The organism is Ligilactobacillus sp. JN-6 (Y).1 (genome assembly GCF_058111525.1).
Genome location: NZ_CM176599.1, coordinates 1095760 through 1153430 on the forward strand (window position 1 = coordinate 1095760; position 57671 = coordinate 1153430).

General features: G+C 38.9%; 50 protein-coding genes, 3 pseudogenes and 1 CRISPR repeat array (2 of these 54 only partly in view). Of the genes and pseudogenes, 41 read left to right on the forward strand and 12 right to left on the reverse strand.

All coding sequences use genetic code 11. From position 1 onward, the window contains the following. The 3 genes in view from walK to AC3XNE_RS05135 are tightly spaced (at most 18 nt apart) and all read left to right on the forward strand, a layout consistent with a single transcriptional unit that may run on beyond the window. Positions 1 to 1572: the 3' portion of a cell wall metabolism sensor histidine kinase WalK gene (walK, locus tag AC3XNE_RS05125; protein WP_489833235.1), read on the forward strand. 306 nt of this gene lie to the left of the window's left edge; only the last 1572 of its 1878 coding nucleotides appear in the window; its start codon lies off the left edge, out of view; the stop codon is at positions 1570 to 1572. Further along, positions 1556 to 2878, forward strand: coding sequence for a YycH family regulatory protein (locus tag AC3XNE_RS05130; protein ID WP_489833236.1), 1323 nt, complete (start codon positions 1556 to 1558; stop codon positions 2876 to 2878). Before walK ends, AC3XNE_RS05130 begins: the two co-directional genes overlap by 17 nt. An 18-nt stretch (positions 2879 to 2896) precedes the next feature. Beyond that, positions 2897 to 3691, forward strand: a complete 795-nt coding sequence (locus AC3XNE_RS05135) for a two-component system regulatory protein YycI (protein WP_489833237.1) — start codon at positions 2897 to 2899, stop codon at positions 3689 to 3691. 227 nt (positions 3692 to 3918) lie between these two features. Here the strand turns inward: AC3XNE_RS05135 and AC3XNE_RS05140 are convergent, their stop codons facing one another. Then, complete coding sequence (locus tag AC3XNE_RS05140) at positions 3919 to 4299, reverse strand: DUF1634 domain-containing protein (RefSeq protein WP_489833238.1); 381 nt, start codon at positions 4297 to 4299, stop codon at positions 3919 to 3921. Continuing rightward, on the reverse strand, positions 4296 to 5144 hold the full coding sequence (locus AC3XNE_RS05145) for a sulfite exporter TauE/SafE family protein (RefSeq protein ID WP_489833239.1): 849 nt from the start codon (positions 5142 to 5144) through the stop codon (positions 4296 to 4298). Before AC3XNE_RS05145 ends, AC3XNE_RS05140 begins: the two co-directional genes overlap by 4 nt. 231 nt (positions 5145 to 5375) lie before the next feature. Here AC3XNE_RS05145 and AC3XNE_RS05150 point away from each other — a divergent pair, with 231 nt between their 5' ends. The 9 genes and pseudogenes from AC3XNE_RS05150 (at position 5376) to csn2 (ending at position 16575) form a co-directional block, all read left to right on the forward strand. Continuing rightward, positions 5376 to 6191: an MBL fold metallo-hydrolase gene (locus AC3XNE_RS05150; RefSeq protein ID WP_489833240.1), complete on the forward strand. Its 816-nt coding sequence runs from the start codon at positions 5376 to 5378 to the stop codon at positions 6189 to 6191. Between the two features lie 242 nt (positions 6192 to 6433). Then, complete coding sequence (locus AC3XNE_RS05155) at positions 6434 to 7327, forward strand: IS982 family transposase (protein WP_489831357.1); 894 nt, start codon at positions 6434 to 6436, stop codon at positions 7325 to 7327. Positions 7328 to 7413: 86 nt separating this feature from the next. Beyond that, positions 7414 to 8730 (forward strand): S1C family serine protease, encoded by a 1317-nt coding sequence (locus tag AC3XNE_RS05160; RefSeq protein ID WP_489833242.1) that lies wholly within the window; start codon positions 7414 to 7416, stop codon positions 8728 to 8730. Between the two features lie 589 nt (positions 8731 to 9319). Further along, on the forward strand, positions 9320 to 9799 hold the full coding sequence (gene rlmH / locus AC3XNE_RS05165) for a 23S rRNA (pseudouridine(1915)-N(3))-methyltransferase RlmH (protein ID WP_489833243.1): 480 nt from the start codon (positions 9320 to 9322) through the stop codon (positions 9797 to 9799). Positions 9800 to 9869: 70 nt separating this feature from the next. Continuing rightward, complete coding sequence (locus AC3XNE_RS05170; RefSeq protein ID WP_489833244.1) at positions 9870 to 10217, forward strand: DUF1516 family protein; 348 nt, start codon at positions 9870 to 9872, stop codon at positions 10215 to 10217. Positions 10218 to 10414: 197 nt separating this feature from the next. Continuing rightward, positions 10415 to 14512, forward strand: coding sequence for a type II CRISPR RNA-guided endonuclease Cas9 (cas9, locus tag AC3XNE_RS05175; protein WP_489833245.1), 4098 nt, complete (start codon positions 10415 to 10417; stop codon positions 14510 to 14512). Between the two features lie 209 nt (positions 14513 to 14721). Then, positions 14722 to 15627: pseudogene (gene cas1 / locus AC3XNE_RS05180) on the forward strand (type II CRISPR-associated endonuclease Cas1). Continuing rightward, complete coding sequence (cas2, locus tag AC3XNE_RS05185) at positions 15605 to 15910, forward strand: CRISPR-associated endonuclease Cas2 (RefSeq protein ID WP_489833246.1); 306 nt, start codon at positions 15605 to 15607, stop codon at positions 15908 to 15910. Before cas1 ends, cas2 begins: the two are co-directional and overlap by 23 nt. After that, complete coding sequence (gene csn2 / locus AC3XNE_RS05190; protein WP_489833247.1) at positions 15907 to 16575, forward strand: type II-A CRISPR-associated protein Csn2; 669 nt, start codon at positions 15907 to 15909, stop codon at positions 16573 to 16575. Before cas2 ends, csn2 begins: the two co-directional genes overlap by 4 nt. Positions 16576 to 16628: 53 nt before the next feature. Next, a CRISPR array of direct repeats spans positions 16629 to 17126; the repeat unit is 36 nt; unit sequence GTTTTAGAAAGACGTTGAACCAATAAGGTAAATAGC. A 118-nt stretch (positions 17127 to 17244) separates the two neighbouring features. Here the strand turns inward: csn2 and AC3XNE_RS05195 are convergent. Next, positions 17245 to 18600, reverse strand: a pseudogene (locus AC3XNE_RS05195) (threonine/serine exporter family protein). Positions 18601 to 18877: 277 nt separating this feature from the next. Here AC3XNE_RS05195 and AC3XNE_RS05200 point away from each other — a divergent pair. From AC3XNE_RS05200 to spxB, 9 genes are all read left to right on the forward strand, one after another. Continuing rightward, entirely contained in the window at positions 18878 to 20440 is a 1563-nt protein-coding gene (locus tag AC3XNE_RS05200; RefSeq protein WP_489833248.1) for a ClC family H(+)/Cl(-) exchange transporter, read from the forward strand. 86 nt (positions 20441 to 20526) lie between these two features. Further along, positions 20527 to 21711, forward strand: coding sequence for an ATPase (locus tag AC3XNE_RS05205; RefSeq protein ID WP_489833249.1), 1185 nt, complete (start codon positions 20527 to 20529; stop codon positions 21709 to 21711). A gap of 297 nt (positions 21712 to 22008) precedes the next feature. Continuing rightward, on the forward strand, positions 22009 to 24198 hold the full coding sequence (locus AC3XNE_RS05210) for a hypothetical protein (protein ID WP_489833250.1): 2190 nt from the start codon (positions 22009 to 22011) through the stop codon (positions 24196 to 24198). Between the two features lie 15 nt (positions 24199 to 24213). Continuing rightward, a complete protein-coding gene (locus AC3XNE_RS05215) occupies positions 24214 to 24945 on the forward strand; it encodes a hypothetical protein (RefSeq protein ID WP_489833252.1) in 732 nt (243 codons plus the stop codon). 102 nt (positions 24946 to 25047) lie between these two features. Continuing rightward, complete coding sequence (locus AC3XNE_RS05220; RefSeq protein ID WP_489833253.1) at positions 25048 to 25365, forward strand: hypothetical protein; 318 nt, start codon at positions 25048 to 25050, stop codon at positions 25363 to 25365. A gap of 284 nt (positions 25366 to 25649) precedes the next feature. After that, the gene (locus AC3XNE_RS05225) at positions 25650 to 26195 is read left to right on the forward strand and encodes an NADPH-dependent FMN reductase (RefSeq protein ID WP_489833254.1); all 546 of its coding nucleotides are present in this window, start codon (positions 25650 to 25652) and stop codon (positions 26193 to 26195) included. A 280-nt stretch (positions 26196 to 26475) separates the two neighbouring features. After that, positions 26476 to 27420, forward strand: coding sequence for a helix-turn-helix domain-containing protein (locus AC3XNE_RS05230; RefSeq protein WP_489833255.1), 945 nt, complete (start codon positions 26476 to 26478; stop codon positions 27418 to 27420). Further along, positions 27377 to 27703, forward strand: a complete 327-nt coding sequence (locus tag AC3XNE_RS05235; protein WP_489833256.1) for a hypothetical protein — start codon at positions 27377 to 27379, stop codon at positions 27701 to 27703. The genes AC3XNE_RS05230 and AC3XNE_RS05235 overlap by 44 nt, the downstream gene beginning before the upstream one ends. Before the next feature lie 64 nt (positions 27704 to 27767). Then, positions 27768 to 29612 (forward strand): pyruvate oxidase, encoded by a 1845-nt coding sequence (gene spxB / locus AC3XNE_RS05240; RefSeq protein WP_489833257.1) that lies wholly within the window; start codon positions 27768 to 27770, stop codon positions 29610 to 29612. Between the two features lie 262 nt (positions 29613 to 29874). Here the strand turns inward: spxB and AC3XNE_RS05245 are convergent, their stop codons facing one another. Continuing rightward, on the reverse strand, positions 29875 to 30021 hold the full coding sequence (locus AC3XNE_RS05245) for a 50S ribosomal protein L4 (RefSeq protein ID WP_489833258.1): 147 nt from the start codon (positions 30019 to 30021) through the stop codon (positions 29875 to 29877). A 150-nt stretch (positions 30022 to 30171) separates the two neighbouring features. Further along, positions 30172 to 31626 carry a DHA2 family efflux MFS transporter permease subunit gene (locus AC3XNE_RS05250; protein ID WP_489833259.1) on the reverse strand — a complete coding sequence of 485 codons (1455 nt, stop codon included), beginning with the start codon at positions 31624 to 31626 and terminating at the stop codon, positions 30172 to 30174. A gap of 765 nt (positions 31627 to 32391) precedes the next feature. On the opposite strand from AC3XNE_RS05250, the gene AC3XNE_RS05255 reads away from it, so the two are divergent. The 12 genes from AC3XNE_RS05255 (at position 32392) to AC3XNE_RS05310 (ending at position 47288) form a co-directional block, all read left to right on the forward strand. Further along, entirely contained in the window at positions 32392 to 33834 is a 1443-nt protein-coding gene (locus tag AC3XNE_RS05255) for an APC family permease (RefSeq protein WP_489833260.1), read from the forward strand. A gap of 13 nt (positions 33835 to 33847) precedes the next feature. Beyond that, the gene (locus tag AC3XNE_RS05260; RefSeq protein ID WP_489833261.1) at positions 33848 to 35185 is read left to right on the forward strand and encodes an aspartate aminotransferase family protein; all 1338 of its coding nucleotides are present in this window, start codon (positions 33848 to 33850) and stop codon (positions 35183 to 35185) included. 172 nt (positions 35186 to 35357) lie between these two features. After that, complete coding sequence (locus AC3XNE_RS05265; protein ID WP_489833262.1) at positions 35358 to 35624, forward strand: pyrimidine-nucleoside phosphorylase; 267 nt, start codon at positions 35358 to 35360, stop codon at positions 35622 to 35624. 279 nt (positions 35625 to 35903) lie between these two features. Next, positions 35904 to 36125, forward strand: a complete 222-nt coding sequence (locus AC3XNE_RS05270) for a hypothetical protein (RefSeq protein WP_489833263.1) — start codon at positions 35904 to 35906, stop codon at positions 36123 to 36125. A 184-nt stretch (positions 36126 to 36309) separates the two neighbouring features. Continuing rightward, the gene (locus AC3XNE_RS05275) at positions 36310 to 37254 is read left to right on the forward strand and encodes a nucleoside hydrolase (protein ID WP_489833264.1); all 945 of its coding nucleotides are present in this window, start codon (positions 36310 to 36312) and stop codon (positions 37252 to 37254) included. A 648-nt stretch (positions 37255 to 37902) separates the two neighbouring features. After that, complete coding sequence (locus tag AC3XNE_RS05280) at positions 37903 to 39096, forward strand: quaternary amine ABC transporter ATP-binding protein (protein WP_489833265.1); 1194 nt, start codon at positions 37903 to 37905, stop codon at positions 39094 to 39096. Continuing rightward, a complete protein-coding gene (locus tag AC3XNE_RS05285; RefSeq protein ID WP_489833266.1) occupies positions 39096 to 39938 on the forward strand; it encodes an ABC transporter permease in 843 nt (280 codons plus the stop codon). The genes AC3XNE_RS05280 and AC3XNE_RS05285 overlap by 1 nt, the downstream gene beginning before the upstream one ends. A gap of 12 nt (positions 39939 to 39950) precedes the next feature. Beyond that, complete coding sequence (locus AC3XNE_RS05290) at positions 39951 to 40859, forward strand: glycine betaine ABC transporter substrate-binding protein (RefSeq protein WP_489833267.1); 909 nt, start codon at positions 39951 to 39953, stop codon at positions 40857 to 40859. Positions 40860 to 41765: 906 nt separating this feature from the next. Beyond that, positions 41766 to 44426: an HAD-IC family P-type ATPase gene (locus AC3XNE_RS05295; RefSeq protein WP_489833268.1), complete on the forward strand. Its 2661-nt coding sequence runs from the start codon at positions 41766 to 41768 to the stop codon at positions 44424 to 44426. 229 nt (positions 44427 to 44655) lie between these two features. Then, a complete protein-coding gene (locus AC3XNE_RS05300; protein ID WP_489833269.1) occupies positions 44656 to 45585 on the forward strand; it encodes a magnesium transporter CorA family protein in 930 nt (309 codons plus the stop codon). 21 nt (positions 45586 to 45606) lie between these two features. Next, positions 45607 to 46413, forward strand: a complete 807-nt coding sequence (locus AC3XNE_RS05305; RefSeq protein ID WP_489833270.1) for a Cof-type HAD-IIB family hydrolase — start codon at positions 45607 to 45609, stop codon at positions 46411 to 46413. Between the two features lie 14 nt (positions 46414 to 46427). After that, the gene (locus AC3XNE_RS05310; protein WP_489833271.1) at positions 46428 to 47288 is read left to right on the forward strand and encodes a helix-turn-helix domain-containing protein; all 861 of its coding nucleotides are present in this window, start codon (positions 46428 to 46430) and stop codon (positions 47286 to 47288) included. Positions 47289 to 47453: 165 nt separating this feature from the next. Here the strand turns inward: AC3XNE_RS05310 and AC3XNE_RS05315 are convergent, their stop codons facing one another. Together AC3XNE_RS05315 and AC3XNE_RS05320 are read right to left on the reverse strand one after the other, a co-directional pair. Further along, complete coding sequence (locus AC3XNE_RS05315) at positions 47454 to 48125, reverse strand: PAS domain-containing protein (protein ID WP_489833272.1); 672 nt, start codon at positions 48123 to 48125, stop codon at positions 47454 to 47456. 355 nt (positions 48126 to 48480) lie between these two features. Further along, positions 48481 to 48827, reverse strand: a pseudogene (locus AC3XNE_RS05320) (winged helix-turn-helix transcriptional regulator). 127 nt (positions 48828 to 48954) lie between these two features. Between AC3XNE_RS05320 and AC3XNE_RS05325 the strand changes: the two are divergent. Together AC3XNE_RS05325 and AC3XNE_RS05330 are read left to right on the forward strand one after the other, a co-directional pair. Further along, positions 48955 to 49467, forward strand: coding sequence for a type 1 glutamine amidotransferase domain-containing protein (locus AC3XNE_RS05325; protein ID WP_489833273.1), 513 nt, complete (start codon positions 48955 to 48957; stop codon positions 49465 to 49467). 243 nt (positions 49468 to 49710) lie between these two features. Continuing rightward, complete coding sequence (locus AC3XNE_RS05330; RefSeq protein ID WP_489833274.1) at positions 49711 to 50490, forward strand: TraX family protein; 780 nt, start codon at positions 49711 to 49713, stop codon at positions 50488 to 50490. A gap of 261 nt (positions 50491 to 50751) precedes the next feature. Here the strand turns inward: AC3XNE_RS05330 and AC3XNE_RS05335 are convergent, their stop codons facing one another. The 3 genes from AC3XNE_RS05335 to AC3XNE_RS05345 all read right to left on the reverse strand — a co-directional run bounded on the left by AC3XNE_RS05335 (position 50752) and on the right by AC3XNE_RS05345 (position 52385). Further along, positions 50752 to 51315, reverse strand: coding sequence for a YcxB family protein (locus AC3XNE_RS05335; RefSeq protein WP_489833275.1), 564 nt, complete (start codon positions 51313 to 51315; stop codon positions 50752 to 50754). A gap of 52 nt (positions 51316 to 51367) precedes the next feature. Beyond that, positions 51368 to 51709: a hypothetical protein gene (locus tag AC3XNE_RS05340; protein ID WP_489833276.1), complete on the reverse strand. Its 342-nt coding sequence runs from the start codon at positions 51707 to 51709 to the stop codon at positions 51368 to 51370. Positions 51710 to 51947: 238 nt separating this feature from the next. After that, complete coding sequence (locus tag AC3XNE_RS05345; protein WP_489833277.1) at positions 51948 to 52385, reverse strand: MerR family transcriptional regulator; 438 nt, start codon at positions 52383 to 52385, stop codon at positions 51948 to 51950. A gap of 135 nt (positions 52386 to 52520) precedes the next feature. Here AC3XNE_RS05345 and AC3XNE_RS05350 point away from each other — a divergent pair, with 135 nt between their 5' ends. Continuing rightward, complete coding sequence (locus AC3XNE_RS05350) at positions 52521 to 52844, forward strand: carboxymuconolactone decarboxylase family protein (RefSeq protein ID WP_489833278.1); 324 nt, start codon at positions 52521 to 52523, stop codon at positions 52842 to 52844. 31 nt (positions 52845 to 52875) lie between these two features. After that, positions 52876 to 53286, forward strand: a complete 411-nt coding sequence (locus tag AC3XNE_RS05355; protein WP_489833279.1) for a cupin domain-containing protein — start codon at positions 52876 to 52878, stop codon at positions 53284 to 53286. Positions 53287 to 53482: 196 nt separating this feature from the next. Here the strand turns inward: AC3XNE_RS05355 and AC3XNE_RS05360 are convergent, their stop codons facing one another. Beyond that, the gene (locus tag AC3XNE_RS05360; RefSeq protein WP_489833280.1) at positions 53483 to 53911 is read right to left on the reverse strand and encodes a MerR family transcriptional regulator; all 429 of its coding nucleotides are present in this window, start codon (positions 53909 to 53911) and stop codon (positions 53483 to 53485) included. A gap of 105 nt (positions 53912 to 54016) precedes the next feature. Between AC3XNE_RS05360 and AC3XNE_RS05365 the strand changes: the two genes are divergently transcribed. From AC3XNE_RS05365 to AC3XNE_RS05380, 4 genes are all read left to right on the forward strand, one after another. Continuing rightward, positions 54017 to 54862 (forward strand): aldo/keto reductase, encoded by an 846-nt coding sequence (locus AC3XNE_RS05365; RefSeq protein ID WP_489833373.1) that lies wholly within the window; start codon positions 54017 to 54019, stop codon positions 54860 to 54862. 26 nt (positions 54863 to 54888) lie between these two features. Beyond that, entirely contained in the window at positions 54889 to 55737 is an 849-nt protein-coding gene (locus AC3XNE_RS05370; protein WP_489833374.1) for an aldo/keto reductase, read from the forward strand. A gap of 163 nt (positions 55738 to 55900) precedes the next feature. Continuing rightward, positions 55901 to 56182 (forward strand): autorepressor SdpR family transcription factor, encoded by a 282-nt coding sequence (locus AC3XNE_RS05375; protein ID WP_489833281.1) that lies wholly within the window; start codon positions 55901 to 55903, stop codon positions 56180 to 56182. Further along, complete coding sequence (locus AC3XNE_RS05380; RefSeq protein WP_489833282.1) at positions 56169 to 56807, forward strand: SdpI family protein; 639 nt, start codon at positions 56169 to 56171, stop codon at positions 56805 to 56807. The genes AC3XNE_RS05375 and AC3XNE_RS05380 overlap by 14 nt, the downstream gene beginning before the upstream one ends. A gap of 71 nt (positions 56808 to 56878) precedes the next feature. Here AC3XNE_RS05380 and AC3XNE_RS05385 read toward each other — a convergent pair whose 3' ends face one another. Next, on the reverse strand, positions 56879 to 57671 hold the 3' portion of the coding sequence (locus AC3XNE_RS05385; RefSeq protein ID WP_489833284.1) for a patatin-like phospholipase family protein. 62 nt of this gene lie beyond the right edge of the window; the window shows 793 of its 855 coding nt (coding positions 63-855); its start codon lies off the right edge, out of view — the gene reads right to left on this strand; it ends in the stop codon at positions 56879 to 56881.

The window sequence follows — 57671 nt, forward strand, 5'->3', positions numbered from 1 at the left end:
GAGACCAGTACTAATAACCGCACTATCGTTGGGCAAAAAACAACAGATAGCCGAGTCAAACATGTTTTATATTCGGGCCGGTCGTTTAGTGAAACAACTTTTAACCGAGCCGATAATAAGCATTATTATGTGTCTATCACACCGTTATTTAGTTCCGGTGGAAGTAACAATACTTTAGTGGGAGCCGTGTACTTACGGGCTGATCTTGAGTCAGTTTATGATTCGATCGACGGTGTCACGCTGATTTTCGCCACAGCAGCGATCGTGGCGACCGTGATCGGGATGGGCTTAGCAGTCTTGATATCGCGTGCGATCACGCGCCCGATCGATGAAATGAAAAAGCAGACTGCTAAAATTGCCGACGGGAATTATTCCGGCCATGTACACGTTTATGGTGATGACGAACTTGGTGAGCTCGCACAGGCTGTTAACAACTTGTCAGTTCGTGTCGAGGAATCAAGGGAACAATCCGAGTCGGAACGAAGACGGTTGGATTTAGTCCTCACACACATGTCCGATGGCGTTTTGGCTACAGATCGCCGTGGGAATATTACCATTATCAATGATATGGCTGCGGAATTTTTGAATGTCAGTTCTATTGACCAAGTCAAGGGTCTTTCGATTTTGGACGTGTTGAATATTCGCGATAACTATACATTAAGGGATCTTTTGGAAAATCAAGATACTATTTATTTGGACATGTCAGATCAGGGACGTGACCAGGTTTTGAATGCTTATTTTTCTTTGATCCAGCGTGAATCTGGCTTTATTTCAGGCTTGGTTTGTGTTTTGCATGATATTACTGAGCAGCAAAAGATCGACCATGATCGCAAACAATTCGTTTCTAATGTTTCCCATGAATTAAGGACTCCACTGACCAGTTTGCGTTCATATATCGAGGCTTTAAACGATGGTGCCTGGAAGGATCCAGAAGTTGCCCCTTCATTTTTGAAAGTTACTCAAGATGAAACAGATCGTATGATCCGAATGATCAACGATCTTTTGAGCCTGTCGAGGATGGATTCTGGGACAGCCAAACTTGATCTGGAATTAGTTAATTTGAATGAGTTGTTCACTTATATCTTGGATCGTTTTGACATGATGATCAAGAATGAATCAAATGAAGGGCATGAAGAACAAGATAAGAATTATTATATTACACGTGAATTTACCCAACGTGATCTGTGGGTCGAGATCGATCCAGATAAGTTTATTCAGGTGATCGATAACATTATGAATAATGCGATCAAGTATTCTCCCGATGGCGGCGTGATCACTTGTCGGTTAGACCAAACACATGAACACGTTTTGTTGAGTATTACAGATCAAGGACTGGGAATTCCCCAAAAAGACGTTGGCCGGATTTTCGACAGATTCTTCCGGGTCGATAAAGCTCGTTCTAGAGCGCAAGGTGGCACCGGTTTGGGCTTGGCGATCTCTCGTGAAGTGATCGAAATGCACAACGGAAGGATCTGGGTGGAGTCTGTTGAAGGCAAAGGCTCGACTTTCTATATTACTTTGCCATATGAAGAATACGGAGAGGAGGATCTATGGAATGAAGATCAAGGATAGTATCTTACACTATGTATTAGCCTTTGCAGTTATTGTAAGTGTCTGTCTGACTGCAATTTTGTGGATCAATCCAACGTATTTACAGAACACAACCAATAGGAAGCAAAGCACAGAAAATAAGCAAGCCACAAATGATGATGTATCTAAATCCAACGTTGCCGATATTTATCAGCCGACAAGCGTTATATATAATGAAAATGGGCGTAGCTTTCGTCAGACCAGCCCTAAACTTGACTTAGTTGATGATATACGAAAAGATTTGAAAACATGGGATGTTAGATCATTTGGTAATGTTAAAAAGTTATCCGCTAAAAGGTATGAAAAACTGATGGAAAGTGATCGGACAGTTTTACTAGGTTTTCCGAGCAACGTAACGGCTAGACAGCTGTCAGAATTGTTTAAGGATCTGCCTGAAGGACTGCAAAGGCAAAAGTTTGACAGGATTGCGATCCAACTTACGAAACGGCCGCGTATCTATTTATTGAATGATAATGATCATAGGCAGACTCGTTTGACATTGAAGAAAGGCAAATTTACTAATTTAAGAAAGATGGTGTCCTCTCAGAATGTTGAGCAGGTACCGATCGAATTAAAACGTATGAGTGGTAAATATGTTAGTTTTTATTCAGAGAAAGTCAGGGTCCAGCAATATAGTTATTTAGCTAACAAAGATAGTGCAAGCAATTTTGTGACCCGACTATTGGGAACAAGTAACTCCTCGGTCAACTCACGCAGAGAAGATAAAGAGACTGTTTATTTTGATAATTCGGGACAACGGTTGTCAGTGGCGAATGATACAGGTGAAGTGAGTTATTCCAATTATTCTCAGACCATGCCGCAGAATTCATCGTTATCGAATGACTTAACCAATGCATATAAAAATCTTCAAGGGACGGGCCGTTTGTTAGATGATGTTCGCTATGATGAATATGATAAAAACGATCATCAAGTGACCTATCGGACTTATATCAATGCATATCCGGTCTTAGCAGATAATAACTATGGAACTTATCATATTAAATTAGCTGGGAGCGGTGGAGAGCGTACTGATTTTTCACTTTATTCTTTACAGATCCCAGTGCCAGCTAAACATAATTCGGCAGAACTTCCGCCGACACAGGATGTATTTGACAAGTTAGTGGAAAAAGGTATACCTCAACAAAAATTGAAGAATATCCGGATAGGTTATCGCGCTGATGTAAACGGCTCTTCAAAACAAGTGATCGATTTAGTCCCGACTTATTTTGTCCTTTATAACGGAAGTTGGGTCGACTATCAAGACATTTTAGATGGAAAAGTATCTTAACTGAAAGGCGGGAAGGATTTGAATTTTAGAAGAATCGAATGGATCTTTTTAATTGCTTTTATCGCCTTGGATATTTTTTTGATCGGTGCTTATTATAATCAAAGTGGTGTTGAGACAGAAAGAAATGCTGGTGGTCCGCGAATGACGACGTCAGTTTTACGCAGTTTAAAGGACGATCAGATCACTTATCCTGCTAAACTTTCTAATAAGGAAAATGATGGTTATTATATCGCTAGTCCTAATGATAACTATTTGTCTGATAAGATCGATCAGTTGGGCAAAAATAAGGCGGAGTATTCTAAGCATGACAGAAAATTAAGCGTTAGTTTGGATAAAAAGATCAAAATAAAAAATAGTGAACATCCTGAGAAAACGACTGATAAGATCATGAACGATAATTCCCTGGTAGTAAAAGGAAATGAATATCGGTACGACCCTGATTTTTCTAACAAAAGGGAGATCGTATATACCCAAATGGTTTACGGCAAAAGAGTTTCTTCTGAAAATGCCATGTTAAAGTTTAATGTTTCTCAAGGATATGTGACTGGTTACTCACAGACTTACCTTTCTACCATAGAGATCTTGCGCGAAAAAAAGGACACGATCAGTCAAAAGCGCGCACTCGTTTGGCTATATCAATACAACAAGTTGCCAGCTAATTCGAAAGTAAAGTCGGGCCACCTAGGCTATACCAAACTACTCAGTGTCAATGGTAGTACAGTTTACATTCCCACATGGAACTTTTCTGTCAAAACTGGCGGGACGACTGTTTATAGAAGGATCAATGCATTTAATGGAGCTGTGATGGATTAAAACGTTAGTAGGCACTAGCAAACCTTTGTTTCACTTTGAATTATGTGGAAGGTGGCTAGTGCTTTTGTTTTGGGGTAATATTTGTTAAATAGGGGGAGATGTATTTTTGGGCTGAGGCCCGGATAGAAGTCAGTAAAAGATTTTTTGATCAGGCACGAAAATGACCTACAAAAAACGACGAGCAAGATATTATATCTTCCTCGCCGTTTTTTAGTTAAAAAGCTATATTATTTACCTAAGTATCCGATCCACATTGCAAAAACTAAGATCACTAATACTAAAATGGTGATCCAAACATAAAGTTTGTCGTTTTCTTTGGCAAAAGCATAAATAGAAACGACAACTCGTAAAACAGGGGTCAAAATTAGTAAGAATAATCCGAGCATCGTTACTGCAAAAGGCTTGAGGGTGGTTATGCCTTGGAAGATCGCGGAAAAAGTGGTGGGAAAAGTTCCTGCTGGGTAGCCGGTTTCCCCAGTGAACAGTGCCAAAGCTAAACCTAAAACGATCACCGCTGCCGAAGTGATAACTCCGATCCGCAATACGTGGCCGATCACTAGCTCGATATCTGCCATTTCCTGGTGTCTCTTTTTTTCTTCATCTGTCATCCGAAACTCACCCCGAATCCTTTAAGAAACATTTGTAATCCGATTAAAAATAACACTGGAATAAAAATTTTACGTAATAATTTGGCCTGTAGATGTTGCATGATCCTAGAACCGACCGTGGCTCCGATCAGGATCCCGATTGCCAACGGAGCGGCGATCTCGGGTTTGATAGAACCATTGAAAAAATAGACCGTTGCACTAGCGGCAGCTGTTACACCCATCATTAAATTACTGGTGGCGCTTGAAGGTTTAAGCGGCATTTTCATGATAGTATCCATAGCGATCACTTTGAAAGCACCACTACCAACTCCAAGAAGTCCGCTTGCCAAACCAGCACCAAACATCATCGTAAACCCGCCGGGAACGTTAGAGACTTTGTAGTCGACTTGTTTTTTTACCGCCTGATCATAGTAGGTACTATTAAGCTCCAGTTTTTCGGAAAGTTTATCTGGTGTTGTGTCTTCGACTTCTTCTTTACTAGCTCGGAGTTTATGTAGCATGTTCCATGATGAAAATATAAGCAACATGCCAAACAAAACGTAGAGGACTTTAGCTGGTAAAACACCTGTTAAGATCGCGCCTAAGATCGCGCCAATAGTCGTGGCGATCTCAAGAAACATGGCAACGCGTAGATTTAACATGTCATCCTTAAGATAGGCGATCGAAGCGCCGGAACTAGTAGCAATGACCGAGATCACGCTGGCACCGATCGCATATTTTATATCGAGGCCAAGAGCGATGGTCATGATCGGTGTGACGATCATTCCTCCGCCGATCCCAAAAACTGCACCGAAAACTCCGGCAAAAAGACCGACTCCAGCCAAAATCAAAATAGAATTGATCAAATCATTTCTCCCTTTCATAAATGTTACTGTATCAAATTATTGATAGTTTCATTATACATGAAACGCAAGTTAGGACAATGTTTCGCCGTTTTTGGATGCCTAGCTAATATTTTGTTATGGCTGAGTTGGAGCAAGTAAGCTACAGTTTAAATTTGGTAGCGAACAATGGAAAAAACCGCTATAAACTGTTAATATAGAAAACGGAAACTTCGAGAAAGGGATAATTTGAAAATGTCTCAAGATGCAAATGAAGATAACTTGAAGATCAGTGTTTTAGCGAGTGGGAGTACAGGTAATGCTACATATGTCGAAACATCCGGACATAAAATATTGATCGATGCTGGTCTATCCGGCAAGAAAATAGAAGAGTTGATGAATTCGATCGGCAGGACTTTAAAAAATGTAGATAGTTTATTTGTAACACATGAACATACTGACCATAGTAAAGGTGTTGGAGTGCTAGCACGCCGCTATGGTTTGGATGTGTATGCAAATGAAGGCACTTGGAATGCGATGGATGGTCGGATCGGCAAAGTACCAGTTGAACAGAAACACATTTTATCAGCAGGTAAAGTTCAAGCGCTTGACGGTCTCGATGTCGAAAGTTTCAGCGTGTCGCATGACGCCGCTGACCCGCAATTTTATGAAGTCCACTATAATGATAGGTCTTTTGCGATCATAACGGATACTGGTTATGTTTCTGATAGAGTACGGGGTACGATCAACGATGCCGACGGTTATTTATTTGAATGTAATCACGATGTTGAAATGTTGCGAATGGGTGGCTATCCGTGGCCATTAAAGCAACGTATCCTAAGTGATACAGGACATTTATCCAACGAGGACGGAGCTAATGGCTTGATGGCGGCTTTGGGCAATCGGACTAAAAAAATCTATCTGGGGCACCTTAGTCAGGAAAATAATGTGAAGGAGCTGGCACACATGACTGTGCAAACTATCATGCAAGGCCATGATCTGGCAGTAGATCATGATTTTGCTTTACTTGATACCTCACCTAATGCGGCAACTCCTTTAACGATCATTTAAAACGATATGAGAGGTAGAAGTCGATTTTGATTTTCTGTCTCTTATTTTTTATTCGCAAATTAGCGAAGTCGCGGACGGCATTTTGTGTCACTTATTTTCTTTTTAAGAAAGTTAATTTTATGGTAATATTGGTTTATACGCGTGGTGCTAGTTCGTAACATTCAACTATTTAGTACAAAATTTTACAAAAAAAGCCCAACAAGGTTAGACTCTTAAGTGACTTAAACAAAGGAGACCTGATCTTGTTGGACCACTTAAAGTTTAAACAAAAACGACATAATTTACAAGTCAATTTAGCTCAACTTAAAGTTCTTTGTGCTGAGCTTTATCAAAAATACTGCCCGCGCTATATTTCGCAACGCCGTAACACCACTAAGTCTCGTGTTTCTGATGTGCAGATCTTAGCCTTACTGTGTTTACAGGTCATTACACAGATGCACTCCCAGCGTAAATTCTTTGCCTGGGCACAGACCTTCATCCCACATCAATTGAACATTGAGCGCTCCCGTTTTAACCGACGAGCACAACGTCTTCTCCCAGTGGTCATGGCCATGCGGCAGGGGTTGACTCGCGACTATGCGCAAACAGGACAGTTTGCGATCATTGATAGTTTGCCTAACCCTTTATGCCAAAAAGTTAGAAATAAGCGGGCCAAGGTTTTCCGCGGCATAGCTGACCTAGGCTACAATGCGACCAAAGACATGTATTTTTACGGGTTTAAGACTCATTTTGAGACCTCGCTCAGCGGTTATATCTTAAATTACACTGTCACCGAGGCCTCTAAACATGACACCCAAGCGGCGTCAACTTTGATCGCAGGCTGTCCGTGTCCCTTTGTTTTAGCGGATGTCGGTTATGTGGGACAGCCCTTACAAGAAGATTTTGGCGAGCTAGGTTATGAGCTCTGGACACCTTACCGTTCAAACATGAAAGGAGCCAAACAGCACAATGTTCCGGCTTTGAAAGATCTCCGGCGCACGATCGAATCCCGTTTCTCGATCCTAGTTGAAGATTATGGAATCGAAAAAAATCTCACGCGGTCAGTGGTAGGCTTTTGGTTAAAAATTGAATTGACCGTCTTTATTTATAATTTAGGCTTTTTTGATTTTACAGAAAATAGAATTATTACGAACTAGCACCACGCGTTTGGTTTATATTTTATAATAAAGCAGTTTCATAAATTATACTATAAGATAGTAAGGTATGAGAGAGGAGTTTGGGCATGGACAATAAAGGACAATTTGACGGAGAACACAAGGAAACTGATCCAGCAAATGGTTCAAATAATTCCGGTGGTTCGGGTGGTCCAAAACTTTGGAAAGTTATTTTGATTGCTTTAGTCGCAGGGATCATCGGTGGCGGTGCAGTAGTCGGTGGTTATTCAGTATTACAAAATAACCAAGATGAAAAAGTCAGTCCCGATAATTCTAAAGCTAAAACTAAGACAAGCAATGTTAACTTGAAGGTCACATCTGATGCTGAAGCAGCCTTTAAAAAAATCAAAGGAGCTGTGGTATCTGTAGAAGCTTATTCTAAAGATGATACATCAAGTTCGATCGCTGGTATGTATGGGCAGTCCGGTGATGATGATTCATCTTCCAAATCTGGATCGGAACAAGCTAGTGAGGGTTCCGGTGTGATCTATAAAAAGTCTGGCAATACAGCTTATGTAGTGACAAATAACCATGTTATTTCAGATGCAAATAGAGTTGAAATTTTAATGAGCGATGGTCATAAACTAAATGCAACTGTTGTCGGCCATGATTCAGTAAGTGATTTGGCTGTTTTGAAGATCAACGCCAAATATGTTGATCAAGTTGCTTCATTTGGAAATTCTGACAAAATCAATGTGGGTGAAACAGCTTTGGCTATTGGTTCACCATTAGGCTCAGATTACGCTACGTCCCTGACTCAAGGTATTATATCGGCTAAGAAGCGGACGATCGATGTGACAAATAGCTCCGGCGTTGCGACAGGACAGGCTACAGTTATCCAAACTGATGCTGCGATCAACCCCGGGAACTCAGGTGGTCCATTGATTAATATTGGCGGCCAAGTTATCGGGATCAATTCCATGAAATTATCCAGTGCTGGTTCATCAGAAGCTACGGTTGAGGGAATGGGTTTTGCTATTCCAAGTAATGAAGTAGTTGAGATCGTTAACCAATTAGCTGCTAATGGAAAGGTCAGTCGACCAGCTCTAGGGATCTCGCTATTAGATCTAGACTATATTTCAGCTTCGGACCGAGAGAAGACGTTGAAACTTCCAGATAGCGTGACAAGTGGGATCGTTGTTATGAAAGTTAATTCAGATTCACCGTTGCGAAAAGCAGGTCTTAAAAAATATGATGTGATCACAGGTTTGGGCGATAAGAAAGTCAAGGATATCGTCAGCTTGCGTGAAGCATTGTATGAACACAAGATCGGCGATACGGTCAAAGTTAAGTATTATCATGAGGGCGAGGAAAAAACAGCTAATGTGAAGTTGACCTTAGAGGCCAATGATTCGAATACATCAACAGCGTCGAACGAAAGATAACATTGGTTGAGCCGCATCAAAAGATCGCTGGCATTAGCTGTCTGACCGGTTGTTTACGATTAATTTAGTTAACTTAAATATCAAGCTCGTTTTATGTAAGCCGCATAAAACGAGCTTTTCTTTTGCTGTCAGTCTTTGATAATGCCAAATGGATGTTTGTTTTCAAAACGACAAATAGGACCAATATAAATGTATTCGGTATATTTTCTTGGGTTATCAACAATTTAGCTATTATACCTGTTAATAACTTTTGAAATTAAAGCAAAAAAATGTAAAGATTAAAGAGGACGTTCCACGAAAAATATGAAAAATTGTGTTCACAGGTTATCCACACCCCTGGGGACGGCTGTTGATAAGTTGAGTTCTTTAATTTTTTATAAAGCGTTTTAAGAGCGGTAAATGGGATCTAAAACGATTTATTTTTAAAAATTACAATCTGTTATTTATTGTTGATAACTGTGGATAACTACGAAAAATTGAAAACAATAAATATAGTGACGAAAATAAGTTCGTACCAAGATGTTGTGATTAACCCTGTGGATACTGTGGATAACTCGGTGGATAAATTGTTATTAGGATGTGATTTAGTGTGAATATTAAGATAATAGGTGTGGGTAAGTTAAAAGAAAAATATTTGAAACAAGGGATCGCAGAATATGCCAAACGGTTGGGCAAGTTCTGTAAATTCCAAATTATCGAGGTTGCTGATGAAAAAGCACCTGAAAAACTAAGCCAAGCAGAAATGGAAGACGTGAAAGAACGCGAGGGAGAGCGAATACTAGCCAAAGTCAAAGATCGTGAATATGTTTTTGCATTAGCGATCGAAGGAAAGGAACGAACTTCTGAGCAGTTCGCTAAAGAGATCGATTCACTGGCTACCTATGGACATAGTGATATCACTTTTGTCATTGGGGGCTCTTTAGGTTTGAGTCCAAAAGTAATGAAACGCTCAGATGCACAGATCTCCTTTGGCAAGTTAACGTTGCCGCATCAATTAATGAGACTAGTGTTGTCAGAACAGGTCTATCGGGCTTATATGATCAATTCTGGGAGTCCGTATCATAAATGAGCACATAAAGGTTTGCAAGACATAGTATAATAATCAGTGAATTTTACTTTTTAAAGGGAGATGCATACGAATGTCTTGGTTACATTTGGTATTTGGAATTATTTTGTTAGTCTCAGTAATTATTGGATTGGCCGGTCCAGCCCAAAAGACAAAAATTTGGGCGATGATCGCACGAGTTTGTTACTTAGTCCTAATCGTAAGCGGAATTTTTATGACAAGTTATGCCTGGAACGAGAAACCTATCCTGACAGTTATTAAGATAGTGGTTGCTGTGCTTGTAATTGGACTGGTCGAAATGGCCTTTGGTAAGAAAACTAAAGGCGGGCTTACTAAGAATATAATGTGGATGGTCATTTTGATGGTGTTGGTAGTTGGAGTGTTAGGATTTTCGCTGAGTGGCGGGTATCCGGTGATATAAATAGAATTATAATGAGCTGATATAGACGATGGTTTGTATGAGCTCTTTTTATCACAAAATTAAATTACCATGAATAATATAATATATACTTATACGCATAAGGCTTTGATGAAATAATTCTTTAAAGTGTGGGCTGTAAGCGCTATACTATAATTAAAGCTTAAATGTTGCTTATAAATTTAAAGGGGGACGAATCATTGACAATCGATAAATACAACGTTGGATTGGATATTGGCACATCGTCAATTGGTTTTGCAGTTACTGATGAGTTTAATAAATTGGCGAGAGTCAAGGGCAAAAATTACATTGGTGTTAGATTGTTTGAAGAAGGGAATACTGCAGCAGAAAGACGACAATTTCGCACTACTAGAAGAAGACTTAGGCGGCGCAAATGGCGTTTGAGTTTATTAGAAGGAATATTCGCTCCATACATAGCTGAAATAGACCCGTACTTTCTAGCTAGATTAAAAAATTCAAATATTTCACCAAAAGATAAAAATAATAAATTTAGTGGATCAATATTGTTTCCTGACAAGACAGATGCGGCTTTTTATGATCGATATCCGACAATTTATCATTTGAGAAAAGCTTTGATGACCGAAGACAAGAAATTTGATATTCGAGAAATATATCTAGCTATTCATCATATAGTAAAATACCGGGGTAATTTTTTAGTTAGTACTCCTATTAGCTCTTTTACACAAGAGGCAGTTGATTTTAAAAAGGACGCATTTGATTTAAATGAATACTTTCTACAAATTCATTCTGAATCAAAATTTGAAATAGAGACGACAAAAATTCAAGAAATTAGCGAGTTATTACTTGATAATACGATCACCAGAATGGATCGTCAGAAGCAAGTTATAAAAATGTTGCCTAAAAAGCATGGAGAAAAAGAAGCAGATAAATTTAATAAAAAAATCGCAACTGAATTTTGTAAAGCTATTTTAGGCAACAAAGCTAAATTTAGCGTTATTTTAGGTGAAGATGCAAATGATTCTGATTGGTCTTTTAAAATGGACGATGAAAATTCTGATGAAGAGGTCGAGAATTTGATGAGCCAGGTGGACGGGCCAAGACAGAATGTTTTAAGAATAATTCATCAGTGGTATTCACAAATTACTTTGAATGGGATCGTGCCAGATGAACAAATGATTTCAGAGTCAATGATCGATAAGTATGATCTTCATAAAAAGCACCTTGTGTTGTTAAAACAACAAATCAAAGTGACTAAAGATCCTAAAAAAGCACGGCAACTTCATGAAGCATACGAAGAATATGTGCACGGTGTAGGTGCTAAGAAGAAAAGCATACAAAGTGATTTTTATTCTAAGGTTACTAAAAATTTGGAAGCATCAGATTTTTCTAATGAGATAAAAGAGCAAATTAACACCGAGACTTTTATGCCCAAACAGCGAACGTCAGCCAACGGGGTGATCCCGCATCAGTTGCACCAACAAGAATTGGATAAGATCATAGAAAATCAAGCAAAGTATTATCCGTTTTTGAGTGAACTTAATCCTGACCCAAAACGTCGATTCATTGCTAAATACAAATTAGATGAGTTGATCACATTTAAGATACCATATTATGTAGGGCCTTTGATCACCGCAGAAGACCAAAAGAAAACTTCAGGTAAAGATTTTGCTTGGATGGTTCGAAAAGAACCAGGACAGGTCACGCCATGGAATTTTGACCAAAAAGTCGACAAAATGGCTTCGGCTAATCAGTTTATTCGTAGGATGACTACAAAGGATAGCTATCTGATCGCTGAAGATGTTTTACCTGCAGAAAGTTTGATCTATCAAAAATATAAAGTACTAAACGAGTTGAATATGATTCGGGTAAATGGCAATAAATTGACAAAACATGATAAACAAAATATTTATCAGCAAGTTTTTGAAAAATATAAGACGGTCAATATTAAGAAGGTACAGAACTACTTTTTAACAGATGGAAGATATCAGCATGCACCAAAAATTACTGGGCTTTCGGATGATAATAAATTTAGTTCAAGTTTATCAACTTATATTGATTTCAAGAATATTTTTCAAGATGCCGTTGATGATCCTCAGAAACAAAAAGATTTTGAACGAATTATTGAATGGTCCACTATTTTTGAAGACAGACATATTTATGAAGTTAAGTTAAAAGAAATTTCTTGGTTAAACGACGAGCAAAAAAATGCGTTGAAAAATAAAAGGTATCAAGGGTGGGGGAGACTATCTGCTAAATTGTTGACTGGTATTTTTGATGAGAATGGTTATTCGATCATGGATCAGCTATGGAATACACAGAAAAACTTTATGCAAATACAATCTGAGGAAGATTTTAGCAAAGAGATACAAGCTGAAAACAGTAAGCATCTCGAACGAAATAATGTTGAAGATATTCTTGAAGATGCTTATACATCACCACAAAATAAAAAAGCGATCCGACAAGTTATTAAAGTTGTCAATGATATTCAGTGTGCGATGGGAACCGCACCTCAAAAAATCTCTATTGAATTTACTCGTTCTCCAGATAAGAACCCTCGTCGCTCGGTGGCAAGACAACGTCAATTGGAAGAAATTTATTATAAAGATGCAAGAGAAATTGTAGACAAAGGAATGCAAGATAACTTGCAAAATTTCACGGACAATAAACAGACACTAACGGATAAATATTTTCTATATTTTACTCAGCTTGGAATAGATATGTATACAGGTAAAAAGATAAATATTGATGAAATTGGAAATTATCAAATCGATCATATCTTGCCTCAGGCTTTCATTAAAGATGATTCAATAGATAACAGGGTATTGGTTAGCTCAGCGGTAAATAATGGTAAGTCAGATAATGTTCCTTTAAGTATGTATGCTTCCGTACGAATTAAAACTGAAGTTCAAAATAAATGGAAAAATTTGGCGGAACATGGGCTTATTTCTCAACGTAAATTGAACAACTTAATGACTGATCCAGAATCGGTCGATAAATATAAGGCACGTGGATTTATCAAGCGCCAGCTAGTGGAAACAAGCCAAGTGATACGTCTAGTAGCAGAGATTTTAAATGAAAAGTATCAGGGTAAAACAGAAATTATTGAAGTTCGAGCTAAAATGAACTCTCAATTACGTAAGGATTTTAATTTAATCAAAAATAGGAATGTGAATGATTATCATCATGCTTTAGATGCCTATTTGACAACATTTATTGGTAACTATCTCTATCGTCGTTACCCAAAACTACGGTCATATTTTACTTACGGACATTTTAAGAAAATCGATGATGTGCAGTTAAAACAATTCAACTTTTTGCATGATATTGAGAATGATAAGGCACCAAAATACATTAATGATAATGGTGAATTATTGTGGAGTCGTGATAAAGATGTTGCATATTTTAAGAAGATATATAATTTTAAGTATATGCTTGTTTCACATGAGGTAACGACTAGACAAGGAGCAATGTTTAAACAAACAGTTTTTCCTGCCGCTGATGATGCTAAAAGTAAATTGATCCCAATTAAGAACGATAAGCCAACTTCGATTTATGGTGGATATTCTAATAACAATGATGCTTATATGGCAATAGTAAAATTAGAAAAGAAAAATCAATATAAAGTTGTCGGTGTTCCTCAGCGGGCAATTGTTCAATTGGAATCAGCTCATGGTAAGAGCCAGGACGTTTATAATGATGTTCTTTATGATGTTCTGAAACCTAAGTTTACTAAAAAGAGGGTGGACAGAAAAACCGGTGAAATAATTTATCAAGTTGAGAACTTTGAGATTGTTTTGCCTAAGGTTGCATATAGACAGCTGATAATCGACGGAGACCAAAAATTTATGCTTGGTAGTTCGACTTATAAGTACAATGCTAAACAATTAGTGTTATCAGAAAATGCTATCAAGACATTAGATAAAAAATTCTTTGACCAAAATAATTATAACTCGGCTGATTTAGATGCCGTTTATGATGAAATATTGAAGCAGGTTGATCAGTATTTTTCATTATACGATAAAAATATGTTTCGACAAAGATTACGTGATGGTAAAAGACAATTTATTGGTTTACCAGTAGACAATGTTTTTGATGGAAGTAAGTTAAAGGAAGGTGGGAAAAGAGAAGCTATAAATGAAATAATGAATGGGCTACATGCTAATGCTTCTTTTGGAAATTTAAAAAATATTGGTTTTTCTACACCATTTGGAATGCTTCAGTTTGCTGGAGGAATATCGCTTTCTAAGAATACAGTTTTATGTTACCAGTCTCCTACTGGTATTTTTGAACGAAGAGTGGCACTCAAAGATTTATAAAGATATCAAAAAAAGGAATCACTCTTCGATAAGAATGATTCCTTTTTATATGTATTGCCCGTTAATAAACGGATCAAAAATGTAAACTCAGCAATAAATGCTTTGCTTGATTTTAAAACAAGACGTCAAACCAATAAGGTAAATCGTTGGGAGCTACCCAACAGAGGTAATTATATAATAGCGTTAACAAAAAATCAAGGGGTGTTTTTATGGGATGGAGATCAGTTATTATTACTCAACATGCAAAGCTATCGTATTCTTCAAGAATGATGACGGTACAAACAAGAGACGGGATAAATCAGATCCCAATTGAAGATATCAATCTTTTGTTGATAAACACTACACAGGCAGTGATCACGTCATCGTTGATCAGTCATTTGGCGAAAGATGAAGTCAAGGTTATTTTTTCGGATGATATGCATGAACCAATTTGCGAAACTATTGGTTATTATCCTAATACTCGCGATGCAGAGTTGCTAGAACAGCAAGTGAATTGGTCAGTTTAGCAAAAAGAGACACTTTGGACAAAAATTGTTTTTGCGAAGATTCAGAACCAAATCAAAGTTTTGGTGTCATATGGTAAAAATGTTGATGAGATCAATGAAGAACTAGAAAAAATTGAAATAAATGATTTTTCTAATAGGGAAGCTACAGTCGCTAGAAAATATTTTCCACTACTTTTTGAGACTGATTTTGTGAGGCGGAACAATTCGCCTGTTAATGCTGCATTAAATTATGGGTACTCGATCTTGCTTTCAACTGTTAATCAAGAAGTTGTTCAAAACGGTTATTTAACATATCTTGGAATTCACCATCATAGTGGTGAAAATTCGTTTAATTTAAGTTCAGATTTAAGGGAACCTTTTAGGCCAGTAATAGATTATTGGGTAGCAGGTCAGAAATTTTATGAACTAACTCCGGACGTGAAATATGGTTTAGTTGAATTACTTAGCCTAGAAATTATTTTCAATGGCAAAAAAATGCTGTTAAAGAATGCTATTTCTGAATACGTGCGAAATTGTCTAAATTTCTTGAATGATAGCGGATCAAAATTGGATATAGAGGTGGGATTTACTAATGAGGTACCAAGTTATGCGATTAATGATAATGTTTGATCTACCTGTTGAAACAAGCAAACAACGTAAGGCATACCGCCAATTTAGAAAAGCATTGATCAACGAAGGTTTTGTGATGGTTCAGTACTCTGTTTATGTTCGCGTATGTGTTAATAAAAAGTCTGCTATGTTTATGGAACGTAGGGTGAAAAACTTTTTGCCGGAAAATGGACTGGTCCAATCTTTGGTACTGACTGAAAAGCAGTATAATGATATGCATTTTTTGGTAGGAAAGCCAGTTGACGACGTGAGAAATTCATCTGATCGGACGGTGATTTTATGAGACTTTCATATTCTACACACAAGCCCTTTGAAATTGAAGATGGAAAGATTACTGTACTCGCTACAAATAACCAAGTGGTCTATAGGGATTTAATTTTAGGTCTTAAAGGTCAAAATGAATTACTTAAAACCTTTGATGATGATTTGAACGTTATAGAAATCAATAAGTCATTTGACTGGTTGGGAGATATAATGATCCAACCAGATATTAATAAGAAATATATGCCTGTAATTCTGAAAAAGTTGTTTGCATCGATGCCAGATCAACAGCGAAATAGAATTCATGAAGCTACTACAAATTTAGATAATGCAATTCAAGAAAGTTTAGATTTAGCTGACCTTCCTGTTAAAGTTACATATGACTTTGATTTGAAAAAAGCAATGAGATTTACAGATGCACACTTGAATCAACGTACTTTAAATGATCCATATGATATAATAAGAACAGTCATCAAGATCCATGAGATGTGTGAATTAAAATCTTGTTTAGCGATCAGTAATGTAGCTCATTATATGACAGCTGAACAATTTGGAGAATTGTCAGGATTTCTACAAGACGTGATCCAGCCAATCCTTCTCATCGAATTCACAGATATGAGTCAAGAAAGTTTTTATTCAAATTGTAATTTTTACTATGTTGACAAGGATTTCGTCGATTGGTATTAGCTCCTTATTGATTTGGCTTTTCGTATTTATGAAACCTAAATTAGAAATAGACGGTTTTAGAAAGACGTTGAACCAATAAGGTAAATAGCCCGTGACGAAAAGCATGATGTTATGGCACTGTTTTAGAAAGACGTTGAACCAATAAGGTAAATAGCGAAAACCACGTCTATTTATGCCGGATTCTTGTTTTAGAAAGACGTTGAACCAATAAGGTAAATAGCGTTGCTGATAGACAAAACCTTTCGGGAAAAGTTTTAGAAAGACGTTGAACCAATAAGGTAAATAGCACCTTCTCGGTCGGTCGCTCGTTCTCGTTGGTTTTAGAAAGACGTTGAACCAATAAGGTAAATAGCTGTCATCCTTGGTCGTCCAGACACCGACCTGTTTTAGAAAGACGTTGAACCAATAAGGTAAATAGCCTTGTACTTTTTTTGCTGTAATAGCCATAAGTTTTAGAAAGACGTTGAACCAATAAGGTAAATAGCGAACCACCTTTATAGTGAGCGATACTTCCGGTTTTAGAAAGACGTTGAACCAATAAGGTAAATAGCTCAATGTCTCCATCAACTTTTTATAAAGGGGTTTTAGAAAGACGTTGAACCAATAATGATGCATATACAAAAACAATGATCTTCCACTTCTTGAAGGAGAAGACCATTGCTTTTTATTTTATCCAGAATATCTCCAGTCAGGATCCATGATGATTCGGGCGACTATCAATCCTAACGGTAGGAACAATACTATCATTGCTGCGTTAATGAACCATTGTGCTCCACTTGCGATGGTACCTATACCGACATAGTACATTGCACGATACATGTAGAGGCCAGGGACCATGATAACGATCGAAGGGACAGTCAGTGAGATCCTTGGATAATTCACTTTTTTATGAACAAATGATGCTAGTAAGCCGGCTGTTAGTGCGCCTAAGAATGCAGCAGCAGCTGGAGGCATGGCTGTTAGATCAACTAATTCCAGTCTTAAAGTGTTGGCGATCGCCCCGATCACACCGGCCGTAGCGGCCATCTTTTTAGGGCTATTGAACATAATAGAAAAACCGAAAACACCACAAAAACTGGCTGGCAAGCGCAGGAGCATTAGAATTAGTGGACTTAAATTTAAAGGTATAAATTTGTCAGGTGTTAAATCACTTGCTAGTGCTACTATCCAACCGACTAAGGTTGCTACTAAAATAATCGTAACAGCATGGACAACACGTTCGATCCCCGAACGCATGTCTGATTTGGCAATGTCCAACCCACTGGTAATAAATGGAAAGCCTGGGATCGCAAAAAGCATCGAACCGATATAACCAGCTTCATGGCCAACGTCAATGTTAAAGGCTAACTCTAAGCCACGTGAGACAACTAAATAAGTGAGGCAAGCGACAGCCACACCAGCTGCTAACCCTGCAAAAAGTGTCATGTGCTTACTGTTCATCGTTGCACGCAACCAATTTCCTAGCCCCGCACCAAAAAAGGAACAAAGCATTTCGATCGGCCCACCACCTAAAAGAAAGACGAAGGCACTGCAAGCCAAAGCCGCTGCTAGTCCCTGGATCAGCGGCTTATAATTAGGCTTTTTACCCATAATTTTATCAAGAGTCTGATGAGCCTCTTTGATACTGAAAAAGGCTCCTTATTTTTCAAATGCGGTAACAAAGTTTTCCATTTCTGCCAGTTTGTCAGTATTCACACCACTTGACGGTAATGAAAGAGAATGAGTGGTACTGTGATGCTCATCAAAGCACGTATATTCGATCGTGACTAGACCGATGTCGGCAGAACAAGTTATTCCGAGAATACGTGCGATCGTATTCATTGAATCTCGAACGCGCCAAGCTCCAGTACCACAGGAAAGTAAAATGATCCCGACACGCCCAACTATGGTAGATTTGTCGGATAGAGATGACTTCACCGCAGGTATTTCTTCTTGGTCACCGAATGCCTTGGCCCAAGGTATATCCATATGATTTTTATTGTTTAGATGAATAGTATGTTTTATAACATTACTATTTTCTGACATGTTGCTCCCCCCACTACATGTAAAATGACCAATAGTAATAAATTTTAGAAAATTGTATTTGGCAGCGGCTGTTTCAGAAAAAATTGCATTTATTTGCGCTGTTCCAGTTTATATTTTCAACGATTTTCATTATAGCACACGTTTCCCAAGAAAATTTTCAAAGATTTAGCCAACAGTGGCCAGTTTGTCATTGAATATAGACGGGTCTATAATGTGTAGGGTAATCTCATCGATTTATAAGTAAGTAGTAATTAGCGTGGATTTAGTGGAGGTTCTAATGAATATAGGTAATCGCAAAATAAAAATCAACTCGGCACACCTGACGTATATTTTAAAAGGTGTTTTGATTGGTGTCTTGTCAGGGGTCGTTGTCGGGTCATTTCGCTGGCTAATAGAAAAATTGTTAGAATTATGGAAAGCTGCTTTTCAGCTAACACAACAACGACCTGTCTTTCTTTTTGTGCTGGCCGTTGTTTTGATTTTGGTCGGTTTGCTGATCGGTAAATTAGTAACTCAACAACCGCATATTTCTGGCTCTGGGATCCCTGAGATCGAGGGGCAGTTGGCTGGGAAATTTCAGTTCAAATGGTGGTCGATCCTATGGCGCAAGTTTGTTGCTGGGGTCTTAGCTATCGGACCAGGCTTGTTCTTAGGTCGAGAAGGGCCATCGATCCAGCTCGGTGGTGCGGTTGGGCAAGGTGTAGCTGAATTTACAGAAAATTCAAAGAGAGGACAACGTGTCTTGATCGCCAGCGGAGCAGCTGCTGGGTTGTCAGCGGCCTTCAATGCACCGATCGCCGGGACCTTGTTTATCTTAGAAGAAGTTTACCATAACTTTTCACCTTTAGTATGGATGGGGGCCCTTTCTGCCTCGATCACCGCGGACGTCGTTTCAATGAACGTGTTTGGGCTAGAAACTATTTTACACGTTGGTGCCGTCCCTGGTTTACCGCTTAAATATTACTGGCATTTGTTATTTTTAGGTATTGTTTTAGGTTTATTAGGTTATTTTTATCAACGGATATTATTACAAAGTTCTGTCTGGTACCATAGGTTATTTGGCAGAGTACCGCGTGCATATCATGGCCTGATCGCTTTGATTTTGTTGCTTCCTGTAGGATACTTTTTCACTGAAGGTTTGGGTGGTGGAAATTTCATTATTATTCAAATGGCCAAAACATCTCCGGTGATCAGTACGTTACTCCTGCTGCTTATTTTGCGTTTTGCTTTTTCAATGGTCTCATATGGTTCTGGACTTCCAGGCGGGATCTTTTTACCGATTTTAACTTTGGGTGCTGTGATAGGAATGTTATACGGCGCAGTTGTTTTGAAACTCAATTTATTACCCGCTACGTATTTAGTTGATATGTTAGTGTTTGCGATGGCTGGCTATTTTGCTGGGATCGGGAAGGCCCCTTTTACAGCTATCTTGTTGGTTACTGAAATGGTAGGTTCCCTGCAACACTTAGTTCCCTTAGCCTTAACTTCACTGGTTGCTTATATTGTAGTAGATCTTTTGGGTGGGGCACCAATTTATGAATCTTTGTTAGATCGGATGACTATTGAACAAAAATTGGTGGTCATTAGTGGAAAAAATGATCAAGTTGAATTGCCGGTTTTCGATGATAGCCGATTTGTCGGACAGCAGGTCAGAGACATCAAATGGCCGGATAATACCTTGCTGATCGGAGTTAGGCGGGGTGAAAAAACTGTTATTCCAAATGGAGATACATTGATCAGTGTGGGAGATACGTTGATCGTTTTGGTCGATGCAAACTTCAGTGCTGCTGTGCGAGAACAGTTGGAGAAATTAAATAAACCACTCGAAGACGATGGGTAGAAGAAAAACGGTTTTGTTTAGTTGAGCTGTAAAGGCAAGCAAATTATTATGAGGGTAAAAGAGATAGAAGTGGAAGTGAGTAGAAAATGGCAGAAGAGAGAACACAGCAGAATTTTATTTCATTAAATACAGCTTTACGGTTGATCAAATTCGATACGGATTTTCAAATGAAGGAGATCATGGCAAATAAACCAACTGACAAGCATACGTTTGTCCTGTATTCGCTGCCGGGTATTGGAAAAACTCAAGGGATCAAGGAAATGGTTGGTGATCCGCAACACATTTGTGTGATCGATATTAATGCTGAATTCGGCGGTTCATTGTCGATGCCAATTTCACACGTTGACGAAGAAACTCAAACAGCACAAGTATTGCATGCTTTAAATGCAAGTATCAAAGAATTAAAGGAACACGCATTGAGTGATCCTACAACACCACATTTTTTGTTTTTGGATGAATTTAACCGTGGCGATGAATTTATGAAGCAAACGATCATGCAGTTGTTATTGGAAAATCGGTTGCCAGGTAACAGTTTGCCAGCGAATGTTTTTGTGATCGGAGCAGGTAATACGGCTGAAAATATCTTTTCAGATGATGAAATGATCGAAAATGATGTGAACGAATTGGACACAGCCACTAGAGATAGGATCAATCCGCTTTTTATCCAGTTGGAGCCTAAAGAATGGCTGGACTGGGCGTATACTAATGAGGTTGCCCCAGAGGTCGTGGATTTTATTGGAAGCAAGTCATATAACGAACAAAAAGAATTGCTTTATCAACCAGCTAAAAGTGCTGATGGAACAGGCGCGACACCACGTTCTTGGACGCGTCTGTCTAGTTTTCTTGCTGATCCTGCAATCAAAAATGATCCAGTATTATTGCGAGCAGCTGTGTTTTCGATGGTCGGTAATGATTGTGGCGAGCAGTTTTTGACATATTTAACTACCGGAAATCCTCTGGATATTTTTTCTTTGTTAGAAAAACCAGACCAAGCCAAGTTTGCTGAGCTGTCAACCGGAAGAAAGGTAGCATTTTTTAGTTCAGCATTGCGACCAGTTGAACAAGACCTGCAAAGTGATAAGCAACGTGGATATGTTCAAACGTTTTTGGATTATTTGCAAACAAATGACCAAACAGCGATAGCGAGGTTTATACACACGCAGGTTGAAACAGGAGTCTTGCAGGAAAGATATACACAAACAAATTTATATTTGAGAAAAGATCCACGTTTTGTGCAATTGATAATGGAAATGTCGGTAAACAATATATAGTGAGTGGAGCAACGCGTTTAGGAGATGAGCATAACATACTTCCATACTATAATGCGTCTTTGGCATTGTAGTGCGGGAGTGGGTTAGGCGGAATCTTCTGCCATGTGCAGCTGTCCTAAGAAAAGTGAGCGGATCACGGCGTTTAGAAGATGAGCATAACATACTTCCGTACTATAATGCGTCTTTGGCATTGTAGTGCGGGAGTGGGTTAGGGTAATCTTCTGCCATGAGTAGCTGTCCTAAGAAAATGAGTAGAAACAAGCGATAAAAAGTGAGTGGAAAGGTGGTGCTTTTGACGTGCAACTGAGAGATAAAGAAGAAGCAATTTTGTATTTTGATAATATTTTTCCTCAATACGTTAGGACTGCTTGTTATCAGCGTGCGGCCATAGAAAGTGCGCATAGTATTTTCACCCATGAAGAATTAAGAGTGTTAAAAGCTGATTATTCATTGAATTTGTTGGATCAACGCGTACTGAAAATACAGCCTAAGCATTATTTGAAGGAAGAAGAATTACAGAATAAATTTGCGGATTTTTGTCAGCGAACAAATGAGCATTGGTTTGAGTATCAAAAGAATTCTTCAACAGATCAGTATCTCAAAACCGTGCAGGAATCACGGGAAAAAGTTTCCAGCACGGAACAGATCAAGCATTCTGGAGCAATTGCTACTTTTGCCGATGTTCTGGCGGATCCGTTTGAGCCTTTAGTTTGGCGCTCCTATTTAAGCGCATTGCCGCTTTTGATAAAAAAAGATCCTGAGATCGAGATGTCTAAGATCGCCCCTGAGTTAAATATTTTGGCTGCTTTAACTCCGGTTTATACGGAAAGTCCGGCGATGGCTGCACCGTGTGCGGTTTCTTTGCTTGGGCCAGACCAGATTTTTGAAAATAATAAGCACTTCGCTTTTGAACAGGCTGATAGTGGTAATTTTTTGTTTTATTCACCTAGTAATTTATTAGCTTTATGTCTAGCTTATTTTGATGGTCCACAAGATCAGAAAAAAGGCGAGCATGCTGTACTAACTTTTTTATTACATGAAGCACGACACATTTTGCGTGGAGATTTATTGACTCAACCTGGCTATGTTCCGGGAGCGCCAAATAAAAATCAACAAGCAGCTGCTTTTTTTGCAGATCATCCAGAAGTTACGGTCTTAGGTTTTCCTGTTTTAAGTAGTGGTGATTTGGATAGTATTATTGCTGATTTCAATATTAACAGTTCACTTTTAAATGATTTGGGTCCAAAGGTCATGTTTGGTGGTTCTCAAGCATTGTGTTCCACCCAAGTTATCGCTCAAAATTTGGCAACAAAATCCGATGCTGATTCCTTGAACCTTGCTGTACGTCAGAGTGGGTTTGAAACAGAAAAAGAACAAGTGCATTCTTTTGGTTATCAGAGGATCGAGTCTTTCTTAAGTGACAATACAATTTTGTTAGTAAAACAAAAAATTATAGTTCTAAATCTATTAGAGAAAATGAGCCAGACTTCTTATTCCCCACATTTGCCACCTCGAGCGCAAAAAGAGGAAGCGCAAAAAGAAGCCAATCAAAATGCTGTTAAAGAGAATAGCAGTCAACAACAGCAGCAAACAACATCAGGAACACGACCTGCTAGTGCTGGAGGTGGAGGCAAGGTCGGATTAAGCAGTGGAGAGATCTTTGAAATAAATCAACGATTTTTTGATCAATTAGCCAATTCAGCAGAAAGTCAGTTAAAAAACCGCGCTGATCAGATGGCTAGGAACCTGTTATCAGTGACAAATGAAGCTTTTAGAGAAGCTCAGATCGAGTTCCCAGAAATTGACTATTCTAAATCAGGTGGGCAGTTAAAACAGCTTGAATATCGGCTGGTTAAGAGCCGGCCATTGCCGCCTTTACGGCTTAAGTTACGCAAGTTACGCAAAGATTTGACAGTTGATTCTAAAATAGAGTGGTACCGGCGTCACTATGCTTTTCCCGACAGGTTGGATATGGCTCATATTGCACGGAAAAAGAATTATCGCACCGCGATTTGCGTTTATCTTGATGTTTCTGGTTCGATCTCAACTAAGCAACTGTCTAAGGTCTTGTCTGTGATCGAAGAGTCAGTAGCGCAGGATCAGTCTTTATTGGTACGTTTATTCGCTAATGATTTAGGAGAGGAAGTTCACTTTAGAGCGGGCAGGCATTACTTTGGCCGTGATTTTGTCAAACTTAAGCAGCAATTGAGCCGATTTCCAAGTAGTGGTACAGATCTGCGGCCGGTTTTTCGGGATATTTTCGAAACTGCTGAAACAGTGCATATTATTATCAGCGACTTTTGTTTTGATCGGTCGGACTTGGTCGCTTATCAGCAGAAATTAAAACAGCGGCAGGTCATCTTTATAAATAATTACAATGAGAAAGAACAAAAAAGGTACGACAACCAAGTACCTTTGATAAAGCAGCTTATCCGGCAGGAACCTAAAAATATGAAAATTTTAGCTTTAAAGGATTATTCAATTTGAAAATGAGGTGTAAAAATGCCTTTAAATACTTTTAGTTCACGTCAATTTCCCTGGCTAGACGATTATCAGCCTCTTGATTTTTTGAGCGAGGTGATCAAGGGGCAAAAAAGAATAGCTAATTATGATGATGCGATGATCTTCACATTTTTGCAACAAAATGGTCTAAATTACGCTAACGATTTTATTCTTGTATTGACCTCAGATGATGAGTTACGTTTGGCTAAAGGTGACAGAAAATTTCAGCCAGATGAGGTTTTATTATTGATCAATGAGCCTAACCAGCAAAATTTACAAAGCAATGGCACTATCAAACAACCGTTAAGTAAAAGGCAGTTACGTGGTCTCAGAAAAATGTCTCAAAATGAACTGACAAATTTTAATTTAGAATTAAACGGTATTTACCAGCAATTGCTTCACATGAATGATTTGTTTTTTGAGCAGGATGAATCGTCGAGTGAGCATGTATTTAATTTTCGTGTGTATCCAGCTATCTACCAATACGTTTTACGTGAATATAATTTGCCAACTACTGCCGATCAGGTCGAAAAAAATACCCAGATCATGGATGCCGTTGCAGATATTTTACGGGCGTATTTATGGGTGAGAATTATTGGGTTAACAAATGGACCGGCTCCAGGAGCGCGAACCATCAACATTTCTCACCTGCTTACGGACCAGAAGTTTAGTACGCCGCTCGAGCGAGTTGATTATTTACAGCTAAACACGCACTTTTATGGTGAGCTATAGTTAAATAGTATCCCTAGAAAAAATTTTTTGATATTCGAGCAAAATTTATCTGAATCTGTTAAACTAAGGGGTATAGTTTAAAACTCTTTGTGGTAAATTTTAATGTTATTCACTTTTACTGCAGGAAGGGAATTGATCATTATGAATCCCAGTTATGAAGATGATTTGGAAGGATACCGTTTATTAGCAGAGTTCCCAGATTATGACCTATACGTCAATGATGATAATTCTGTGATCCAACGTTTCAATGAAGGTATCGCCAATAGTTGGCAGGAGTTTGACTTGGACTTTTCATTTGACCAACAAGATATGGATATTTTGCAAAAAGCTATCAAGCTATATGAAGATAGTGACCCGATCCAAGCGGAAAAAATAAAAAAACAGATCGAGGTCAAGATCTTAGGTGAAGTTGGGGATTAATTTTACGGCTTAAGATCAGGTAAGGCATTAAAATTGGATATAAAATATTGGGCTGGCATGTTTGTCGGTCTTTTTTGTATAAGGATACAATATTTGCAGCCTTTGACTGGAAAATGTTATCTTTAATATGTGAGCGATTACTAAGCTGATAACTGCGCTTTTTTCTGTAGTAGCATAGTTGATGCAAATAAATTCTGAAAGTTTACTTGCTTTTTGTAAGTAAAGTGGTAGGATGAATTTATTGAGAATTTAGTTACTTTTAGTAAGAAAAGGAGATAATAAATATGACGAAATATGGTGTAATTGTAGGTTCAATTCGTAAGAATTCTTATTCAAAAGGCGTCGCTGAGGCAATTGCCGCTGGTTTACCAGAAGGCTCAGAGGTAAACTTTTTAAATATCGCAGACCTTCCTTTATATAGCGAAGACTATGATCAAGACTCTCCAGCAGTATATGAAAAGTTCCGTCAGGATGTTAAAGACCAAGATGCATTTATCTTTGTCACACCAGAACATAATCGTAACATTCCAGCTGCTTTGAAGAATGCTTTGGACGTTGCTTCACGCCCATATGGTCAAAACGTTTGGGCTGGCAAGCCTGCTTTGGTTGCTTCACAATCAATTTCAGCTATCTCCGGTGTATTGGCACATCACTCATTGCGTCAATCATTGGTATTCTTGGATATGCCAACTATGCAACAACCCGAATTATACATTGGTAACACAGCCAATTTAGCTGATGATGAAGGTAATATCACTAATGAAGGAACAAAAGAGTTCTTAGCTGGCGCAGCCAAGTCATTTAGTGAATTCGCTGCTAAATTTGACTAATTGAAATCTTGATATTTTAACGCATTAAGGTGAACTGATCGTTGCTTCTTACTTTGGGAAGAACAACGATCTTTTTTGTTTTATACGGCCCAAATAGAATGTTGAGAGTCAGTAAGCACTTACTACTTGTAACAATATACCTAAGTGTATAGAATAAAGGTGGATAGTTCTAGGAAATGGGCACCTTCGTATTTATAAGGATCCTTGCTCAAAATTTAACAAAAAGTTTGGCTTAAAGTAGTTCGCTAAGTCTTTTGAAAAAGTAGGGAGATTGCAAAAAATGGATCAAACGACAATAGGGGAATATGTTTTTAAACAGCTGATGATTCAAGATCAGTTTCCTGGGCAAGACGATTTTGTACTCAAAACGAAGAGTAAGATCAGTGCCAAAAGCCCCAGAATGACTGTGAAAATCGAGAAGACTGATGGGCATAGAGAGCATCAACACCATACCGAAGGACCAGAAATTTTATTTGTTTTTAGTGGGAAGATATTATTCAAGACTCCAAATAAGGAATTCTCGCTTGCAGGCGGCAACTTCATTTTTTTCGATGAAGATACAGAATATACATTATCGCCACTGCATTGGGGCGATGTTTTAGTCCGGATCAATATGGATACATCGTTTGAATTCAAGCATTTTTTGGAGAATATATATAACACGCGGTCATCTGTGACCGGTTTAATAAGTAAGATAATTTGCGCATATAGTACGAAACATTATGTCATTTTTAATGCCCCAAAAGTAGATAATTCAAGCTTCCTTATCGATCGCATTTTAATAGAATATGTTGAGCCAAAGCTGTTGTATTGCGATAAAGTGTCACACTTACTTGCAATATTAGTTCTTTTGTTATTGGAGAATGATTGTTATGTTGATTCGGAGAAGGTCGACTTTCAATCTAAATATCAGATCTCAGATTTTATCAACTATATTGAGAAGAATTTTCAAAATATTTCTTTAAGTTCAATGGGACGTTTTTTTGGCTATAATCCAAGCTATTTATCTACCGAACTTAAACAGAATACAGGCTATTCATATAAAGAGCTGGTAGAAAATGAACGGATGCAACAGGCAACTGAACTTCTGAAAAATCCTGCATATACGATCAATGATATTGTTAATTTTGTAGGTTACACTTCCAAATCTTTCTTCTACAAAAAGTTTAAGGAGCACTACAATGACTCACCCGCAAAAATGCGTGCAAAACTTTTGGCAAAATAGCATTGTGTACAATGTAGCACTTTTAACGAAGCCTTTTTTGTTATTTTTAAGTGGAAATATTTTGTTTTTAAAGTATCAAAAAGAAACTAAGGAAGTCTGGTTTAATAATGATAGCGCAAAACATAATGCTCGTTTAATAGATGGAATTATCTTTAATCTAGGAAATGAGTACCTAAGCAACAATAAAAATGTCATTGTTGTTTGTGTAAAAACGAATTATCATTATTCATGGTTAATGAAAGCGCTGGCTTGTTTAGCTAGTGTAAAGACAAACTGTTTATAGTATGTTTATCAGAACTTTATCAAGTGCATGTTTTAATGTCATAGTATGAAAGAGAGATGTTTTTATGACTGAAATGATCAGCGGTTCAGATGCAGTTTTAAAAGTTATTGAAGAGTGGGGTGTCGATCATATTTATGGTTATCCGGGTGGTTCGTTTGATTCAACAATGAACGCTTTGTATAACCAAAGTAACAAAATGAAGTTTATCCAAGTTCGCCATGAAGAGGCCGGTTCTTTGGCCGCTTCTGCTGATTCTAAATTAACAGGCAAAATTGGTGTTTGTTTTGGATCTGCAGGCCCTGGCGCCGTTCACTTGATGAATGGGTTATATGACGCCAAACATGATCATACGCCGCTTTTGGCGATCGTTGCACAGGTCCCTTCGAAGAAAATGAACATCGATTTCTTCCAAGCTATAAACGAAGAACCGATTTTCGATGATGTCGCCGTTTGGAACAAAACAGCGATGTCTGCTGAAAGCTTGCCAGGCATGGTCGATGAAGCTATCCGCCAGGCATATAAGCACAGTGGCGTTGCGGTCGTAACTATTCCTAAGGATTTTGGTTGGGCTTCGATCCCTGATACCTATGTCTCAAATGCTAAGAACCATGTGACTCCTCTTTATCCAGAACCACAGGCAGATAAGATCGCAGAAGCAGCTAAATTGATCAAAGAAGCAGAAAACCCAATTATTTATTTTGGTATCGGTGCAAAACATGCAGCTGAAGAGTTAAAAGCATTGTCTGAAAAATACAAGATGCCAATGATCTCCTCTGTTTTAGCTAAAGGTATTCTTGAAGAGAAGTACCCTGCATATCTTGGTTCATCGGGTCGGGTGGCTCCAAAACCGGGTGCAGAATTGGGCTTCGCTACTGATTTGATAGTTTGGGTCGGTACAGACTCACCATTTAGTTTGTACTTGTTCAACAAGTCAGCTAAAATGGTCCAAATCGATGTCGACAATGAGAAGATCGGGAAACGCCATTCGGTGGATGTTCCTGTTTTGGCAGATGCTAAAAAAGCTTTGGCTGCCTTGGTTGAAGCTGGCGACAAAGTTGAGGACAGACCATTCTATAATGCAGCTGTTGCAAACAAGCAAAACTGGGTCGACTGGCAAGATAGCTTTAAGGATAGCGAAGAAGTTCCGTTGCGTCCTGAACCAGTATTTGATGTGATCAACAAGACTGCTAGTGATAAGGCTGTATTTGCCGTCGACGTTGGTAATGTCAACATTAACTTTGAACGTTTGGTTGACATTCATGCTGATCAAAAGTGGACCACTTCTGGTCAGTACGCAACTATGGGTTATGGCTTGCCAGCTTCAATAGCTGCTAAGATCGAATACCCACATCGCGATGTTTACAGTTTGAGTGGTGATGGCGGATTCGCAATGTTAATGGAAGAACTGTTGACACAAGTGAAGTATGGCTTGCACATTGTTAACATTGTTTTCAGTAACGAAACACTTGGCTTTATAGAAGCAGAACAACGTGACGATAGTGAACAGCCACTATCCGGCGTTGACATTCAAGCTACAGATTGGGCAACTGCAGCTAAAGGCTTGGGTTGTGAGACATACACGGTTAAGACTTTGGATGATTTCAAAAACGCTATGAAATCAGCTGCTCAAACAGAAGCTCCTGTTTTGATCGATATCAAGTTTACTCATGAAATGCCGTTTACTACACAGCACATGTTTTTAGACCCAGCGACATCTTCTCAAGAAGACATTGATGCTTTCGTAGAAAAATACCAGGCACAAGGTTTGAAACCATTTAGTTATTTCTTGGAACAAGCTGGTGTAGGTGAAGACGCTGTAAGTGGCGCCTCAGTTTCTGAAGACTCAACGACAGATCCTGCAATCAAACAAGCGAATATTGATGCAACTAGTGGTGCGTCCTTGTCTTAAGTGAGTATTATAATAACAAGCTCCTAGCTACTCCATTTTGAATGAAGTAGTTAGGAGCTTGTTATGTATCTTTTAAAGGAATAAATTTGATCCTGGTTAAAGAATGTGACTATAACTATAGCAAAGTAATAACCGCAACCTATAAAGCGGTTAAAAGTTTACGGAAGTAGTAACCATAAATAGAAATACGGTTAGAAGTCCTGTAAAGTAATGACCGCAAACAAAAAAGCTGATCCAACTCTGGCAAAGTAACTCCGGCTTATCATTTGAAATTCGATTGAAATATCATATGGCAGTTCGGACAAGAATTCCAGCCGTAACTGATCTGCATCGGTTTGCCACAACGGGGGCAGTAGCCATGGATCGGCTCCTTTAGTTTCTTGAAACTTTTATTTTCTTCATCTGACATTTTACACACTTCTTTTGCTATTGTTATCAAACGTGACAAGCATCTTTTCAATGAATAAACTAAACCCCACAACTTAAAAAGTAAACAAAAAAGTTGAAATAACTTGATTGCTTTATATCTTACTAGCAAGTTATTTCAACTTTATGTGTTTTATTTATTTTTCTGATCCTTAAAGGATAGTGCAATGATCATTCCTACGATCGTCAAAACAAGGGTGAAGAAGAAACCATAGTGAGCTCCGTTTGTAAATGAAGCTGCAGCATTAACACCTGAATAAGCATTTTGACCCAATGCCAAAAAACTAGTTGCTAAAGCTGTGGCAATTGCACCGATCACTTGTTGAAGAGTATTTAAGATCGTACTCCCATCGGCCGACTGTACACCTTCGAGTGAATTTAAAGCATGCGTTTGTGAAGGAGACATAGCTAAAGGACAGCCGATCATTAAGATCACGTGTGCAGTGATAACGTAGGCGATCGATGAATCTTTCGTAGCAAAAAGTAACATTACTGTTCCAATAGCGGCGATCAAAAATCCTAACGTTGCCGGCTTTTTTGCTCCAATAGCGTCATACAAACGTCCAGCGAATGCTGAAGTTATGGCATTAATTATACCGCCAGGTAACATAATGATACCTGTTAGAGCAACAGCCAGTAACATCCCGCGTTGAATGTATTGAGGCAATAAGTACATTGAAGACAAGATGATCGCAAAATCGATCATGACACATGCAGTACCTTTGGCAAAAGAAGACTTAGCGAAAACACTCAAATTTAAAACTGGCGCTTCAATATTTAGTTGCCGATGAACATATGCTGCGAGTACTAACACACCTACGATCAACATTCCTAAAACAATTGGTGAAGTCCAGCCGAGGCTCGAAGCAAAACTTGCTCCCATTACTAAACAGGAGAAGGCAACGATCGATTCAAGCAGGGATAAAACGTCAACATGTGGTTTGGTAACTTTACCCACATTTTCTAGACCGACTAAACTTAAGATCAATGCGATCGCTAAAAATGGTACAAAGAACCAAAAAATCCAGTTCCATGACAATTTACCTAAAATCAATCCAGTGACTGTAGGACCAACGGCGGGGGCAAACATGATGACTAAAGCACACATCCCCATAGCAGTCCCGAGTTTATAAGGAGGGAAAACTGTCATTGCTACCGTAAACATCAATGGTAGTATCAAACCAGTTGCGATACCCTGGATCATTCGACCGACTAACAAGACGCCAAAATTAGGAGCAAGTGCTGAAATTACGGCACCTGTGATGAAATCTACTAGCCCAAAAATAACGATTTGACGAGTAGTGAACCATTTGGTGATCAAACTTGAGAAGGGTAAAATAATCCCGATGACTAACATATAACCCGTAACGAGCCATTGTGCAGCGCTTGCCTCTAACCCAAAAGTATTCATTAAACTTGGAAGTGCAATGTTTAATGATGTTTCTGATAACATACCAACGAAAGCCCCGATCATCATACCGGCCATCGCCATCCAAGGACGCTTGACCTCGACTTGTGGCTTTTGCAATTCATTTGGCTGTGTTTCTGATAATTCCACTAAAAAAACCTCTCTTTTCTGAAAATACATACTACTAAGTAGTATCTTAATGAAATAATGTAGCGCAGTCTCGTAATTCTAAGAGTTAAAACAATGAATATAGACAAGAATAATTACAAACTAACTATCGTTTTTTGCCTAAAAATTGCTAGACTGCTTTTTGGCGCAATGTGATCATATTACCAGAAAAAAATGACTCGTGTAAGACTTTTTTCAGAAATGTTTCATCGATAAATGCAAACATGGATTTGTCAGCAATGTAAATTTCACAGTAAAATGGAATAAAGATAGTTAAGATTATTTATTTTAAATGTGAAAAAGGCTCATCTTATTGTCAATGTGGTAATTTGTTAATACCATTAGTCAATTCATATTTTTAAATACGTTTTATCTAAATTAAAAAGGTGCTTGACTTTACAATAGTGTGGGGTTAAATTAGTTTATAATTAAATTAGGATGAAAATGTGTTGAAGAGGATCGTCAGTGACTATGAATAAGACAGAGAAGTTTTTTTGCTGAGAGAAACTAGACAGGTCGTTGATATCTCACCTCTGAACAGTGGAAGTGAAATTTTTAGTAACTTTTGATGGTTATCCACCATTATCCGGATAAATGTTGCACTAGTTGCGACATTTTTAAGATCTCACGTAGTCGGTGGGATGAAGATAGGTGGTACCGCGACAAAACGCCCTATGGAACTTAGCAGTTTCGTAGGGCGTTTTTTGTTTTCTATGAAAAAAATTTTCACTGTATTTAAGCATTCTAAAATATTACATAGTTATGGGAGGAAAACATATGGCTAATATCTGGAAGAAGATGACACGAAAGGAAGATCCGGAAGTATATAAGAGTAAGGATAAACATCTGATGCAAGTTTTGGAGGTCAAGGATTTTCTGGCTCTTGGTGTAGGCACGATCGTGTCAACTTCGATTTTCACGTTACCGGGGGTCGTTGCTGCTGAACATGCTGGTCCAGCAGTTGCACTTTCCTTTTTGGCCGCAGCTGTGGTTGCTGCATTGGTAGCTTTCGCGTACGCAGAAATGTCTTCTACTATGCCTTTTGCTGGTTCAGCTTATTCATGGATCAACGTTGTTTTTGGGGAAGGCTTTGGTTGGATCGCAGGCTGGGCCTTACTAGCGGAGTACTTTATTGCTGTTGCCTTTGTTGGATCAGGATTGTCGGCCAACTTGCGTGGGTTGCTTTCTCCGCTTGGTGTCGAGTTACCAAAGCAGCTTTCTAATACTATGGGAACTAATGGCGGTTGGTTCGACTTGCTTGCTGTCGTATCAATGTTAATAGTGGCCTTTATTTTATCACGTGGTGCATCACAAGCTGCCCGTGTAGAAAATATCTTAGTAGTATTGAAAGTTATAGCCGTTATAGTTTTCTTGGTCGTCGGGGCAACTGCTATCAAAGGTGAAAATTATGTACCGTTTATCCCTAAATATCACGCAAATCCTGATGGTTCTGCTTTCGGTGGTTGGCAAGGGATCTACGCAGGAGTTTCTTCGATCTTTTTGTCATATGTTGGTTTTGATTCTATTGCTTCAAATGCAGCCGAGGCAAAAAATCCTTCTAAAACAATGCCACGCGGCATCTTGGGTTCTTTAGTGATCGCTGTGACCTTGTTTGTTGCTGTGGCTTTGGTCTTGGTCGGGATGTTTAAGTATTCCAACTATGCTAACAATGCTGAACCGGTCGGTTGGGCTTTGCGCCATGCAGGACATCCGCTCGTTGCAACGGTTGTTTCAACTATTGCTGTAGTCGGAATGTTCACTGCTTTGATCGGAATGATGTTGGCAGGTTCACGTTTGTTATATTCTTTCGGTCGTGATGGTATGTTGCCTAAGTGGTTGGGCCAATTGAACAAGAATAACTTGCCTAACCATGCTTTGTTTTTCGTGACAACGATCGCTGTGATCATTGGTGCATTCTTGCCATTCGTCACTTTGTCACAGTTGATCTCGGCCGGAACACTGATCGCGTTTATGTTTGTTTCGCTAGGTATTTATAGGCTTCGTCCACGTGAGGGACATGATCTACCGGAGCCAGGGTTTAAGATGCCGTGGTATCCAGTGATGCCTGCTTTGGGATTTATTGGATCATTGATCGTCTTTTTAGGGTTAGGTGAACAAGCAAAAGTGTATTCTTTAGTATGGTTTGTAGTCGGGATCTTGATCTACTTCGCGTATGGAATGAAGAACTCTAATTTAAATAAGAAAGATACAAAAGAGTAGGAGGTCATTGTTGATGGGGGAAAATGAAAAAATTTTAGCAGATGAGAGACATTCTTTGTCACCGCAACGAGTACAATACTACGATATTGCGATCGAATCAGGTAAAGGAGCACTGTTACGTGATGCGAACGGCAAAGAATATATCGATTTGTTGGCAAGTGCTTCTTCGACCAATACGGGACATGCACATCCACATGTTGTGCAAGCTATCAGCGAACAAGCAAGCAAGTTGATCCAATACACACCGGCTTATTTTGCAAATGTTCCGTCAGCTAAGTTAGCTGATCGTCTATGCAAACTGGCACCTATATCTGGTCCTGTAAAGTTGAGCTGGGGGAATTCCGGATCCGATGCTAATGATGGGATCATTAAATTTGCGCGTGGATACACCGGCAGACAATATCTCGTCAGTTTTACCGGCGCCTACCATGGTTCAACTTATGGCTCAATGAGCATGTCCAGCTGTAGTTTGAATATGGCACGTAAAATGGGCCCGATGCTACCAGGAGTAGTTAAAGTTCCATATCCAGATGCCTGGGCTAGGTTGCCGGAAGAAACGGAAGATGACTTTGTTGAGCGAATGTTCGCGGCTTTTAAGCTCCCGTTTGAAACATACCTTCCTGCAGAAGAAACAGCCGTGATCTTGATCGAACCGATCCAAGGCGATGGAGGGATCACTAAGGCTCCACAGAAATTTATGGAAAGAGTTTATCATTTTGCTCATGAAAATGGGATCTTATTTGCAGTAGATGAGATCAACCAAGGTATGGGACGTACTGGCAAATGGTGGTCGATCCAAAACTTTCCGGGGATCGAACCAGATTTGATGAGTGTCGGCAAATCTCTTGCTTCAGGATTGCCGCTTAGTGCCGTTATCGGTCGTGCTGATATTATGGATAGCTTGGGCTCGCCAGCCAATGTTTATACGACTGCCGGTAATCCGGTTACGACAGCTGCTTCCTTGGCTACACTAGATGTATTCGAAGACGAGCAGTTAGTGGAACGGTCAGCTCGTTTAGGGCAAGTAGCACAAGACTTCTTTGAGAAGGAAAAAGAAAAGTATTCATTTATTGGTCAAGTTAGGATGTATGGCTTAGATGGGGGGATCGATATCGTTGATCAAGAAACAGGCGCACCGGATCGTGAAGCTACCACTAAAGTCATTTATAGGATGTTTGAGTTGGGTGTGTTGATCATTAGTCTTAAGGACAATGTCCTGCGCTTCCAGCCTCCTTTGGTCATTACGGATGAACAGTTGAACCAAGCATTTAAAGTAATGGATCAGGCATTTGGTGAATTACAGGATGGCAAACTATCGTTACCAGAAAATGCGTCAAATATTGGCTGGTAATGTGATCGTAAACTAAATTTAGAAGTCAATTTCTATAACATAATTAAATGGTAATATTGAAAGGCGCCACCAAATTTTCTGTTTTTGAAAATTTGGTGTGCTTTTTTTGTTTAGGCTATGAACAAAATTTCAAGCACAGTACAAAATTGAATTACCTGCTCAAACCGACGGCGTGGTCGCAGATTTAAAGGCAGACGAAATTGGTATTGCTAGTATGATGCTGGGCGGGGGTCGACAAAAAGCAGCGGATCAATTGGATCATAGTGTAGGGACCGACTTGCATAAAAAAATCGGCGATGATGTTAAAAAGGATGGATCGTTACTGACCATTTACAGTAATAGAGAGAATGTGGACGACATTAAAGAATTGCTCTACCAAAATATCAAAATTGCAGCTACAGCAGAAAAACCTCAGATGGTATATCGTGTTTTAGAATAAAAAAGGTGTAAGTTAGAGCCCACTTTGAAAATGAATTGACGGGTACTAAATTTTCATTTATTATTTGTGACAATTACAACTTGACCGAATACTAAATATGGCGCAGAGTTTAAAGTGGTGGCAAGATAAAATGTTGGTCCAAAAAAGTAAATGCGAGTTAGTGATTATTTGCAATTACTGACTCGTTTTTGCATGAACGCACAAAAGGCTAATTATTTTGATTATCTGTCATTATAAATTATTTGGATAATGTTAAAATTGATGTAAGCGAGGAGAAAAATGGGATTTTCAACCATAGTGATTTTTGCATTTGTATTCACCGTTGATATTTGGGCTATGATCCATGATATCAAGCATTACCGCAGTGGTACCGACGAGTTGGGTAAGGCTAGTTCTAAACGTAGGAAATCGATAACTAAAGTTAACATCGGGATAGATATTTTTTTAATGATTATCATGGTGGGATATTTAATTTCCGAATTTAGCCAGATAAGTTCGTGAAAAATCTAAAATAAGTGTTTTACTTGTTGCATTGATCGACTTTTGCACTTGACGAGGGCTTGGAATTTACGTATTGTTAAGTAAATATGGTCAAGCTGGATGGCGTAGATTTTTTATCAGTATTAGTGGTTTTCCGGTTTTGTCCAGATTATGTGAGCTTACTGTTAGAGCTGGAGGTTATTAAATGCGTAATTTTTATTTTAATCATGACGGAAATGTTGATGATCTAGTTTCACTATTATTGTTGTTACAAATGCCAGATGTTAATTTGTTGGGTGTGGGAGTAACTGATGCTGATGGATATGTTGATCCAGCTTCATCAGCTTCTCGGAAGATCATCGATCGTTTTGGGCATGATGGTCGTAAACCTGCAGATGTTGCCAAGTCTAATTCGCGGGCTAAGCACCAATTTCCAGATGATTGGCGGTTAAGTGCATTTTCATTTGAAGATTTTCCACTCTTAAATGAGCACGGCGGACAGCCGCGGACACCTTTAGCTGAGAAACCAGGTCACTTAGATATGATTGAGAAACTGCAAAGTTCTAGTGAAAAAGTAACTTTAGTTATGACTGGACCGCTTACGGACCTTGCTAGGGCTCTAGAAATTGATCCTACGATCACAGCTAAGATCCGCAAGCTTTATTGGATGGGTGGAGCGTTAGGTAGCCAAGGCAATGTTGCTACACCTGGAGCTGATGATACGATGGAATGGAATGCATACTGGGACGCAGAGGCAGTGAAAACTGTCTGGGATTCCAGTATCGATATTGTCATGGTAGGTCTTGATAGCACTGACCAAGTTCCTTTAACTTCAGAGCTTCGTTTACGTTGGGCATCACAAAGAACTTACCCAGCTTTGGATCTGATCGGACAAGGTTATTCATTAGTACATTCATTTGAAGCAAATTCAATTTATTATTTATGGGATGTTTTGACCACTTTAAGTAGCCGTTATCCAGAGTTGGTCGAGTCAAAACAAGTCAAAACTGATGTTATTACGTCAGGTTCATCTGAAGGCCGGACCTACGAAACTGAAGATGGCAGGGAAGTTACATTTGTCACGAGTGTTGATGCAGCTGCCTTCTATGACAAAATTGAAGAATTAGCTAAATCAGCCCCGAACAATTAAAGGGCAGTGTGAGAGCCGAGTTTAGAAATTAAAAAAATATTAAAACAAAAATATTTAGATACGCACTTTTGTTTATTATAGTGCGTATTTTTTATTAGAAATTTTTAGATCCAAAAGAATAAAATTTTAAGAGTTGTCTTTAAAACTGTTTTGCCGGACTTTTGGAACGATACTTGTTTCTGAAAGATATTAAAAATATCGGCCACAAATGTTAAGAAAACCTTAAGATAGAAAATAGAAGGCCATATAATTCGGATTGGCTTCTAATTTATGATAAGCTGATTTTAATTATTCGGCTGTAACATTTTTGTAATGTTGGACCACTAAATAGTTTTATAAGTAATTTTCAGCGTGGCCGACCAAAGCTATAAAAGCATCGATCGGTTTTTTTGTATCATTTTTTCCGTTTGATCCGGTTAATGATGGAGTATTGCGTAATTATTTAAAACGTTGGTTCAAGCTGTAGATTGTTCAAGTCTTTTTTATTCGAGCAGAAGGGTCAGTCAAATATACGACTGGTCTAACGAATTTCAACTGCTAGGGCAGTGTGACAGGAACTAGATATTTTCAGTCGATGGTTTTCAATTGTTTAAATAGTACCTGCACTCTTCGCAGCATAAGAAAGCACGGATTTATTGGAGGCATGTAATGACAGAGAAAGTTAAAGTTAAACACTTAACTAAAATTTTTGGCAAACAAATTCCTCAAGCAAAGGAGCTCCTCAAGCAAGGTAAAACTAAAGAGGAGATCCTTGCCGAAACTGGCTGTACGGTCGGTGTCAGTGACGCTACCTTTTCAGTCGATAAAGGAGAGATATTTGTTGTCATGGGATTGTCCGGTAGTGGTAAGTCAACACTGATCCGGATGGTCAATCGTTTGATCAATTCGACTGATGGAGATGTCGAAATTGATGGTCAAAGTGTAATGGGATTAGATAAAGAAGGACTGCGAAAGCTGCGCCAAGATAAATTTGGAATGGTATTTCAAAACTTTGCTTTGTTCCCACACTTGACGGTTTTACAAAATGCAGAGTACGGGTTAGCACTTAAAAAGATCGACCAAGAAACACAAGAGAAAAAGGCTAAGGATGCTTTGGAACTTGTTGGTTTGAATGGTTATGATCAACAATATCCTGATCAGTTATCTGGTGGTATGCAACAACGTGTTGGTTTAGCACGTGCATTGGCTAATGATGCAGAGATCTTACTTATGGACGAAGCCTTTTCCGCTTTGGATCCGTTATACCGGAAGGAAATGCAAGATCTTTTGTTGCAGATCCAAGAGAAAATGCATAAAACAGTTATTTTTATCGGCCATGATTTGAACGAAGCCCTTAAATTGGGTGACCGGATCATGATCATGCGTGATGGCGTAGTTCAACAGATCGGTGAACCTGAAGAGATCCTGACCCATCCTAAAAACGATTATGTTGAACGCTTTATTGAAGGCGTTGACCGGACGCAAGTGCTCACAGCAAGCAGCGTGATGGCCGAAGCCCACGTAGTTAATATCGCTAAAGCCGGCCCACGGGTTGCTTTACGGCGGATGCGGGATAATGATATTTCCTCGATCTATGTTGTGGATAATGAAAACAAGTTCGTTGGTTTCGCAGATGCGGATGATGTGTCCGAACTAGTCAAGCAGGGCAGCAAGGACTTGAAGTCGGTCTTGAAGACTGATGTTCCGAAGACCCACGTTGATACACCGATCAACGATCTGATCAACGATATTTCGAAGACGCCAATTCCTTATATCGTAGTTGATGACGATGATCATCTCTTAGGGATCATCTTACGTGGGACTGTCTTGGCAGCAATTTCTGGTGAAGAGGTGAGCGCTTAATGGATAAAATCGGTTCATTACCTTTGGCTGACTGGATCAACTCTGGTGTTGATTGGATCAGTCAGTTTACAGGTTTTTTCAATAGTATTACGGCCTTCTTCCAAGCGATCATTGACGGGATACAATGGGTCTTTGATCTCTTGCCTGAATGGTTGTTCATTTTGGTGATCTTAGGTTTGACCTACTGGGTCAAGCGTGGTCAAAAGAAAGTCGGCTTTATGGTCTTTGAAGTCCTAGGTCTACTGTTGATCTGGAACTTAGGTTACTGGCGTGACATGACGCAGACCTTAACACTGGTATTATCTTCCAGTGTGATCGCGATCATTATCGGGGTCCCTCTTGGGATCTGGATGGCTAAGAGTTCGAAAGCAGAAGTTGTGATCAAACCGATCCTGGACTTCATGCAGACTCTGCCAGCCTTCGTTTACTTGATCCCAGCCGTTGCGTTCTTCGGAATCGGGATGGTCCCAGGTGTATTTGCTTCCGTGATCTTCGCTATGCCGCCAACAGTACGGATGACTAACCTTGGTATCCGTCAAGTTCCGGAAGATCTGATCGAAGCTGCCGATTCCTTTGGTTCGACTAGCTGGCAAAAATTGATCGGCCTGCAGTTACCAATGGCCAAGACCACGATCATGTCCGGTGTTAACCAGACTATGATGCTGGGACTTTCAATGGTCGTTATTGCATCTATGATCGGTGCTCTTGGTTTAGGTACACAGGTTTACTTCGCTGTTGGACGTAACGATGCTGGTGCAGGTTTCGCTTCTGGTATCGCCGTGGTTATCGTCGCTATCATCTTGGACCGGATCACTCAGTCGTTCAACAAGACATCCAGATAAGGAGTGATCATATTGAAGAAAAAAATCCTTCGTTATCTGAAATTAGCGACTGTGGCTTTAGGATTAGCTGTAATCGTTAGTGCTTGTGCTGAACCGCCTAAGTATAATTCTCATAAGAAATTAGGACCTCAGATCAACTATACGCTCACGGGGATCGAAGCTGGTGCGGGGATCACTGATAGTACAGAAACAGCCTTAAGTGAGTATCATTTGAAACAAGCAAACTGGCAAATTATGCCAAGTTCTACGGCTGCCATGGTAAGTACTCTAGATAAAGCGATCAAAAATAAACAACCGATCGTTGTAACAGGTTGGCAACCTCACTGGATGTTTGCAAAATATCCATTGAAGTTCTTGGATGATCCTAAACACGCCTATGGTAAGGGTGAATCAATGCGGTCTGTTACTCGTAACGGCTTTAAACAAGATAATCCAGGTGCTAACAAACTTTTAGAGAACTTCCACTGGTCGATCAAGATGTCTAATCCGTTAATGGTCAAAATCAATAACGGGATGGATAAGCAAAAGGCTGTGGATCAATTTATCAAGACCCATCCAAAACAAGTCAAAGAGTGGTTAAAAGGCGTACCTGATGGAAAGGGTAAAGCAATCAAAATTGGCTATACACCATATGATTATGAGATAGCTGCCACAACCTTGGTCACAACTCTTTTGAAGCAAAAGGGTTATGATGCAACGATGCAACAACTTGACGTTGGTATTATGTGGAGTGCGATCTCTACTGGTAAATTAGATGCATCGGTTACAGTTGAACTTCCTGTTACCCATAAGCTATACGCGCAGAAATATAAGGGTAAATATGTGGAGGTTCGGCAAAACCTGACAGGTGCTAAAACTGGTTTAGCCGTTCCGACATATATGAAAAACATTAATACGATCGATGATCTTAAAAATAAATAAGGTCGATCGATGAGTCTTGAGAGGCATGACCTCAACAATAAAGAGCGAGTTGAAATTCCTACACAAAAGAGGGAGTTTTGGCTCGCTTTTTGCGCATTTTTTAGGGGGGTAATTGCTTTGTTCATAGTTGAACTCCAAAAGCCAAGCCTCTCCGCTTATTTTTTAAGCGTCTCGTTTTGCTCAGTTTTGTAGTCGAGCTGCACCTGGCAGAAGGTTACGCCTAACCAACTTTCACACTACAATGCTGAAGGACGCATTATAGCGTGAAAGTTAATTAGTGCTCGCCTTCTGGTTCTGGACGCCATGCTTTGCTTTGTGTTCTTAGTCGAGCTACAGCAAGCCAAGTCTTTCCGCTCATCCAAGCCGGGCACTACATCGCTGAAAAGCGCGCTATAGTGCCTGGCTTGGATGATGCTCGAGACTTAAGCGGCTTGTTACTCTCTGTTTTGTAGTCGGGTTTCGTGAGGCAGAAAGTTCCGCTTATCTCAGTCCAGCCACACAGCGCCAAGCCCGCGCTATATGGCTAGACTACGATAGCGCTCGCTTTTTCCCGCTTCACTACACCCTGTTTTTCAAGCGAAATTATTTGATGTGACAGTTTAAATGCGTGAGAATAGTCATAGTTAAACTTATTAAGTAAGCTAGCTTATGATTTTATTAAGAATAGGCAACTTTAACATTATTATAAATTGATTTGGTATTGTTGATATAAGGATAAATACATGTTCAGCGAGGTGAGGCAATAGATGGATGCAGATCCAGGAGCGTGTTGGTGTTTTGTTTTGAGTTGTATCCTGCTTGAATAGTTCACTAAAAGGAATATCAACCATTTATGTGTTGGTATAGTTACTGTTTATTTAAGGTCATTATTTTTGACTAGTGAATTATTTAGGAGAGTGAAACGGAATGGAACATTATCAAGAAAAGACTGAAGAATTAAAAAGTAAATATCGAGCGCAGGACTTTGAAAATGGTTTGACAAGTGAAGAGGCTGAAAAGCGACTGCGACAGGATGGACCAAACAAGATCGAGAGTAAAAAGTCACCCAAATGGAAAATATTTTTACGTCAGTTTGACAATATGATCACTTATATACTGATCGCTGCAATGGCTATGACGTTGCTGGTCGGTGATCAGACTGATACATTGGTTATTGGTCTGGTAGTTGTGATCAACGCATTTATTGGATACTTTCAGGAATCCAATGCAGCCGATGCTTTAGCTCAGATCCAGCAAATGTTGGCAGTCGAAGCAACTGTTTATCGAGATGATACGCGAATAGATGTCTCAGCGGAAGATCTAGTTAAAGGCGATGTTGTTTTTTTAGAAGCTGGTGATAGTGTGCCGGCTGACTTGCGGATCGTGCAATCTGCAAACTTGCGGATCCAAGAGTCTTCATTGACTGGTGAAACGGATGCTGTAACCAAAAGTGAAGATGACATCACTGAAACTAAGGTGCCATTAGCTGATCAAAGTAACATGGCTTTTACATCGACTAGCGTTACTAATGGCTCTGGTTTGGGAGTGGTAGTTGCGACGGCTTCAGAAACAGAGATCGGTCAGATATCTACCGCGGTTGCCGAGGCAAAGCCTAAAGAAACTCCAATGATGAAAGAAATTGGTAATTTGGGAAAAGGGACCTCGATCGGGATCTTGATCGTAGCTGTTATCTTATTTGTCATTGGTTTATTCTTGCAAATTTATTCTTTACCAGTCTTAGCTTTAGCAGTTGTCACAATGGTCGTAGGTTCTATTCCTGAAGGTTTGCCGGCGACAACGTCTGTGATCTTAGCATTAGGTGTTTCAGATATGGCTAAGAATAAGAAAACGATCGTTAAGACTTTACCTGCTGTTGAGACATTGGGAGCCGTTGACATTATTGCCACTGACAAAACAGGGACTTTAACTAAAAATGAAATGACAATGACTGATATCATTACACAAAAGGAGCGTTACAAGTTAACTGGGACTGGCTATACACCAACTGGAACCTTACAGTTGGCGGGGAAAAATACGGATCCTAATACAACAGTCAGAAAATTTTTGACGGCTGGTTTCGCTGCTAATGATACGGAACTTGATAAAGATGATGAAGGCATTTATCAAATTAACGGTGAGCCGACCGATGGGGCCTTTTTAACGGCTTATTATAAAATTATGGGCTCAAGTACCGAGCCAGACTATGAGTCGCTAGATATGTTGCCATTTGACTCGGAGTATCGTTATATTGCACGTTTGGTCAGGGACAAGGCGACGGGCGAAAAATTGCTTTATGTCAAGGGTTCGCCGGATAAGATCTTTGAGATGGTCGTCAATAATGGACAGAGTTTTGACCAAAAATATTGGCGACAAGAGGTCGAAGAATTGGCTGCTTCTGGTAAAAGAGTGGTTGCTGTCGGCGTCACAAGCGTGCCAGAAAGTGTTGAAGAGGTAACACATGAACTGTTACAAGAAGGCATTAGTTTTCTTGGCTTGGCAGGTATTATTGACCCTCCACGTCCTGAAGTTATTGCAACTTTGCAACAGTTAAACAGTGCGCACGTGCAGGTTAAAATGATCACTGGTGATTCCCCAGTAACAGCCGCTGCTATCGGACAGCAACTAGGATTGGCTGACCATATCCATTCGATCACAGGTCCACAATGGGATGAGCTAGACGAAGATCAGCAACAAGATGCTGCCAAGGAAAATCAAGTTTTTGCTAGGACTACACCGCAAAATAAATTGGAGATCGTTGAGGCTTTAGAAAGATCCGAAGAGGTCACTGCCATGATCGGTGATGGTGTTAATGATGCTCCGGCGTTGAAAACTGCCGATATTGGCGTTTCGATGGGGGTCAAAGGTACAGATGTCGCTAGAGATGCTGCAGACATGATCTTGACTGACGATAACTTCACTACGATGGGGACTGCTATCAAGGAAGGTCGCAGGATCTATGACAACATCAAGAAAAGTATCTTGTTCTTGTTACCAACTTCCTTCGCTGAAGGATTGATCGTGTTCTTTTCTATCTTATTAGATAGGCCATTACCACTAACACCGAGTCAGTTGTTATGGATCAATATGGTATCCGCCGTTACGATCCAGTTTGCATTTATCTTTGAGCCTGCCGAAACTGGGATCATGCATCGAAGGCCACGCGCCCATGGACAGTCGATGGTTACAAGACATGATGTTGTCCAGATGATCTATGTTTCATTCATCATTGCAGGAACAGGTTTGGTGGGACATTCATTCTTGTTAGCTGAGGGTGCAAGTCATATTGTGGCAAGTACATTGATGGTCAACATTATTATTGGTGGCAAGATTTTTTATCTCTTTAACATTCGAACAGCTAATTTTGCTTTATCGAAAGATATTCTGGCTAATAAAAAGGCATTTTTGGTTATTGGTATCATGTTGATCTTACAGATACTTTTAGCCTATGTGCCATTTATGCAGGAGTTGTTCTCAACAACTGGAGTCAGTGCTTTGTCCTTTATTTTGTCCTTGCTTTCTGGAGTTGTAGTTTTTATTGTAGTGGAATTAGACAAACTTGTAAGGAAGGCCATTTTAAAAGCGGAGTAATTTGGGTTTAGTTATTATTAAAGTAAAAGCTACAGGTCATTAATTATTATGGCCTGTATTTTTTTGGCTTGAGTTGACAAATTGAGCTTTGTTTTTCAAATTGTTGTTGGACAAAGCATTGTTCACCCATAGAAGGTCTGACAAAATTCCGATAAAACATGAAACATGGTTTAGCACCTAATAAAAAGACTGCTATAATAAAACTATCAGTAGGAAGGCGGGTGTATCTATGTATCGAGAAGACAAATTGTGGGATAACTCACGTTGGATCGATGTGACTGACCCAACTGAAGATGACTTACAAAAATTGCAGCAGGATTTTGCACTGCCTCGCAAATATCGGTCATACATTCTTGACCCAAGAGAACGTTCACGCTTTGATTATAGTGAAGAAACTAAAATGGGCTTGCTGATCTGGCGAGTTGCAGTTTCAGACAAACAAAACGGTGGTTTTAAAGTTTTACCTGTGAGTTTCATTATTTGCGAAAAATATTTGATCTCAGTGGTCAATAAAGAAGCAAAATGGGTCACAGAAGAACTTAAAGACTTGCTGCATAAACTTAAGCAAGCTAAGGCCGAACACATAACGCCTGTTATTTTATTACTACGGCTGTTGTGGAAAACCAACGATGAGTATGTTGACCAAATAGATGCGATCAACGGACGACGTGAAGATTTGGCTAACTATCATAGACACCCAACTAATCGACAGATCGCTGACTTGTCAGAGTTAAGTGACCAGCTAGTTTATTTAACAACTGCGACTGATAATAATGTCGTAGCAATTCAACAAATGGAGTTGAGTAGTAATTCTAATAGTGACGCATTTCAACTGAACGCTAAGGAACACGATTTTTTGAGTGATGTTGAGATCGAAACTAAACAAAGTCAGCAGATCACTCAAGATGCAGCTGACTTAGTTGATCGTTTGTCAAATACTTACAATAACATTTTAAATAATAACTTGAATGATACGATGCGGTTTTTGACAGTGTGGTCTTTAATATTGGCAGTCCCCCCGATAGTTTCAGGCTTTTATGGGATGAATGTGCATCTGCCGTGGGCCAAAGGAGAATTTGCCTGGGTCACGACTTTAATTATGACCTTGGTATTGATCGTGCTCACAATGTGGATCTATCGTCATTACCACTCAAAGTAAAATAGTAAAGGGGAATAAAATATGATTACAACTATTGCATTAGATTTGGATAATACGCTTTTGAATTCTAATAAAGAGATCTCTGCTGAAAACGAAAAAGTTCTCAAACAATTACATGAAGCCGGCAAACGGGTGGTTTTATGTACCGGACGACCGTTAGGAGCTGTGCAACATTTGATAAAACAGCTCGAATTAACAAAGCCTGCTGACTTCTCGATCACTTTCAATGGTGGTTTAGTTCAAAATAACGTTACACAAGAGATCTTAGCCCAGACAACTCTAAATAAAACACAGGTAGAAACGCTGTACAAAGATGCTAAAGAGCGCAACTACCCCTTAGATGTTTTAGGTCCAGACAAAGTCTACTCGTTGATCGAGTGTGGTAAGTCTGATTATGAAACATTTATGAATGGAATGATCCCGTTTGAAAATATAACTTTTGCCGACCTGCCATCCGACCAAACTTTTGGGAAAGTAGTTTGTTCTGCTCCAGCTGACACAGTGACTGCTACACGTGCCGGTTTACCAGAAGATATCAAGGATAATTTCCACGTTGTGCCTTCTCGTCGTGAACTCTTAGAGTTTTTACCTGCAAGTGTCAATAAAGCTCGTGGTTTAGGACAATTACTGTCTCACTTTGGGGAAACACTTGATGATCTGATGGCATTTGGTGATGAAGAAAATGACTTAGAAATGTTGCAAGCAGCTGAGATCGGTGTGGCGATGGGTAACGCGATCCCCATGATCAAAGAGGCTGCAAATGATGAAACGTTAGATAATAATGATGATGGTGTTGCTGCATATCTTAAAAAGTATTTTGAACTTTAATTTGGGAGAAGAATATGGATAAGATCAATACTAAAAAATTTATTAATGCGAGAAAGGGTCTAGGTTTATCTCAAATGGAGTTGTGTAAGGGTATTTGTACCCAAGCGACTTTGAGTAAGTTTGAACATTACGGTAAAGCCCCGTCTATTCAAGTGTTGCTCAAGTTGTGTAAGCGTCTTGGCCTGACATTAGATGAAGTTTTTCCGACAGTACCACTGTCTATGTCAACTGAAACTAAAACTCTTGATCAAGCTGAGTTTGAATTGATCCAAAGTGAGTATGAGACTGCTCAACAAAAATTGGATCGGCTTGATTTTGAGAAGCTTGAGCATGATCGTCAGCTGCAGTATTCTTTTGTGCAAGGCTATATTTATGCATTAGGTACTGGTCCGATAGAAAATTCTTTATATTTTTTTAATATGATCTTAAGTGAACTTGATAATGAACACCAAACGATCTTTTCTTTGCTAGCATATACCGGTAGTGGGATCGCTTATAGTAGGAAAGGAGATCCAGGTAAGGCGGAATATTTCTTCCAAAAAGTTTTTGCTAAGTTAGAAAGTCATACACTGGCGGATATAAAAACTATTTGGCGAGTGTTAAATATGATTTTTTACACTGCAGATTACTTTGGTAGCATTGGAGATCATTCTGTGAGTGATCCATTATTAGACTATGGGTATGAAGTATGTTCGCAAAACCATGTCACTTACTACTTAGCTCGGATCTTATTCCGTAAAGCTCAGAATTGTTCTGACCAGGATGCTCCACGAAACGAAGTAGTGGTTTTATTGAATGATGCCCTTGCCTTTGCACGTCTTAATAACAATCAGATATTATTAAGAAAAATCTCTGATGCCTTGCAGACTGTCTGAGCTTTATCAAGCTAAAAACTGCCACTTTGCTGAAAAAATTTTTACAGTAAAGCGGCAGTTTTTGTATAGATTTAGAAGTGTTATTTATGGGAAAGATAAGGATGTTTAGACCAGGAGCAACTGTTTTGCGGGCAACTTTAACTGCTATAGTCTTGTCAGCAAAAATCAGTCTTGTTGCGATGGGCTTGTCGTTGCATCTGCTTCCTCGGTCTTTTCTTGATGTTGTGACGGACCAGTCACTGTGTCAGCCTTGGCATTTGGGTCGTCGACCAGTTTTTGACCGGTATGTTTTAAATACCACTTAATGTCGGGCATTAAATCATAAATTTGTTCGTTAACACCGCGGTACCTGCCATCTGAGTCGTGCATGGCAATATAATCATGAAGAACACACTTATCTGGACCGTTACCAGGAACTGCTAGTCTGAATTTTTTCTTTTGACCCTTACGCAGCATGTTTACCACGGCCGCTGCTCCTTTTCTCGCTCTTGGGGGATGACAATATGCGATGGCATTGCCGACTTGGCTTGGTTTTCTACCTGCAAGCATTTCGTCAGCGGGCATCATGTTATTGTAATATAAAAATTGGTTGTTATCATCTGCGAAAGTTAGTTCAAATGGCATGGAATTTAAAAAGTAATTTATTTGATCAACGGTGAGCAAACCACAGTCTAATTTAACGTAAGTGTCACCACTGATAGCTTGCGTCTTTTCAGTTGCTTGTTCGATCCAAGTATCTGAATCTTTTTCTATCCCCTTAACCGTTGTGTCAATGTCTTGTTGAGAAAAGAGATCTTCTTGTTGCGACTCTGTGTTTTGGCTATTGTTTTCAGTCATATTAGATGTCCTCCTTAAATTGTAACCACTCTACATATATAATAACGCTTTCTTGTGAATTTTTCAACTAAATATATAATATAGCTATATTATATAAGTTAAATTATATAAAATTGTAATAATAGCTTTTAAATAAAAAATAGCGTGAAACTTCTTATACACGGAAATTTCACACTACTATTGTCTACGTTTTATTCTACTAGTCTGCTCAAGATCACTTTCATTTAAAAAATAAGCTTACCTATATTTGAAATTTTCTAACTAGGAATGGAGCTTTAGCTGTTCGCTAGTGCTTACCTTAGGGATCTTATTATTGTTTTGCTTCATCTTCGTTGATGTTAAATTTAGGAGTTACTTAAAGTTGATTGATCCGAGCAGTTCCCCATGCATACATTTGGTTAATGATCGTTGCCCCAGGTCAGTAATTTCATAGTAAACATGGACCTGTGAGTCGGATTCTACTCTGCGAGAGATCAGCTGATCTTCTTCCATTTCTCTTAACTGATTAGTTAATACTTTGTGGGAAGCTTTGGGTAATAAACGCATCAACTGGTTAAAACGATAGGGACCTTCAGTTCCTAAATGGAATAGAATAACAATTTTCCACTTTCCACTAAACATTGAGAGAGTCAGCTCTTTGGCACAACTATAATCGCCATCTTCTAGGCGCTGTTTGACATCTTTACGAACGACATCGGTCATAATAACATCACTTTCCTAATTTATTTTTACCTAGAATACCACAGGGCACTTTAAAGTGCGTTATTGTATCAAATAGGAACTAGGTTTATTATATATACTAACATAAAGTTGAAAGGAAGTATTCTTAATGAGTAAAGTTGCTGTAATCGTAACAAATGATGTAGAAGATGTTGAATTCACATCCCCTGTTGACTCTTTGAAGGCTGCCGGCCATGATGTCACAGTCATTGAAAATGAAGCAGGCAGCAAGATCACAGGTAAACATGGTCTTGAATTAACGGCTGATAAAGGTATTGCTGATGTTTCTGTTGATGATTTTGATGCATTATTGATCCCAGGCGGTTTTTCACCCGACCAATTACGTGTTGACGAGCGTTTTGTTGATTTTGTCAAGGGCTTCTTATTGAGTAACAAGAATGTCTTTGCAATTTGCCACGGACCGCAATTATTTGTTCAATCCGGTTTAGCTTCAGCATTGAAATTAACTGCTTATGAATCGGTTCGTCCTGATTTGTTCTATGCCGGTGCACAAGTGCTTGACGAACCAGTTGTGATCGATGAAAAGCACAAGTTGATCACAAGCCGGACACCAGATGATCTCGATGACTTCAACCGTGAGATCACTGACGCTTTAGCATAAAATAGATCTGTAGCTTGACCTGAATTTAAGCAAGTAAATGATAATAACTGGTATAATAAGGCTAGTCGTTGATAAAAATAGTCCAGAAATCATTTTTGGTTTCTGGACTATTTTCATTTGTTCTGTAAATTTAGCAAACTATTTAATTTTAAACTAATCTTCTTTGCTAAATTTTGGCAGGAGTGTAAAATACATCTTTGTAGAATTTTTATTGTATAATAAATTAAATGTTTGGGGGATAAAATGACAAATGTTAAAGGATTTCAAGGTTTTTCGACCTTTGATTTAAAAGTTATCGGGATCATTTTGATGGTCGTTGATCACTTTTACCAGATGTTTCAACCACTAGGCGCACCAAATTGGATAGATTGGTTCGGTCGCCCAGTTGCAACGATTTTCTTTTTCACAAGTGTGGTAGGTTTTAGTCATACTCACGACAAAAAGAAATATATGAGCCGGTTGTTTATTTTTATGGCATTAATGTCGCTGATAACCAATTTGCTAGAAAAAACGATCGGTTTTGACAAAGTGGTCTTGATCAATAATATTTTTCGTGATCTGTTCATTGGGACAATGTTTATGGCTGGGATCGATCACTTTCAGGCAGTTAAAACTGGTAGTAAAGCTAAACATATTTTGCTAGGGATACTATGGTTTGCTTTACCGTTTATTTTTACCATAGTAGTTACAATAATAGTCGGTAATCATTCGATACCGATCACCATAATGCAGATAGTGGTAGGCATTTCTCCGGCAATAATCCTGGCCGAAAATAATTTTATGGTTTTACTGATCCCATTACTGTATCTGTTTAGGGATAAACGAAAAATCCAGTGCTTGCTGATTATTTTAACAGCCTTGATCTATGGAATAGTTGGTTCTACACAATGGATCATGGTTTTTGCGATCATCCCGATTTTTCTATATAACGGGCAAAAAGGCCCCGGAATGAAATATTTCTTTTATATATTTTATCCAGCACATATTGCAGCCTTATATGCGTTGGCCGCTTTTTTGTATTAAAAATTTAGAAGTAAAGTGCTGTTTTAGTAACAAAAATATAGTTTTGTAGGCCATGAGAAAGTAAAAAAGGAGAACCGTGTTAGCGCACAGTTCTCCTTTTTTACACCCCAAATAGAGTAGATGGTATTTTACATTGGGCCGTACTTTGTCAGGTGAGTAAGCTGTTAGTGGTTAATACAAAAATGGATAGCCCTTGGGACAAAAGTTACTATAAAATGTAACCCCTCAACTGATAAATTAACGGAATGGTGTCCATGCAATTTAACTGATAAGTAAGTTGTGCTTCCCCCATTGGTTAGGCTGGAGAACTTCTTGTAATAGCTTTTGAAATTCAGCGTGATCATCATTTTTAAAACTATTTTTATCGATAAGACCATAGCGATCGGACCGGATCTCAAAAACATAACAATCTTTTTGCTCCCAAAATTTCTCAATGATCGGCCATTGATAAAAGTAACTACTTCCTGGTTTTTTTACATAGAGGCCTTTGTCATTAAAAGTATAATGGAATACAACCGATTTTTTCTTTTTTGGGAAGACCTGTTTGCAAAGCATATGAATACCGATCTGTTTGGCACCCCAGAGGTCGTACCATATAAAAAATAAGCCAAATAGCATGACAAAGGATGTGAAGATGTCAAATGGATCCCAACCTTCATGATAGGAACTTATTTCAAACAAAGAGACTAAACAAAAAATGAAAAGCAAAAGACCGAATACAGTAACCACAGTTCTTGCTATAGGTATCCGGAGATGATTTTTAGAATAATATTTGTATATGTTGGCCATGGCTTTTTTATTCATGGTCGTTTCGCATTTCACCATTTGGCCACCTCCCTACTAAGAATAAAGTTCTATCGAGCAAATAATGTTTTGTTTATCCAAATAAACCGGCTTTTTTCCAACCTTGACTTTTAAGATGTGATCGCATAGCATCCTTGATCAGTGAAGTATCTAAAGATGACTTAACTAGACCGACATGTCCATCTTTTTTATCTTGGCCGATCCCAAAGGAAACGTTTTTTTGCAGAGATTTCCCCTTAAATGTTGAGGTGCTTTTGCTAAAGCTAAGCTTGCCTTTGGAAATATCAGCACTGGCTGCTTTTTCAAGCGTGTGTTCTTTTTCTTTACATTTACCATTACCCTTTAAAGTAACAATAAACTGATATTCTTTTTCTTCATCCGAAACATTTGCGGGTGAGAAGAAACGAGCGTCCATCCATTTCCAAGGGCTATGATCGAATGCTCCTTAACTTCGATTTTCCATGGTTGATCGTCGTTATTTAAGGCAGTTCAACTTCCGTAAGGACCGTCTTTTTATCTGTTGTCATTGAATTATCCTCCCTAGAATTTATTAATTTGTGAACCCCTGTGTTTTTCCAAACTATGAATTAATGATAGCGCATTCTTTCTTTGATTCATAGAAGTTACTTCCTATTACTGGAATTTAACTTTGATCACTCACTATGGCCTAATCGTTGCAGGTAATTAGCAAATCCTTCCTTATCAGAAATGATCCCGGCTTCCTTTGCCTCATACCAGTTGATTTTGTCATTTAGTATCTGTAAATGATGTTGGATCTCTGTAAATTGTTGCAGAAAATCGTGTTTGGTATTCTTTAGCAGCTCCAAGCGCTGTGGGATCGTAGAATCCCCTTGTTCACGCCACGTAATATATTGTTTGAGCTCCTCGATCTTCATACCAGTTCCCTTTAAGTGGCTTAAAAACTTGAACCAACTGACGTCTTCTTGTGTGTAGTAACGACGTCCATTGCTGTAACGGTGCGGTTTGATCAGGCCTTCGTTTTCATAATAGCGTAAGGTAGAAGCAGGTAGGTTAAATTTGCTGCTAAATTCACTGATATTATATGTCTGTGTATTGGTAATATTGGACAACTTGAATGGCTCCTTAAAGTTTAATTTAAAATATAGTATACACGAATTCTTCCCAAAAAAGGAGTTTAAGTTTTCAATTGACTTAAAGCCCACTTTAAGTAGTATGCTTGTATTAACTTAAAGGAGGGGTCTATTATGGCTAAGAAACAAACCGCGGGACAAGAACAACTAGGTGATTTTGCACCACAATTTGCTCATTTGAATGACGATGTTTTATTTGGCGAGGTGTGGGATAAAGAAGATGAGTTATCGGCTCATGACCGTTCGCTAATTACCATTAGTGCATTGATCGCCATGGGAAATACGGAACAATTAGCGACACATTTGCAAATTGGTAAAAACAACGGTATCACTCAACAGGAAATTGTAGCTGAGATCACTCATTTGGCATTTTATGTCGGTTGGCCAAAAGCTTGGTCGGCTTTTAACCGTGCAAAAGAAATTTGGCAGGAAAAGTAATTCGTAAAGTTATAAACAAGGAGGAGATAAGATGGCTGATAAAAAGGTTGAACAACCAGGAGTGTTTGCAACTGGTCCTAAGAATGATGCGTTTGCACAATATTTCATTGGACAAAGCTATAACAATTCACTAGTAACGCCAGGAGGCGACGTTAGCGTTCCAGTTGGGAATGTAACATTTGAACCTGGTTGTCGCAATAATTGGCACATTCACCATGATGGTAGTCAGATCTTGCTAGTTACCGGTGGTGAAGGCTGGTATCAAGAAGAAGGCAAACAAGCGCAATTGTTAAAACCAGGCGATGTAGTGATCGCACACGACGGGGTCAAACATTGGCACGGTGCAACTAAAAATTCTTGGTTTAGTCATTTAGCTATTACAACAGGTACTTCAGAATGGTTGGAGCCAGTTACGGACGATGAATATTCGAAGTTGCCTTAATTATTTTGTCTTTTAATGTGTCCCCTAATTAATAGCTCTCTATGTCTAATAATTATGGGGTACTTTATTTGTATATTTTTTGATTGAGAAGGAAAAAGACAGACTAAACTTCAGGTGGCTCAAAACTAAGCAACTTTTTTAGCCCTGTATTCTACTGCCATAGATGTAATTGTTTTGACGACCAAGCGTGGCCACTTTATTTAACAGCAGAGTTTTTATTTACGTCCTCTGTCCAAGTTTTGGGATTTAATGGATCTTTGTGTTCCTTTTGAGATAGCAACTGTCCATATATTTTTTCTTTATGGTTAAGAAACTTTAGTCTCTCTTGAGTGTCCTCGAGTTGTTGTTGAGCTTTGGCTTTTTGTTTTTGAATTAGTTGGTAACGCTCAGGAATTGTAGTTTCGCCTTCCAGACAGAGATCAACATAGTGCTTAACATCAGCAATACTCATGCCTGTTAAACGTAGAAAATGACATCCTTGCAGCCAATCTAGAGAGGTCTGATCAAAAAGACGTTGGTTATTTGGGCCGCGTTGAACTGTAGGGACAAGCCCTTGGTCAGTATAGTAGCGGATGGTATGTTCAGATATAGCAAGTTTTTCAGCAACTTCTTTGACTGATAACATTTAAATTACTCCTTTTTAATGATGCTTTTGTTTGGCTTCGCGTAACTCGAAGGGATTACACTTAGTATATATTATGAAAGAAAAGGGGTAAAGCAAATGACTGAAATTCCTAAAATTAAACTGAACAACGGTGTGGAAATGCCACAAGAAGGTTTCGGTGTTTACCAAATTGATGACCTCGAGATATGTAAACAAGCGGTAAAAGATGCGCTTGACCTAGGATATCGGTTACTTGATACAGCGCAATCTTACTATAATGAAGAGGCTGTCGGTCAGGCGATCAAAGAAAGTGCGGTGCCTCGCGAAGAGATCTTTTTGACTACGAAGGTCTGGCTTACTAATTATGGTTATGACAAAACAAAACGGTCGGTCGAAGATTCACTGAAAAAACTGCAAACAGATTATTTAGACCTAGTGCTATTACACCAACCTTACAATGACTACTATGGCGCTTATCGTGCTTTAGAAGATTTGTATGCTGAAGGGAAGATCCGGGCAATTGGTGTTTCTAACTTTTATCCTGATCGCTATATTGATCTCGTTAAGTTTAACAAGGTCGTACCCGCAGTCAATCAATTAGAGACTCACGTCTTCCATCAACGGCAGGTCGATCAAAAGTATCTGCGTAAGTATGGAACACAGATAGAGTCTTGGGGACCATTTGCGGAAGGAAGAAATGACTTCTTTGCTGACCCAACTTTAAATAAAATTGGTGTTGCTCATGATAAGAGTGCAGCTCAGGTTGCTTTACGTTTCTTAGTACAACAAGGGGTAGTGATCATTCCTAAGTCGACACACAAGAAACGAATGCAAGAAAATTTGGATATTTGGGACTTTGAATTGTCTGCAACTGAAATGGATGAGATCAAGGCTTTAGATACTAAACAAAGCTATTTCTTTGATCACGAAGATCCTGAAACAGTTGAGATGATGACAGATGTTGATTTATAGAAAGGAAGCATAGATATATGACTAATGTGCCTATGATCAAATTGAATAACGGTGTTAAGATGCCGCAAGAAGGATTTGGTGTTTATTTGATCGATGATCTGGCTGAGTGTAAACAAGCCGTGAAAGATGCTTTAGATGTGGGGTACCGTTCAATTGATACTGCGCAGGGTTATTTTAACGAAGAGGCAGTCGGAGCTGCAATTGCTGAAAGTCCAGTCGATCGAGGAGATATTTTCCTGACTACTAAGGTTTGGATCACTAATTACGGGTATCAAAAGACAAAAGATTCTATTCGCGAATCTTTGAAAAAATTACAAACTGACTATCTTGATCTAGTGTTGATCCATCAGCCAGTCAGTGACTATTATGGAGCTTATCAGGCTTTAGAAGATCTATATGAAGAAGGAACGATCCGAGCAATTGGTGTCTCCAACTTTTTACCGGATCGGTTCGTAGATCTAGCAGAATTTACACGGGTCACACCAGCTGTTAACCAATTAGAAACTCATGTTTTCTTCCAACAACAAGAGGCACGCCCGTACTTGGAAAGGTATCAGACCCAAATAGAGTCTTGGGGTCCATTAGCTCAAGGTAAAGATGAACTTTTTGAAAACAAAGTGTTGACTAAGATCGGACAAAAATATGATAAAACACCAGCACAAGTTGCCCTTAGATATTTGGCCCAAATTGGGGTAGTGATCATTCCAAAATCAACACATAAGGAACGGATGCAAGAAAACCTTGCTATTTGGGATTTTGAACTCACCACAGACGAAATGGGAGAAATCAAACAACTAGATACGCATAAATCGTCCCATGCGATCGACTATCGTGATCCAGATACGATCGACTTCTTTGCACATTACGGTGAATAAGATTGAAAATTAAAGCATAGAATAAAAAGTTGCTCTAAGTTAGTTGAAAGTTACTACTAATTTAGAGCAATTTTTTTGTGGAATATGTTTGCTTTTACGAATCTATTTAGATACAATTCTAATTAGATAAGTATCTAAATACTATAAATAAAGGGGGCAAATTATGAGTTTTGAAAAAAGCTTTAAAGCACTCTCTGATCCAGTTAGACGTGAAATTTTGCAATTATTAAAGACGGGGCGAATGTCTGCTGGAAAAATTGGACAACATTTTGATATGACTGCGGCCACATTTTCCTACCATTTAAAAATATTAAAAAAGGCCGATCTGGTATGGGAGGAAAAGGAAAAGAATTTTGTTTATTATGATTTGAATACCTCGATACTTGAGGAAATAATGGTTTGGCTGGCTGATTTAAAAGGAGATAGGTCAAATGAAGAAAAATGAAGAAATAAAAACACTTGTTATGTCTTTCTTATTGATTTTGGCACCAATTTTAGTGGGAATCTTGTTGTGGGATAAGCTGCCTGCCCAGATAGCAACTCACTTCACGTTGCATGATAGCCGTCCGAATGGATGGAGCAGTAAGATAATGACGATATATGGAATTCCATTGATGATGACGGCTTTACAATTGTTTGTTGTAATTTTTGTTAAGTTAGATAAAAGCCGAAAAAACATTGACCCCAAAATTCTAAAAGTTGTCTATTGGTTGGTACCGTTGGTCGGATTCGTCGTTATGCTTTCGATTTATGGTTATTCGATGGGGTACCAGATGAACTCTAGTATTTCTGCTAGCATATTGTTGGGTGTAGTCTTTGTTGTGTTGGGAAATTATCTTCCAAAAGTTAAACAAAATAATGTGATGGGAATACGTGTTTCTTGGACCCTAAATAGCAGAGAAAATTGGCGGAAAACCAATCGCTTGGCAGGCTTTGTCTTTGTCATCTGCGGCATCATTTTCTTTGTTAATACCCTTTTACAACAGGAATGGTTATTGGTAGTTTGCTTGATCGTGGCAGTAGTGGTGCCGCTTGTCTATTCATATTCATTACACAGAAGGGGAATTTAAAATCTATATGAAAAACCGCTGATTTGTTTTATCAAATCAGCGGCCAAATTACATAGAAGTTAGTTTAATTATTACTTTGCCAAATATCGTTTTAAAGCATCTGCTTGTTCAACGATCGTTTCTGTTCCTTTGTTATAAAGATCGATCAATTTAGTATTGTCCCTTTCAAAGTGCGATACGGTAACAGGATCTTCTGGACGTAGTACAAATACCTTTCCTTGTCTTTCAAGTTTTTCAATTTCAGTTAAAGCTTGGTTGTAATGCTTGGGGCGATCTATAAATGATCGAACAAAATTAGGATATTGCTTGTATCTTCTTTTGACCATATTGTTCATTGCTGCGCCGTTTTCTGACTTACGATAGGTAAGGTCACGTGTTAAGACTACAACGATCTTGTCGTAACCGAGCTCTTGTGCACGCTTGAAGGGGATCGAGTCGGCGATCCCCCCGTCTAAATAAGGCTGATCATCGATGATCCGGATGTCTGATAATAATGGAATACTAGAAGAAGCTTTAATGGCCTCGACTTGATCATTTTCTGTTTGCTTACGAAAGACTTGAGCCTGGCCTGTTTTACAATTAGTGGCAGTGATCTCAAATGTTTGTTGGCTTTTGCGGTATGTAGTCCAGTCAAACGGGCTATAAGCAAAACAATCGGGAGAAAACAAGAAATCTAAGTTAAAAATGCCTCCATTATTCCACAAATTACTGACGCTGATATAGCGTTTATCATGCAGAAAATGTAGGTTTATATTAGATGAGCGGTTTCGTTGCTTAGAAATATAATTCATGGCGCAAAGAGTTCCTGCCGAAACACCATGTACATATTTGAATTCAATTTCATGTTCAAGAAAATAATCAAGG

Excerpts from the sequence above, each read along its gene's own strand:
- AC3XNE_RS05130 (WP_489833236.1), top strand. The coding sequence starts at position 1,556 with ATGAAGATCAAGGATAGTATCTTACACTATGTATTAGCCTTTGCAGTT.
- AC3XNE_RS05140 (WP_489833238.1), bottom strand. The coding sequence starts at position 4,299 with ATGACAGATGAAGAAAAAAAGAGACACCAGGAAATGGCAGATATCGAG.
- AC3XNE_RS05150 (WP_489833240.1), top strand. The coding sequence starts at position 5,376 with ATGTCTCAAGATGCAAATGAAGATAACTTGAAGATCAGTGTTTTAGCG.
- AC3XNE_RS05160 (WP_489833242.1), top strand. The coding sequence starts at position 7,414 with ATGGACAATAAAGGACAATTTGACGGAGAACACAAGGAAACTGATCCA.
- AC3XNE_RS05170 (WP_489833244.1), top strand. The coding sequence starts at position 9,870 with ATGTCTTGGTTACATTTGGTATTTGGAATTATTTTGTTAGTCTCAGTA.
- cas2 (WP_489833246.1), top strand. The coding sequence starts at position 15,605 with ATGCGATTAATGATAATGTTTGATCTACCTGTTGAAACAAGCAAACAA.
- csn2 (WP_489833247.1), top strand. The coding sequence starts at position 15,907 with ATGAGACTTTCATATTCTACACACAAGCCCTTTGAAATTGAAGATGGA.
- AC3XNE_RS05200 (WP_489833248.1), top strand. The coding sequence starts at position 18,878 with ATGAATATAGGTAATCGCAAAATAAAAATCAACTCGGCACACCTGACG.
- AC3XNE_RS05205 (WP_489833249.1), top strand. The coding sequence starts at position 20,527 with ATGGCAGAAGAGAGAACACAGCAGAATTTTATTTCATTAAATACAGCT.
- AC3XNE_RS05215 (WP_489833252.1), top strand. The coding sequence starts at position 24,214 with ATGCCTTTAAATACTTTTAGTTCACGTCAATTTCCCTGGCTAGACGAT.
- AC3XNE_RS05220 (WP_489833253.1), top strand. The coding sequence starts at position 25,048 with ATGTTATTCACTTTTACTGCAGGAAGGGAATTGATCATTATGAATCCC.
- AC3XNE_RS05225 (WP_489833254.1), top strand. The coding sequence starts at position 25,650 with ATGACGAAATATGGTGTAATTGTAGGTTCAATTCGTAAGAATTCTTAT.
- AC3XNE_RS05230 (WP_489833255.1), top strand. The coding sequence starts at position 26,476 with ATGGATCAAACGACAATAGGGGAATATGTTTTTAAACAGCTGATGATT.
- AC3XNE_RS05235 (WP_489833256.1), top strand. The coding sequence starts at position 27,377 with ATGACTCACCCGCAAAAATGCGTGCAAAACTTTTGGCAAAATAGCATT.
- spxB (WP_489833257.1), top strand. The coding sequence starts at position 27,768 with ATGACTGAAATGATCAGCGGTTCAGATGCAGTTTTAAAAGTTATTGAA.
- AC3XNE_RS05245 (WP_489833258.1), bottom strand. The coding sequence starts at position 30,021 with ATGTCAGATGAAGAAAATAAAAGTTTCAAGAAACTAAAGGAGCCGATC.
- AC3XNE_RS05250 (WP_489833259.1), bottom strand. The coding sequence starts at position 31,626 with ATGTATTTTCAGAAAAGAGAGGTTTTTTTAGTGGAATTATCAGAAACA.
- AC3XNE_RS05255 (WP_489833260.1), top strand. The coding sequence starts at position 32,392 with ATGGCTAATATCTGGAAGAAGATGACACGAAAGGAAGATCCGGAAGTA.
- AC3XNE_RS05260 (WP_489833261.1), top strand. The coding sequence starts at position 33,848 with ATGGGGGAAAATGAAAAAATTTTAGCAGATGAGAGACATTCTTTGTCA.
- AC3XNE_RS05270 (WP_489833263.1), top strand. The coding sequence starts at position 35,904 with ATGGGATTTTCAACCATAGTGATTTTTGCATTTGTATTCACCGTTGAT.
- AC3XNE_RS05275 (WP_489833264.1), top strand. The coding sequence starts at position 36,310 with ATGCGTAATTTTTATTTTAATCATGACGGAAATGTTGATGATCTAGTT.
- AC3XNE_RS05280 (WP_489833265.1), top strand. The coding sequence starts at position 37,903 with ATGACAGAGAAAGTTAAAGTTAAACACTTAACTAAAATTTTTGGCAAA.
- AC3XNE_RS05285 (WP_489833266.1), top strand. The coding sequence starts at position 39,096 with ATGGATAAAATCGGTTCATTACCTTTGGCTGACTGGATCAACTCTGGT.
- AC3XNE_RS05295 (WP_489833268.1), top strand. The coding sequence starts at position 41,766 with ATGGAACATTATCAAGAAAAGACTGAAGAATTAAAAAGTAAATATCGA.
- AC3XNE_RS05300 (WP_489833269.1), top strand. The coding sequence starts at position 44,656 with ATGTATCGAGAAGACAAATTGTGGGATAACTCACGTTGGATCGATGTG.
- AC3XNE_RS05305 (WP_489833270.1), top strand. The coding sequence starts at position 45,607 with ATGATTACAACTATTGCATTAGATTTGGATAATACGCTTTTGAATTCT.
- AC3XNE_RS05310 (WP_489833271.1), top strand. The coding sequence starts at position 46,428 with ATGGATAAGATCAATACTAAAAAATTTATTAATGCGAGAAAGGGTCTA.
- AC3XNE_RS05315 (WP_489833272.1), bottom strand. The coding sequence starts at position 48,125 with ATGACTGAAAACAATAGCCAAAACACAGAGTCGCAACAAGAAGATCTC.
- AC3XNE_RS05325 (WP_489833273.1), top strand. The coding sequence starts at position 48,955 with ATGAGTAAAGTTGCTGTAATCGTAACAAATGATGTAGAAGATGTTGAA.
- AC3XNE_RS05330 (WP_489833274.1), top strand. The coding sequence starts at position 49,711 with ATGACAAATGTTAAAGGATTTCAAGGTTTTTCGACCTTTGATTTAAAA.
- AC3XNE_RS05335 (WP_489833275.1), bottom strand. The coding sequence starts at position 51,315 with ATGGTGAAATGCGAAACGACCATGAATAAAAAAGCCATGGCCAACATA.
- AC3XNE_RS05340 (WP_489833276.1), bottom strand. The coding sequence starts at position 51,709 with ATGGACGCTCGTTTCTTCTCACCCGCAAATGTTTCGGATGAAGAAAAA.
- AC3XNE_RS05350 (WP_489833278.1), top strand. The coding sequence starts at position 52,521 with ATGGCTAAGAAACAAACCGCGGGACAAGAACAACTAGGTGATTTTGCA.
- AC3XNE_RS05355 (WP_489833279.1), top strand. The coding sequence starts at position 52,876 with ATGGCTGATAAAAAGGTTGAACAACCAGGAGTGTTTGCAACTGGTCCT.
- AC3XNE_RS05360 (WP_489833280.1), bottom strand. The coding sequence starts at position 53,911 with ATGTTATCAGTCAAAGAAGTTGCTGAAAAACTTGCTATATCTGAACAT.
- AC3XNE_RS05375 (WP_489833281.1), top strand. The coding sequence starts at position 55,901 with ATGAGTTTTGAAAAAAGCTTTAAAGCACTCTCTGATCCAGTTAGACGT.
- AC3XNE_RS05380 (WP_489833282.1), top strand. The coding sequence starts at position 56,169 with ATGAAGAAAAATGAAGAAATAAAAACACTTGTTATGTCTTTCTTATTG.